40 protein-coding genes are annotated in these 45,074 nt (G+C 72.7%); 26 read left to right on the top strand and 14 right to left on the bottom strand.

The window, feature by feature from the left end; translation table 11 throughout:
• The 5 genes from Q7T52_RS17745 to Q7T52_RS17725 form a co-directional block, all read right to left on the bottom strand.
• Positions 1-237 (bottom strand): hypothetical protein (locus Q7T52_RS17745; RefSeq protein ID WP_304804814.1); only part of this gene is annotated, 237 nt, incomplete at its 3' end.
• 79 nt (positions 238-316) lie between these two features.
• Positions 317-916, bottom strand: coding sequence for a TIGR03086 family metal-binding protein (locus tag Q7T52_RS17740; RefSeq protein ID WP_304804812.1), 600 nt, complete (start codon positions 914-916; stop codon positions 317-319).
• A 7-nt stretch (positions 917-923) separates the two neighbouring features.
• Positions 924-1,964, bottom strand: a complete 1,041-nt coding sequence (locus Q7T52_RS17735; RefSeq protein ID WP_304804810.1) for a sigma-70 family RNA polymerase sigma factor — start codon at positions 1,962-1,964, stop codon at positions 924-926.
• Between the two features lie 144 nt (positions 1,965-2,108).
• Positions 2,109-3,668 carry a glycerol-3-phosphate dehydrogenase/oxidase gene (locus tag Q7T52_RS17730; protein ID WP_304804808.1) on the bottom strand — a complete coding sequence of 520 codons (1,560 nt, stop codon included), beginning with the start codon at positions 3,666-3,668 and terminating at the stop codon, positions 2,109-2,111.
• Positions 3,665-4,240: a TetR/AcrR family transcriptional regulator gene (locus Q7T52_RS17725; RefSeq protein ID WP_304804806.1), complete on the bottom strand. Its 576-nt coding sequence runs from the start codon at positions 4,238-4,240 to the stop codon at positions 3,665-3,667. Before Q7T52_RS17725 ends, Q7T52_RS17730 begins: the two co-directional genes overlap by 4 nt.
• Before the next feature lie 17 nt (positions 4,241-4,257).
• Here Q7T52_RS17725 and Q7T52_RS17720 point away from each other — a divergent pair, with 17 nt between their 5' ends.
• Both Q7T52_RS17720 and Q7T52_RS17715 read left to right on the top strand, forming a co-directional pair.
• Positions 4,258-5,838, top strand: coding sequence for an FAD-binding oxidoreductase (locus Q7T52_RS17720; RefSeq protein WP_304804804.1), 1,581 nt, complete (start codon positions 4,258-4,260; stop codon positions 5,836-5,838).
• Positions 5,835-6,758, top strand: a complete 924-nt coding sequence (locus Q7T52_RS17715; protein WP_304804802.1) for a diacylglycerol kinase family protein — start codon at positions 5,835-5,837, stop codon at positions 6,756-6,758. The genes Q7T52_RS17720 and Q7T52_RS17715 overlap by 4 nt, the downstream gene beginning before the upstream one ends.
• Before the next feature lie 3 nt (positions 6,759-6,761).
• Here Q7T52_RS17715 and Q7T52_RS17710 read toward each other — a convergent pair whose 3' ends face one another.
• A complete protein-coding gene (locus tag Q7T52_RS17710) occupies positions 6,762-7,400 on the bottom strand; it encodes a pirin family protein (RefSeq protein WP_304804800.1) in 639 nt (212 codons plus the stop codon).
• A 16-nt stretch (positions 7,401-7,416) separates the two neighbouring features.
• On the opposite strand from Q7T52_RS17710, the gene Q7T52_RS17705 reads away from it, so the two are divergent.
• Positions 7,417-8,778: a GH1 family beta-glucosidase gene (locus tag Q7T52_RS17705; protein ID WP_304804798.1), complete on the top strand. Its 1,362-nt coding sequence runs from the start codon at positions 7,417-7,419 to the stop codon at positions 8,776-8,778.
• Between the two features lies 1 nt (position 8,779).
• On the opposite strand, the gene Q7T52_RS17700 is transcribed toward Q7T52_RS17705, so the two are convergent.
• Positions 8,780-9,499, bottom strand: a complete 720-nt coding sequence (locus tag Q7T52_RS17700; RefSeq protein ID WP_304804796.1) for a class I SAM-dependent methyltransferase — start codon at positions 9,497-9,499, stop codon at positions 8,780-8,782.
• Complete coding sequence (locus Q7T52_RS17695) at positions 9,496-11,274, bottom strand: glycosyltransferase (protein WP_304804794.1); 1,779 nt, start codon at positions 11,272-11,274, stop codon at positions 9,496-9,498. Before Q7T52_RS17695 ends, Q7T52_RS17700 begins: the two co-directional genes overlap by 4 nt.
• 18 nt (positions 11,275-11,292) lie before the next feature.
• On the opposite strand from Q7T52_RS17695, the gene Q7T52_RS17690 reads away from it, so the two are divergent.
• Genes Q7T52_RS17690 through Q7T52_RS17675 form a run of 4 tightly spaced genes read left to right on the top strand, consistent with a single transcriptional unit; the run spans position 11,293 to position 16,439 of the window.
• Complete coding sequence (locus Q7T52_RS17690; RefSeq protein ID WP_304804792.1) at positions 11,293-12,939, top strand: glycosyltransferase family 2 protein; 1,647 nt, start codon at positions 11,293-11,295, stop codon at positions 12,937-12,939.
• Positions 12,939-14,447 carry a glycosyltransferase family 2 protein gene (locus tag Q7T52_RS17685; RefSeq protein WP_304804791.1) on the top strand — a complete coding sequence of 503 codons (1,509 nt, stop codon included), beginning with the start codon at positions 12,939-12,941 and terminating at the stop codon, positions 14,445-14,447. The genes Q7T52_RS17690 and Q7T52_RS17685 overlap by 1 nt, the downstream gene beginning before the upstream one ends.
• A gap of 10 nt (positions 14,448-14,457) precedes the next feature.
• Positions 14,458-15,510 carry a sulfotransferase family protein gene (locus tag Q7T52_RS17680; RefSeq protein ID WP_304804789.1) on the top strand — a complete coding sequence of 351 codons (1,053 nt, stop codon included), beginning with the start codon at positions 14,458-14,460 and terminating at the stop codon, positions 15,508-15,510.
• Positions 15,510-16,439 carry a hypothetical protein gene (locus Q7T52_RS17675; protein ID WP_304804787.1) on the top strand — a complete coding sequence of 310 codons (930 nt, stop codon included), beginning with the start codon at positions 15,510-15,512 and terminating at the stop codon, positions 16,437-16,439. Before Q7T52_RS17680 ends, Q7T52_RS17675 begins: the two co-directional genes overlap by 1 nt.
• Here Q7T52_RS17675 and Q7T52_RS17670 read toward each other — a convergent pair.
• The 3 genes from Q7T52_RS17670 to Q7T52_RS17660 form a co-directional block, all read right to left on the bottom strand.
• Complete coding sequence (locus Q7T52_RS17670; RefSeq protein ID WP_304804785.1) at positions 16,375-17,973, bottom strand: hypothetical protein; 1,599 nt, start codon at positions 17,971-17,973, stop codon at positions 16,375-16,377. The genes Q7T52_RS17675 and Q7T52_RS17670 overlap by 65 nt on opposite strands.
• Before the next feature lie 69 nt (positions 17,974-18,042).
• Positions 18,043-19,356 (bottom strand): UDP-glucose/GDP-mannose dehydrogenase family protein, encoded by a 1,314-nt coding sequence (locus tag Q7T52_RS17665; protein ID WP_304804783.1) that lies wholly within the window; start codon positions 19,354-19,356, stop codon positions 18,043-18,045.
• A gap of 10 nt (positions 19,357-19,366) precedes the next feature.
• Positions 19,367-20,518, bottom strand: a complete 1,152-nt coding sequence (locus tag Q7T52_RS17660; protein WP_304804781.1) for a MalY/PatB family protein — start codon at positions 20,516-20,518, stop codon at positions 19,367-19,369.
• A gap of 47 nt (positions 20,519-20,565) precedes the next feature.
• On the opposite strand from Q7T52_RS17660, the gene Q7T52_RS17655 reads away from it, so the two are divergent.
• From Q7T52_RS17655 to Q7T52_RS17625, 7 genes are all read left to right on the top strand, one after another.
• Positions 20,566-21,474: an ABC transporter substrate-binding protein gene (locus Q7T52_RS17655; RefSeq protein ID WP_304804780.1), complete on the top strand. Its 909-nt coding sequence runs from the start codon at positions 20,566-20,568 to the stop codon at positions 21,472-21,474.
• On the top strand, positions 21,471-22,322 hold the full coding sequence (locus tag Q7T52_RS17650) for an amino acid ABC transporter permease (protein ID WP_304804778.1): 852 nt from the start codon (positions 21,471-21,473) through the stop codon (positions 22,320-22,322). The genes Q7T52_RS17655 and Q7T52_RS17650 overlap by 4 nt, the downstream gene beginning before the upstream one ends.
• Entirely contained in the window at positions 22,319-23,092 is a 774-nt protein-coding gene (locus Q7T52_RS17645) for an amino acid ABC transporter ATP-binding protein (RefSeq protein WP_304804777.1), read from the top strand. Before Q7T52_RS17650 ends, Q7T52_RS17645 begins: the two co-directional genes overlap by 4 nt.
• Before the next feature lie 63 nt (positions 23,093-23,155).
• Positions 23,156-24,319, top strand: a complete 1,164-nt coding sequence (locus Q7T52_RS17640) for a CaiB/BaiF CoA-transferase family protein (RefSeq protein WP_304804776.1) — start codon at positions 23,156-23,158, stop codon at positions 24,317-24,319.
• Between the two features lie 129 nt (positions 24,320-24,448).
• Positions 24,449-25,900 carry an NAD(P)/FAD-dependent oxidoreductase gene (locus Q7T52_RS17635; RefSeq protein ID WP_304804775.1) on the top strand — a complete coding sequence of 484 codons (1,452 nt, stop codon included), beginning with the start codon at positions 24,449-24,451 and terminating at the stop codon, positions 25,898-25,900.
• A 99-nt stretch (positions 25,901-25,999) separates the two neighbouring features.
• Positions 26,000-26,194: a CsbD family protein gene (locus Q7T52_RS17630; protein ID WP_304804773.1), complete on the top strand. Its 195-nt coding sequence runs from the start codon at positions 26,000-26,002 to the stop codon at positions 26,192-26,194.
• A gap of 49 nt (positions 26,195-26,243) precedes the next feature.
• Entirely contained in the window at positions 26,244-26,948 is a 705-nt protein-coding gene (locus Q7T52_RS17625) for a type II CAAX endopeptidase family protein (RefSeq protein WP_304804771.1), read from the top strand.
• A 10-nt stretch (positions 26,949-26,958) separates the two neighbouring features.
• Here Q7T52_RS17625 and Q7T52_RS17620 read toward each other — a convergent pair whose 3' ends face one another.
• Positions 26,959-27,852 carry an NAD(P)H-binding protein gene (locus Q7T52_RS17620; protein ID WP_304804769.1) on the bottom strand — a complete coding sequence of 298 codons (894 nt, stop codon included), beginning with the start codon at positions 27,850-27,852 and terminating at the stop codon, positions 26,959-26,961.
• Between the two features lie 220 nt (positions 27,853-28,072).
• Between Q7T52_RS17620 and Q7T52_RS17615 the strand changes: the two genes are divergently transcribed.
• Entirely contained in the window at positions 28,073-29,551 is a 1,479-nt protein-coding gene (locus tag Q7T52_RS17615) for a DEAD/DEAH box helicase (protein WP_304804768.1), read from the top strand.
• Between the two features lie 78 nt (positions 29,552-29,629).
• Here Q7T52_RS17615 and Q7T52_RS17610 read toward each other — a convergent pair whose 3' ends face one another.
• Positions 29,630-30,319, bottom strand: a complete 690-nt coding sequence (locus Q7T52_RS17610) for a MerR family transcriptional regulator (RefSeq protein WP_304804767.1) — start codon at positions 30,317-30,319, stop codon at positions 29,630-29,632.
• Between the two features lie 127 nt (positions 30,320-30,446).
• Between Q7T52_RS17610 and Q7T52_RS17605 the strand changes: the two genes are divergently transcribed.
• Both Q7T52_RS17605 and Q7T52_RS17600 read left to right on the top strand, forming a co-directional pair.
• Positions 30,447-31,658, top strand: a complete 1,212-nt coding sequence (locus Q7T52_RS17605; protein WP_304804765.1) for an acetyl-CoA C-acetyltransferase — start codon at positions 30,447-30,449, stop codon at positions 31,656-31,658.
• A gap of 26 nt (positions 31,659-31,684) precedes the next feature.
• The gene (locus Q7T52_RS17600) at positions 31,685-33,895 is read left to right on the top strand and encodes a 3-hydroxyacyl-CoA dehydrogenase NAD-binding domain-containing protein (protein WP_304804764.1); all 2,211 of its coding nucleotides are present in this window, start codon (positions 31,685-31,687) and stop codon (positions 33,893-33,895) included.
• A gap of 83 nt (positions 33,896-33,978) precedes the next feature.
• Here the strand turns inward: Q7T52_RS17600 and Q7T52_RS17595 are convergent, their stop codons facing one another.
• Positions 33,979-35,316: a PLP-dependent aminotransferase family protein gene (locus tag Q7T52_RS17595; protein WP_304804763.1), complete on the bottom strand. Its 1,338-nt coding sequence runs from the start codon at positions 35,314-35,316 to the stop codon at positions 33,979-33,981.
• Between the two features lie 190 nt (positions 35,317-35,506).
• Here Q7T52_RS17595 and Q7T52_RS17590 point away from each other — a divergent pair, with 190 nt between their 5' ends.
• The 9 genes from Q7T52_RS17590 to Q7T52_RS17550 form a co-directional block, all read left to right on the top strand.
• Positions 35,507-36,355, top strand: coding sequence for a nitrilase-related carbon-nitrogen hydrolase (locus Q7T52_RS17590; RefSeq protein ID WP_304804762.1), 849 nt, complete (start codon positions 35,507-35,509; stop codon positions 36,353-36,355).
• Between the two features lie 4 nt (positions 36,356-36,359).
• Positions 36,360-37,805: a dihydropyrimidinase gene (hydA, locus tag Q7T52_RS17585; protein WP_304804760.1), complete on the top strand. Its 1,446-nt coding sequence runs from the start codon at positions 36,360-36,362 to the stop codon at positions 37,803-37,805.
• A 31-nt stretch (positions 37,806-37,836) separates the two neighbouring features.
• Positions 37,837-38,853 (top strand): TIGR03842 family LLM class F420-dependent oxidoreductase, encoded by a 1,017-nt coding sequence (locus Q7T52_RS17580; RefSeq protein ID WP_304804758.1) that lies wholly within the window; start codon positions 37,837-37,839, stop codon positions 38,851-38,853.
• A 3-nt stretch (positions 38,854-38,856) separates the two neighbouring features.
• On the top strand, positions 38,857-39,741 hold the full coding sequence (locus tag Q7T52_RS17575; protein WP_304804757.1) for an ABC transporter permease: 885 nt from the start codon (positions 38,857-38,859) through the stop codon (positions 39,739-39,741).
• A complete protein-coding gene (locus Q7T52_RS17570; protein WP_304804755.1) occupies positions 39,738-40,592 on the top strand; it encodes an ABC transporter ATP-binding protein in 855 nt (284 codons plus the stop codon). The genes Q7T52_RS17575 and Q7T52_RS17570 overlap by 4 nt, the downstream gene beginning before the upstream one ends.
• Positions 40,589-41,395 (top strand): ABC transporter permease, encoded by an 807-nt coding sequence (locus Q7T52_RS17565; protein WP_304804753.1) that lies wholly within the window; start codon positions 40,589-40,591, stop codon positions 41,393-41,395. The genes Q7T52_RS17570 and Q7T52_RS17565 overlap by 4 nt, the downstream gene beginning before the upstream one ends.
• A gap of 78 nt (positions 41,396-41,473) precedes the next feature.
• Positions 41,474-42,610: an ABC transporter substrate-binding protein gene (locus Q7T52_RS17560; protein WP_304804751.1), complete on the top strand. Its 1,137-nt coding sequence runs from the start codon at positions 41,474-41,476 to the stop codon at positions 42,608-42,610.
• Positions 42,611-42,781: 171 nt separating this feature from the next.
• The gene (locus Q7T52_RS17555) at positions 42,782-44,119 is read left to right on the top strand and encodes an aspartate aminotransferase family protein (protein WP_370692336.1); all 1,338 of its coding nucleotides are present in this window, start codon (positions 42,782-42,784) and stop codon (positions 44,117-44,119) included.
• Positions 44,116-45,074, top strand: a 959-nt coding sequence (locus tag Q7T52_RS17550) for an aldehyde dehydrogenase family protein (protein ID WP_304804749.1), incomplete at its 3' end; no start/stop codon positions are given. The genes Q7T52_RS17555 and Q7T52_RS17550, both read left to right, overlap by 4 nt.

The following is a 45,074-nucleotide window of genomic DNA, read 5'->3' as shown; positions in this document are numbered from 1 at the left end:
GGCGAGCTCGTCGCCGAGGGCGAGCGCGGCGCCGAGGTCGCCCTGTGCGAGGTGGCACTCGGCGAGGAGGGCGGTGGCGACGACAGGGGTGGCGGCCGAGCCGCCGCCGGACTCGGCACGGAGTACGGTCAGGTCGACGATCGCCCGGCGGATGCGCCCGCGTCGCACGAGGTCGTGCGCCGCGACCACGGACGCGTCAAGGGTGACCTCGAAGGCGTGGAGCGGGGCGGCGACCATGGCCCCCAACCTAGGAAACAGGGCGCGCCCACGTCCGTCGAATGCCTGAAACATGGCCGAAGTCGGCCAGGTGGACCAGTCAGGCCGGTCTGGTCCGGAGAGCATCCGACGCCGCGCGCGTCCGGTCGGCGCGGCCCAGGAAGGCCATCAGCCGCTCGCCCGGACCGGCCCCGGCGTGGGGCGTGAGGGGCGCGGCGAAGCGGTCGCCGCGGTCGCTGTCGTCGACCAGCACCTCGGCGGAGCGGTGCAGGGCGCGCGCGAGGCCGTCGGGGACGGGCGTCGCGCGGCCGGTGGCCTGGGCGACGTCCCAGCCGTGGGTGGTGATCTCGACGGCGGCCAGCCGGACGACGTAGGGCGTTGGCACCGGGAGACCGCCCACCACGACGGTGCCGGGCGTGCCGGGGGCGCTCCACGCGCCGAGCAGCCCGCAGGCCTTGAGCTGCAGCGTCGCGACCCGGACGTCGAGCGCGCGAGGGGTCGGGTCGAGGGTGATCACGCCCACGGCACCCTCGGTGAACGCGTCGAGCGCGTCGTCCATGTGGTCGAGCAGCCGGTCGAGGTCCCAGCCCGCGCAGGGCGTCGGCCGGTGGAGGTGGGCGGGCCGGACGTGCAGGAGGGTGCCGCGCGTGTAGGCGAGGGCGCGCTCGAGCAGCTCGACCCCGGCGTCGGGGTTGGCCACGGCGCGCTCAGTCGGGGACGGGAGCGGTGACGTGAGCGGTCGGGACGTAGTCGGCCGGGAGGCTCTCCGGCAGGCCGAACGTCGCGAACAGCCGTCGCTCGAAGAACGCCGACACGTGCCGCACCCGGTCGCCGTCGAGGTGGAGGACCTGCAGGTGGAACGGCTCGAAGTGGCCGTCGGGCATCCGCATGTAGAGGCCGAAGGCCGGCTGGCCGTTGGCGACCGTGCGGATCATCGGCATGTCGTGGGTCCCGCCGGGGCACTTGGTGCCGATCAGCTCGCCGATGTTGGCGGAGCCGCGGTACCAGTTGGTGAACGGCGGCATGTCCCAGGTGGCGTCGTGCTTGAGCAGCCCGACGATGGTGTCGATGTCCTTGGCCCAGAAGGCCTCGAGGTAGCGGTTGAGGAGCGCCTGCTGCCGGTCGTCGAGGTCCTCGACGACGGTGTCCTCGGTGAGGGCCCGCTCGCCGAGCTGGGCGTGGGCCCGTTGCAGGGCGGAGTTGACGGCGGCGACGGTCGTCTCGAGCGCGTCGGCGGTCTCGGCGGCGCTCCAGCGGAGCACGTCGCGCAGGATCAGCACCGCGCGCTGGCGGGCCGGCAGGTGCTGGAGGGCGGCCACGAACGCGAGGCGCAGCGTGTCGCGCTCGGCGACGACGACCGCCGCGTCGGGGACCGGCTCGAGCCAGGCGATCTCGTGGTTCTCCTCGAGCGCGTCGCCGGCCATCTGGTCCGACGTACCGAGCCCGGCCGGCATCGGCCGCCGGGGCTTGCCCTCGAGGTTGGTGAGGCACACGTTGGTGGCGATCCGGTAGAGCCAGGTGCGCACCGAGCTGCGGCCCTGGAACGTCGCGCTCGCCTTCCAGGCGCGCAGGAACGTCTCCTGCACCAGGTCCTCGGCCTCGTGCACCGAGCCGCTCATCCGGTAGCAGTGGGCCATCAGCTCGCGCTGGTAGCGGGCGGTCAGCCCGTCGAAGTCGTCGAGCTCCGTCGTGGTCGTGCTGTCCGTCGTCACCGTCGTCGCCGTCCCGTCGTGCGCCACTGTGGTCATGCCGGTCTCCCGCCGCTGGTCAGTCTGCCTTCAAGTACCGACCGCGGTCGAGGGTGAAAGTCATCGGCCCTCCCTCCGACTCCGCCGCGGTAGTCCCTCACGAACGGGATTCTGGAGTCGTTCCAGAATCCCGTTGGTGGGGGACTATCGCGACCGGGCGGCCGACACCAGGGCGAGGGCGCGCTCGGCGGCGGCGAGGGCGGCGTCGCGGTCGGCGGGGACGAGGCCGACGCGGGTACGCCGGTCGAGCAGGTCGGCGGCGTCGTGCGCGCCCTCGTGGGTGACGCCGAAGACGAGCTCGGCGAGGGTGACCGGGATGGTGTCGGTGACCGGGGCGAGCAGCTCGTCGTCGGTGAGGCCGGTGACCTCACGGGCGCTCTCGAGGACCAGGGCCGCGTCGGTGCCGAAGCGGCGCACCAGCCGGCGCGGCTGCTCGAGCGCGGCGAGCTCGGACCGGGGGGCGGCGCCGAGGAGGGGCAGCCCGGCCGTGACGCAGGGGCCGCCGAGGCCGGTCTGCTCCCGCACGGTGTCGAGGGCGTCCTTGGCCATCCGGCGGTAGGTCGTCAGCTTGCCGCCGACGATGGTCACGACGCCGGTGCGGCTGGTGAGGACGGCGTGCCTGCGGGAGAGGTCGGCGGTCGAGCCGCCGCCCTCCGACTCCGACGTGTCGAGCAGCGGGCGCAGGCCGGCGTAGGCGCCGACGACGTCGGAGCGGTGCAGCGGCCGGTCGAACGACGCCGCGACCACGTCGAGCAGGAAGCCGATCTCGGCGTCGGACGGCGTCGGCACGTCGGGCACCTCGCCCTCGACGGGCTCGTCGGTGAGGCCGACGTAGAGGGTGCCGTCGGGCTGCGGCAGCACCATCACGAACCGGTTGCTCTCCCCCGGCACCGGCGCGAAGACCGCCGCGGTGAGGCCGGGCAGCGTCTCGGCGCGGAGCACCAGGTGGGTGCCGCGGCTCGGACGCAGGGTCACCTCGTCGACCAGGTCGCCGGCCCAGACGCCGGTCGCGTTGACCACGGCCCGCGCCTCGACCTCGTAGGACGACCCGGTGAGCTCGTCGCGCAGCCGCACCGAGGTGCCGGTGGCGCTGAGCACGCGGGCGCGGGTGCGGACGTGGGCGCCGCGCTCGGCTGCGGTGCGGGCGATGGTGGTGACGAGGCGGGCGTCGTCCTCGAGCTGGCCGTCCCACGACAGCATGCCGCCGGCGAGCCCGGCGGAGCGCAGGCCCGGCGCCATCTGGAGGATCTCGGTCGTCGACAGCCGCCGCGGCGCGGGCAGCGTGCCGACGGAGGTCCCGGCGCTGCGCCGCAGCAGGTCGCCGGCGCGCAGCCCGGCGCGGGTGATCGCGCGCTGCGGCTGGGTGGTGCCGGCGGTGAACGGGACGACGTAGGGCATCGCGTGGGTGAGGTGAGGTGCGGTGACCTCCATGAGGACGCCGCGCTCGGTCGCGCTCTCCATGGCGACGCCGACCTGGCCGTTGGCGAGGTAGCGCAGGCCGCCGTGGACGAGCTTGGACGACCAGCGCGACGTGCCGAACGCGAGGTCGTGGGCGTCGACGGCCAGCACCGAGAGGCCGCGTGCCACGGCGTCGAGCGCTACCCCGGCGCCGGTGACGCCCAGCCCGACGACGACGACGTCGACCGCGGTGGGGGCGCCGGCGAGGCCGGGGGTGATCCGGGTGGCGGTCGCGGGGCCGGTCATGGCGCCAGGGTCCGGGACAGGACGAGCGCGAGCTCGGCGTCGAGCTCGGCCTCGCTCACGCGGTCGTCGACCATCGTGTGCGCCGACAGGACGAACCCGTGGGCGGCGAGGACCAGCGTGCGGGCGATCGCGGTCGGGTTGCCGGCCCGGACCGTGCCGGCCGCCTGGCCCTCGACGATCGCGGCCTCGGCGATGGCGAGGATGAGGTCCTGGGACCGGCCGCGACGGGCGAGCAGGTAGGGCAGCACCAGCTCGGGGTCGACCTCGACGATCCGCACGAAGAGCTCGTTGGCCCGCAGCGCACGGATCGTCGCGACCATCCGGTCCACCAGGACCCCGGTCGGTGCCGTCGCGGCGACGATCGCGGTCCACTCGCGCGTCATCAGGTCGCCGAGCAGGGTCGGCATGTCGGCCCAGCTGCGATAGATCGTCATCCGCGAGACCCCGGCCCGGCGCGCGACCTCGGTGAGCGTCGTGCGCCGCCAGCCGACGTCGAGCAGGCAGGCCCGAGCGGCGTCGAGGTAGCCGTCCTGGGGGGCGGCGGGTTCATCGTTGTGACGAAGTGACGTCATGTGTCACACTGTAACACATGACGCGCTTCGTCCAGTCCGAGATGCACCCCCAGCGCTGGGGCGACCCGGCCCGCGCCGCCGCCCTCCCCGAGTCCGCCCGGGGGCTCGTCGAGCTCGCCTTCGGCCTCGACGAGCGGCCCGCCGTCGACGAGGCGCCGCTGCCGGCGTCCGGTCTCGACGCCGGTCCGCTCGAGCGGCTCCGCGGCGTGCTCGGCGCCCAGCACGTGCTAACCGACGACACCACGCGCCGGCTGCGCACCCGCGGCAAGTCGACCCCCGACCTGCTCCGCGCCCGCGCCGGCGACCTGGCCGACGCACCCGACGTCGTCGTACGCCCCGGCGGGCACGACGACGTCGCCGCCGTCCTCGCCTGGGCCGTCGAGCACCGCGTCGCGGTCGTCCCCTTCGGCGGCGGTACGTCGGTCACCGGCGGCCTGGTCGCGCGCCGGGAGGGCTACGCGGGGCTGGTGAGCCTCGACCTGGTGCGGATGAAGCGCCTCGTCGCCGTCGACCCCGTCTCGATGACCGCGACGCTCGAGCCCGGCCTGCGCGGCCCCGAGGCCGAGTCGCTGCTCGCCGAGCAGGGGCTGACGCTGGGGCACTTCCCGCAGTCGTTCGAGTACGCCACCATCGGCGGCTTCGCCGCCACCCGCTCCAGCGGGCAGAGCAGCGCGGGCTACGGCCGGTTCGACGCCCTGGTCATGGGGCTCCGGGTCGCGACGCCGCGGGGCGAGTGGGTGCTCGGCTCGTCGCCCGCCAACGCCGCCGGCCCCGACCTGCGCCAGCTGGTGCTCGGCTCGGAGGGCGCGTTCGGCGTGATCACCGAGGTGACCGTCCGGGTCCGCCGGCTGCCGGCGGTCAAGGTCTACGAGAGCTGGCGGTGGCCGTCCTTCGATGCCGGCGCCGACGCGATGCGCACGCTGGCCCAGGCCGGGATGCTGCCGACGGTCATCCGGCTCAGCGACGAGAACGAGACCGCGATCAACCTGGCGCGGCCGGACGCCATCGGCGGTCCGGAGTCGGGTGGGTGCCTGATGATCACCGGCTACGAGGGCGAGCCCGCCGCGGTCGAGGCCAAGCGGGTCGCCGTCACGGCGGTGCTCGAGGGCCTCGGCGGCGTCGCTCTCGGCACCGATCCGGGCGACGCGTGGGCCCACGGGCGCTTCGACGCGCCCTACCTGCGCGACTCGATGCTCGACGTCGGCGTCCTCGTCGAGACGACGGAGACCGCCACCTGGTGGAGCAACCGCGCGCGGCTCTACGCCGACGTCAAGGCCGCCCTGGCCGCCTCGCTCGGCGACGACGCGATGGTGCTCTGCCACGTCTCGCACGTCTACGAGACCGGCTGCTCGCTCTACTTCACCGTCGCCGTCAAGGCCGACGCCGACGCGCTCCCGCAGTGGGCCGCCGCCAAGGCCGCCGCCAGCGACGCGATGGTCGCCGCCGGCGCCACGATCACCCACCACCACGCCGTCGGCACCGACCACAAGCCGTGGCTGACCCACGAGATTGGCGAGCTCGGTGGCTCGGTGCTGCGGGCGGTCAAGGCCGACCTCGACCCGACCGGCGTCCTCAACCCGGGCGTCCTGATCCCATGAGGAGCTACTCCTTCCTGGTCAACCCCGCCTCCGGCGGCGGAGCCGCTCCGGGCGCCGTCGTCCCGGTCGCGCGCCTGCTGCGCGACGCCGGCGCGACCGTCGACGTCACCTACTCGCCCGGACCCAAGGCCATGGCGGGCCTCGTCGACGCCGCCGTCGCCCGCGGTGACGTGGTCGTCTCGGTCGGCGGCGACGGGATGCTCTCGTCGCTCGCCGGCGCGGTCTCGACGGTGGGCGGCACCCTCGCGGTCCTCCCGGCCGGACGCGGCAACGACTTCGCGCGGATGCTCGGCCTGCCCGACGCCGCCGCCGGGCCGCAGGCCCAGGCCCGGATGCTGCTCGAGGGCGCCGTACGCCGGGTCGACCTCGTCTCCTGGACCCCACCGGGCGCCACCGCCCGTCGCGTGGCCGGCTCGGTCTACTGCGGCATCGACGCCCGCGCCGGCGAGATCGTCGACCGTGCGCACCGCCTGCCCAAGACCCTGCAGTACCCCTACGCCGCCCTCCGGGCCATCGCCACCTACCAGCCGGCGCGGTTCCGCGTGACGGTCGACGGTGAGTCGCGCGACTACGCCGCCGCCAGCGTCGTCGTCGCCAACTCCGCCTACTACGGCAAGGGCATGAAGATCGCCCCCGACGCCAGCGTCGACGACGGCCTCCTCGACGTCGTGGTGATCGAGGCCGCCCACAAGCTCGCCCTGGTGCGCGCCCTTCCGAAGGTCTACGACGGCCGCCACGTCGGCCTCCCCGAGGTCACCGTGCTCCGCGGCACCCGGGTCGAGGTCGCGGCCGACGCCCGTCACCCGGTAAGCGTCGGTGGCGACGGCGAGCCGCTGGGCGTGCTCCCGGGCCTCGCCGGCGCTCCCGCCGTCGTCGAGGTGCTGCCCTCCGCGCTGGCCGTCGTCGGCCCGGTCAACTGACCGTCAGGCGAAGGACCACACGAGCAGCTCGGAGGCGACGCCGGCGGTGACCTCGTGGGCGGGCTCGTCGGTGAACCGGAAGGCGTCGCCCTCCTGCAGCGGCTCGGCCATCGACGAGCGGAGCAGCGCGCCGCGGGCGACGTAGACGTGCGAGAGCGGTGCGGCCGGCAGCGAGCCCGTCTCGCCGCCACCGAGGCGGAGGACGTCGAGCCGGGCACCCGGGACGGGCTCGACCGTGTCGCCGCTGACGACGTCGTACGACGGCTCGGCCGGCTGGTCGTCGGGCGCGGTCAGCCACACCTGGACGAACCGGGTCTGGGGCGCGGCCGCGACCTCGCTGTGCTCGACGCCGTCACCGGTGTGGAGCACCGCGAGCTGACCGGGCTCGACCCGCGTCGTGCCGTCGGGGCCGGTGTGTGCGAGGGCGCCGCTGACGACGTAGGTGACGATGACCAGACCACTGTGGCGGTGGGTCTCGAAGCCGCGACCGTCGCCCAGCAGGTGGTCGTCGTGGCACACCATCGGGCCGAACCGCAGGTTGTCGGCGTCGTAGGCCGCCCCGAAGGCGAACGAGTGCTGCGTGCGCCGTCCGGCCTCGCGATCGACCAAGCGGTCAGTTCCCCGGCGGATCTCGGTGCTCACGGGCATCATTGTGCAGGTGCCGCCGCCTCCCCCCGCCGACGGCGTCCCCCAGCTGCCCCCGGGCTTCGTGCTCGGTGCGGCGACCGCGGCCTACCAGGTCGAGGGTGCCGTCGCCGAGGACGGCCGGGGGCCCAGCATCTGGGACACCTTCAGCCACCAGGCCGGCCGGATCACCGACGGCAGCACCGGCGACGTGGCCGCCGACCACTACCACCGCAGCGAGGAGGACGTCGCCCTCCTCGGCCGGCTCGGAGTGGGCTCCTACCGCTTCTCGGTGTCGTGGTCGCGGGTCGTGCCGTCGGGCCGGGGCCCCGTCAACGCGGCCGGCCTCGACTTCTACGACCGGCTCGTCGACTGCCTGCTCGAGCAGGGCATCGACCCGATGGTCACGCTCTACCACCACGACCTGCCGCAGGCCCTCGAGGACGACGGTGGCTGGCTCAACCCCGCCACGGCCCACGCCTTCGGCGACTACGCGGCCGTCGTCGGCGAGCGGCTGGCCGACCGGGTGCCGGCGTGGGTGCCGCTGAGCGAGCCCAACGTCGCGGCGATGCTCGGCTACGGCCTCGGGACCCAGGCGCCCGGCCACCGGCTGCTCTTCGACGCGCTGCACGTCTGCCACCAGGTGCTGATGGCCCACGGCCACGGCGTCGCCGCGCTCCGCTCGGCCGGCGCGCGCGAGGTCGGCTGCGCCAACAACCACGCGCCGATCTGGCCCGGCAGCGAGGACCCCGCCGACGTCGGCGCCGGCAAGCTCTTCGACTCCCTGTGGAACGGCATGTTCCTCGAGCCGATGCTGCTCGGCCACTACCCGGTCGACATCGCCCCGCTGATGGAGGAGCTGGTGCAGCCCGGCGACCTCGCGACGATCCGCCAGCCCCTCGACTTCTACGGCGTCAACTACTACAGCCCGATCCGGATCGCCGCGGCCCCCGACGAGGCCGACCTGCCGTTCGAGGTCTTCGAGATGGTCGGCTACCCCCGCACCGACCGGGGCTGGACCGTCGTGCCCGATGCCCTGCGCGAGTGGCTGATCACCTTCCGCGCCCGCTTCCGCGCCGCGCTGCCGCCGATCGTCATCACCGAGTGCGGGGCGGCCTACGGCACGGAGCCCGACGCGCACGGCGTCGTCGACGACCAGCTGCGCATCGACTACCTCGACGCCCACCTGCGCGCCGTCGCCACCGCGTGCGAGCGCGGGGTCGACGTACGCGGCTTCTACGTGTGGTCGCTCCTCGACGCCTTCGAGTGGGCCGAGGGCCTCTCGCAGCGCTACGGCCTCGTGCACGTCGACTTCGAGACCCTCGTCCGCACCCCCAAGCGCTCCTACCAGTGGTACGCCGAGGTCATCGCCGCCCAGATCCGCTCGCGCGGCTGACTCAGCGCTTGCGGAGGACGTACATCGACTGGCCGTCGGTCTCCTTGCCGTAGACGAACTCGTCGACGGCGAGGCCGGCCTCCCACAGGGTGGCCTCGAGGAAGCGGCGGTCGTAGCGCACGCAGTGCAGGGCGCCGGACCACTCGAGCTTGAGATAGTCGGGGGGGTTCTCGACGCAGTCGGGGACGTCCTCCTCGACGAACGCCGTGATCCAGGCGTGCCCGTCGGGCGCGAGGATCCGGGCGATGGTCGCGCCGTAGCCGGCCAGGTCGTGGGTCAGCATGTGGCTGAACACCGAGTAGGCGTAGAGCACGTCGACGCTGGCGTCGTCGGCCGGGATCTCGAAGGACGGCGTGCCGTCGGGGTTGTAGCGCGCGTTGTGGGCGTCGACGAGCGTGAACCGCGTGTGCTCGTCGCTGAGGTGGTCCTTGGCCCAGTTGAGCAGCTCGGGCTGGATGTCGACGCCGTGGTAGTCCGCGACGTTGCCGATCAGGTGCTTGATCCCGACCGCGAGCCGGCCCGCGCCGCAGCCCCAGTCGAGGACGCGCTTGCGGCGGCCGAGCCCGGCGCGCTGGCGGAGCAGCTTGGCGTCGCGGACCCCGGCGGCGACGAAGTCGGCGTCCTGCTTGAAGTGCCGGCCGCCCATCCGCAGGTGCAGCGGCGGCAGCGGGATGCTGGGGTCGGGCGTGATCTGGCCGGGCTGCTGGGGGGCGTTGCTCACCCGCCGGAGTCTAGGTGCGCCCGCGCCGCGGCCAGGAACGTGGCCGCGCGGGCGTCGAACGAGTGCTCGGCGACGATCCGCTCGGCCAGGGCGCGGCGCTCGTCGGGCCCGGGCCACGCGTCGTACGGCGGGCGCGCGAGGCGGGCGAGGTCGTCGTCCGTCCGCCACGTCGGGACGTCGGCCCCGACGGCGTCGGCGAGGCCCGGGACCTCGTCGGTGAGCAGCCGGCCGCCGACGGCCAGCACGTCGAAGACCCGGTTGGAGACGAAGCCCTCGCTGCGCATCCCGTCGTGGTGGTCGTTGAGGACGACGCCCGCGGTCGCGTAGGCCGCGGGCAGGTCCTCGTTGGCGATCCGGTCGGCCGCGACCTCCACGCCGTGCTCGGACCAGCCGCTGCCGACGACCCGCAGGGGTACGCCGGCCGCGAGGGCCGCCGTGACGACCGGCCGGGGTCCGCCGCGGGCGTTGCCGACGAACAGCGCGCCGCCCGCGGGGTCGGCCTCGCCTGCCCCGGGGTGGAACCGCGTGGTGTCGGTGCACTGGAGCAGCGGGCGGACGCCGTGGCGCGCGGCCCAGGCGGTGCCGGCGGCGTAGGCGACGTCGAACCCGGCCAGCTCCTCGGGCGTCACGTCCTCAGGGTGGCTGATGACCCAGAGGAGGTTGACCGCACCGGGCTGGGGGGCGACGCGCTCGAGGCCGCGCACGACCAGCACGACGTCGGTCTCGGCGCGGGTCGCCCGGCCGCGGGTCTCGGGGTGGTCGATCTCGACCGACTGGCCCAGGCGCTCGAGGGCGTCGGCCAGGGACCGCGCGAAGTGCCAGTCGCCCCACCGCCGCCCGATCGGGGACGCGCCGGCCGCGATGTCGATCGACCAGCGCAGCCCGGTCGGTGTCGGCAGGAGCGCGTCCAGTGCCGGTACGGCGTGGCGCGGGCCGGGCAGCCACGACGCCGTCGTCAGCACCCGCACGCCCTCGGCGGCTTCCCCGGCATCGGCACGCCGCGCCTCGACGCCCGGGAACCGCTCACCGAGCTCGGTCCCGTCGAGCCGGTCGAGCGACGAGACCGGGTGCCCGAGCAGTGCCGGAGCGGTGATCGTGCGGTCGTCGCCGACGAGCACCGGCTGCACCCCGGACACCCCGGGCCGGTCGAGCGCGGCGAGCAGCGGCTCGAGCCAGCGCCAGCGCGGCGGGGCCACCCCGTCGTCGACCGTGACGGTCACACCGTGCCGGTCCGGGAGCGTGCCCCCGACGTGGACCGACGGCAGGTCGGCCGCGACGGAGGCCAGGGTCCGCTCCGCCGCCCCCTCGAGGCGCGTGAGGTCGACGGTCGCGTCGGGCTGGGAGGCCGCCAGGTGGCGGGCCCAGCGGACGAGCTGACCCAGGTCGTCGCTCGTCGGGCGCACCACGACCTTGCCCGGGGCGGCGCGCGCGACGACCGGTGCGAGCAGCTCGGCGGGCTCGTGGTCGACCAGCCAGTCCTCGAGCGGGCCTAGCTCGGCCTGCGGGTAGCGCGGGTGCGGCGACCGGCCCTTCCGCTCCGCACGCGACAGGTAGTAGGAGAGCGGGTCCGGAGCGTGCTGCCGCCACCAGCCCCGGGGATAGAGCCAGAGCGGCTCGAACAGCGGGTGCGGCGCGTCGTCGCCCGGCTGGGCGACCCAGTGCGCGACCGCCTCGGCCCGCGAGGCGAACGAGCGGCCGACCAGCCCGGCGTACCACTCCTCGTCGAAGAGCCGGCTGGGCAGCACGAGCGCTGCGGCGTCCTCAGGGCTCAGCACGGGCTCTACCGTAGGCGCATGCCCGACGTTGCCGACGCCGTCGCCGACGCTCTCGCCACCCTGCTCGACGGGGCCCGCCTGCCGGCCCTCGTCCTCAGCGACGTCGAGCTCCAGCACACCCCCGACGAGACCACCGTCGTCGAGGTCGCCGACGACAAGCCCGAGGGTCATTTCCGCACCGTCGTGCTGGTCGCCACCGACGTCGACGACCTGCGCCGCCAGGTCCTGCGGGTGGGCGCGACCGGCTGGGCCCGGGTCGTCGGGGTCGTCCTCGCCGACCACGACCGGGTGCTGACCCTGCGGCCCGACCCCGCCTGGCCGCCGCCAGCCGTGGTCGAGGCCCAGGTGGGCTGGACCCGCATCGAGTTCGCCGAGCGCCTCGAGGTGCTGCCGGTGCTCCGCGCCCTCGCCCGCGGTGCGGCGCCCGCGGCCTGGGGACACGGCGGCCTCCGGGTCGCCCGGGAGCGGGAGCCCTTCGACGACCCGGCGACCAAGCACCCGCCCGACGTCGTCGTCGAGCCGCCCACGCCGCCCGTGGTGAGCGAGGCGACCGGCCGGGCGCCGGTCTCGGTCTTGCTGGCCGACCGGCCCGAGACGGTCGACGAGGGCGTCTACAACCCCATCGGCTTCCGTCGCGAGTGGACCCGACCGGTGGTCGACCTCGACCCGCACAGCCCGATCAGCCCGTCACTGGTGCGCGACCTCCGCGACGCCCAGGGCGTGCGGCTGGCGCCGGGCCACGACCACAGCCTGGTCGCGGGCCTGGCGATGAGCGGCATCCCGCTCCTCGTCGCGGACCCACCGGCCTGGCTGCCGGTGACGGACGACGAGGTGTCCCTCGACGACGCGCTGCGCCGCGAGGAGCTGTCGGTGCGTCAGCGGCGGGCCGCGCTCACGGACCACTCGCTCGTCGCCGGACGCGTCGGGCTGGCCACCACCGCCCGCGTGCGCCCGGTCGGCTTTCCGTCGGTCAGCATCCTGCTGCCGACCCGGCGGCCCGACCTGCTCGCCCACGCCCTGGTCCAGGTCACGCGCCAGCGCCGCACGCTCCCCGGCGCCGAGGTCGAGCTGGTGCTCGCCGCCCACGGGTTCACCCCCGATCCCGATCTGGTGGACGCCGCCTCCGAGCTGGGCGGTGTCGCCACGAGCATCGTGACGGCGACCACCGACATCTCCTTCGGAGAGCTGCTGCGCCTCGCCACCGACGCGGCGCAGGGCGACGTCGTGCTCAAGATGGACGACGACGACTGGTACGGACCCGACGTCGTCACCGACCTGCTGCTGGCCCGCCACTACAGCGGCGCCGAGGTCGTCGGGATGCCGGCCGAGCTCGTCCACCTCGAGGAGGTGGACGCGACCGTCCGCCGCAGGGGACCCAGCGAGAACTACGGCTCCGTCGTGGCCGGCGGCACGATGATGCTCGACCGCACCCTGCTCCGCGAGCTCGGCGGCTGGCGCCCGGCCCCCCGCTTCGTCGACGCCCACGTGCTCGACCAGGTCCTCCGTGCCGGCGGCCGGGTCTATCGCACCCACGGCCTCGGCTACGTGCTCCGGCGCCAGGCCTCCGGCCACACCTGGGACCCCGGTCTCGACTACTTCCTGCGCCCCGAGTCGCTCCTCGCCCGCTGGGACGGCTTCCGACCGAGCGCGCTGATGGACCTCTGATGGGCGGCCGGGCTCCCCACCAGGGCCAGCCCCGGGTGCGCCGCAACGAGTGGCAGACCCTCGTGCCGCCCGCCCTCGACGCGTGGGAGCCGACGCTCGCCGTGAGCGTCGTGATCCCGGCGTACGACGCCCAGCGGCTGCTGCCCGCCGTGCTCGCCGGTCTCGCCGCGCAGACCTATCCGGCGCACCTGCTCGAGGTGGTCGTCGCCGACGACGGCCCGGGCGGGCTGACGCTCCCGGAGGTGAGGCCCGAGCGCACCCGCGTCGTCCACGTCGAGGAGGGCTGGGGCCGCGCCAACGCCTGCCACACCGGCGCGCTGGCCGCCGACGGCGACGTCCTGCACTGGCTCGACGCCGACATGCTGGCCGAGCGTCACGAGGTCGAGGCCCAGGCGCGGTGGCACCACCTGGTCGACCACGTCGTCGTGCTGGGCGACAAGTGGTTCGTCGACCCGGCCCCGGTCCTCGCGCTCACGCCGGCCGAGGTCCGCGCGACCGTGGAGCGCGACGGCGTCGCCGCCCTCTTCGCGGGCCAGGACCGTCAGCCGCACGCCTGGGTCGAGGAGATCTACGGCCGCACCGACCGGCTGCGCCAGGCCGGCTGGAACGCCCTCCGCACCCACGCCGGCGCGACCGCCTCCGTCCGCCGCGACCTCTACCTCGACTCCGGCGGCATGGACACCTCGCTCCGGCTCGGCGAGGACATCGCCCTCGGCGCCCGTCTCGGCGCGGCCGGGGCGGTCTTCGTCCCCGACGCCGAGGCGCTGAGCTGGCACCTCGGCCACACCCACGTGATGGCGCGCCGCGACCAGGTCAACGCCTACAACGACCCGTTCCTCGCCGACGCCGCGCCGCCGCTGCGCGCCAAGCGTCACCCCGGGCGGAGCTACCGCGAGCCCTACCTCGAGGTCGTCCTCGACACCCGCGGCCACCCCGCCGACGCGGTGACGGCCACCGTCGACGCCGTCCTCGGCAGCAGCCTGCACGACCTCACGGTCACCCTCCTCGGCGACTGGTCGGCGCTCCACGACGAGCGGGCCGGCGTGCTCGACGAGGCGAGCCTGCCCACCCGGGTCGTCCACACGACGTACGCCGGCGACCCGCGGGTCACCCTCCTCGACCACCTCCCCGAGACCCGGCCGGCGGCCACGTTCCGCCTCACCCTCCCCGGCGCCGCCTTCGCCCCGCGGCCGCCGGCGCTCGAGAAGGCGCTGCTCCACCTCGAGCACACCCACGACGGCCTGCGCCTGGTCGACCTCCCCGACGGCTCCGTCGTCCGGGTCGAGCGCACCGCGGCGTTCGCGCGGGCCCGTCGCGTCGCGACACCGGGGGAGGACCTCGACGACGTCGTCACGGCGATCGCCGGAGCCCAGCGGCTGACGGGCCCGCGCGCCGGGTTCGGGCCCAGCGAGCGCGTCCGGCCCCGCCACTACCCGCGCACCGGCGGGCCGCCGGTCGACTCCGACGAGGCCTGGGTGCGCATCGAGAAGGCGCTGGGGGACAGATAACGTGCCCCCCGTGGAGGAGCCGGTCAAACGTCGCGTCGTCTTCGTCGTCGGCTCCGGCCGCAGCGGCACCAGCACGATGGCGGGCGCGCTGCGCACCCTCGGCATGCACGTGCCGCAGCCCGAGGTCGCGGCCGACGCCACCAACCCCAAGGGATTCGGCGAGCCGCAGTGGGTCGTCGACTTCCACGCCGAGCTGCTCAAGCGCTGCAACGTGCAGGTCTCCGACGCGCGTCCGGCGGCCTGGTTCGAGGCCGGCAAGCTCGCCGGGTTCGAGCCGTCGCGCGAGCGGCTGCACACCTGGCTCGAGGAGCAGCTGACCACCGGTGGACCCGAGCTGGTCGTCAAGGACCCGCGCCTGGCCTGGTTCGTCGGGCTCTGGCGCTCGGCCGCGATCCGCTGCGACGCCACCCCCGCCTACGTCACGATGCTCCGCCCGCCCGCCGAGGTCGTCGGCAGCAAGCAGACCTACTACGCCGCCAACGGTCCCGCCGCGGCCGGTGAGGTCCAGCGCACCGCCGCCTGGGTCAACATGATGCTGCACACCGAGCGGGCCACGCGGGGCGCGACCCGCAAGTTCGTCCGCTACGCCGACCTCCTCGACGACTGGACGATCCCGCTGTTCGACATCGGGCGCCGCTTCGACCTGACGTCGCTGCAGGAGGCCAACGCCAACCACGTGCGGGCGGTCCACGCCTTCATCGACCCGGGCCTGCGCCGGGTCTCGCACACCTGGGACGACCTCGAGGTGCCCGCGCCGCTGCGCGACCTCGCCCAGGACACCTGGGACCAGCTCGACCTCCTCGCCGACCCCGACGGCGACGTGCCGGCCGTCCACGACCGGCTCGACGAGCTGCGCTCGACCTACGCCGCGCTCTACGCCGACGCCGAGGCCATCGCCCACTCCACCGCGCTGGCCGCGCGTCGCGAGGGGCTGGCCACGCTGCCGGCCCCGGTCAACGCCGTGGTCAAGCGAGGCGCCGACCGCGTCCCGCACACCCTGCGCGCGATGGTGCCGCCGGCCGCGCGCCAACGCCTCCGCAAGGCCATCGGACGCGCCCGCTGATGTCGCTCCGCGGCGCCGACATCCCCAGCCTGGAAGGGGATCCGGCCTACGACGTCCGCTGGTCGTGGAACCACGGGGGGACCGCCACGCCCGGGCTGACCTGCGTCTTCCGGGTCAAGGACGAGGCCCGCAACCTGCCCTGGGTGCTGCCCGCGATGCTCGAGGCCGTCGACCACGTCGTGCTCGTCGACAACGGGTCGACCGACGGCACGCCCGAGCTGGCGCAACGACTGGCCGACGAGGCCGGCGCGACCGACCGCTACACCGGCACGTCCTACCCCCACCGCGTCAGCCGGGCCGGCTCCGAGCACCTCGCGACCCCGCCCGACTCCGTGCACTCGTTGACCCACTTCTACAACTGGTCGTTCGCCCACGTGCGCACGACGTACTCGATGAAGTGGGACGGCGACATGGCGCTCACCCCCGACGGCGCCGGCATCCTGCGCGACCTGTCCTGGCAGCTCCAGGGCTCCGGCGCCGTGGTCGCGGTGCCGCGCCACCCGATCGTCGTCGTCGACGAGGCCGAGGCCTGGATCGACCTCGGCTCGCGGTTCCTCGAGCCGTGGATCTATCCGATGGGCCCGGACTTCACCTACGTGAAGGCCTTCGAGTGGGAGGTGCGTGAGTTCCCGCCGTCCGCCGAGCGGATCATCGCCCCCGAGGGCATGTGCGTCGAGGTCAAGTGGCTCGACGCCGACGAGCTCGCGCACTGGAGCCCCGACGACGACTTCCCGGCCTCGCGGGTGCAGCGCAAGCGCCGCGAGCAGGAGGTCGACCGCGCCATCCGTGACGGTTCCGCCGGCTCGGTCGAGGGGCTGCACCACGTCACCGCGCCGCCCGGCGTCCACGTCGTCGACCACGTCCTCACCGACTGGCTCCGGCAGCGGGAGCGCCCGCTGGTCCGGCGCGCGGCGCGCTTCGATGTCTGACGTGCCTGGGGTGCCGGGGCGGGCGGGGCTGCCGCCGCCGGTACGCCGGTTCCTCGACCGCGGGGAGGGCTCGCTCCTGCTCGCGCCCGACTCGGCCCCCGGCCGCTACCCCCGGGTCGCGGTCGTCGCCTCGCCACGCGACGGCGGCCTCGTCGCCGGTGTCCGGACCAGCGTCGTCGGCCTCCACGGCGGCACCGGCGCCGTCACCCTGGTGCCCCGACCCGAGTGGCCCGCCCTCACCGAGCTCCGCTCCAGGCGGGCCGGTGGCGGCTGGTGGACGGTGCTCCGCTTTGCCTCGTCCGTCGACGTCGCCGACGTGCTCGCCGAGGTCGGGCGCCAGGCGGTGTGGGGCGACCGCCTCGGTGGCCGCGGGCTGCGCGTCGGCGGCGGGACCGACGACGTGCCGGTCGACGTCCGTTCCCTCGAGCCCGGCCCCGGTGGCATCGGGCCTCTCGACGAGCGGGTGCTCAACCCGACGGGCTTCACGCCGTACGCCGACGGCCCCGCGGTCGACGTCGCGACCCTGCCCGTGGTCACGCCCGAGGTCGTCGCGGGCCTCCGGTCCGCCGGCGTCGTCGAGGTCGCGGACTGGACCCCGGCCGCGACCGCGGCGGCGGCTGCCCTGGCGATGGCCGGCGTACCCGTCGTCGCGGCGACCGCGCCGGACCTTCTCGGAGCACCGCTCCAGGACGCGATCACTGCTCCGCTCGATCCGAGCGACCCGGTCGCGCGCGAGGAGCACAGCGTCCTTCTCCGACGGGCCGCGTTCGACCGGTTCTCCACCCTGGCCTGGCGTTCCGAGATCGGCCGTCGGGTCGGCGTACCCGTGGCGACCTACCCCAGCGTCAGCATCCTGCTCGCCACCCGGCGCGAGGACATGCTCGACTTCGCCCTTGCCCAGGTGGCCCGCCAGCGCGGCGTCGAACGGCTCGAGCTCGTGCTCGCCCCCCACGGCTTCGAGGTCGACGTCGCCCGGGTGCAGGACGCCGTCGGCCCCGGCGTCTCTGTGCAGGTGCGGCCGCACCGCTCGACGACGCTGTTCGGCAACGTCCTGCACGACGCCGCCGGGGCGGCCCAGGGTGACGTCCTGCTCAAGATGGACGACGACGACTGGTACGCCCCCGACGTCGTCGCCGACCTGCTCCGCGCCCGGGCCTGGTCGGGGGCCGAGCTCGTCGGGATGCCGGCCGAGCTGCACTACCTCGCCGAGCGCGACCTGACGGTCAAGCGCGGCCACCCCGTCGAGGTCTACGCCAAGTTCGTCGCCGGCGGCACGATGCTCGTCGACCGTGCCGCGCTGCGCGAGGCCGGCGGCTTCCGTGCCGTCCGCAAGTGGGTCGACGCCCAGCTCATCGAGGACCTGCAGGCCATGGGCGCCGCGATCTACCGCACCCACGGCCTCGGCTACGTGCTCCGCCGCAACCCGACCGGCCACACCTGGCAGGCCGACCTCGACTACCTGCTCGACCCCGTCCGCACCGTCGCCACCTGGGAGGGCTTTCGCCCCAGCCGCCTCCTCGAGGCCGACCCGCACGATAGTCCCGGGCGAAATGGCCCCGGAGACGGCGCGTGTGGGGCCATTTCGCCCGGGACTACCGCTCGGTCAGGCCCGGCCCAGCCCGCGCGCCTCGAAACCCGCGGCTCGCCAGGAGGGGAGGTCGAGGAGGTTGCGGCCGTCGAGCAGGCGGCGGTGGGCCATCACCGAGCCGACCTCGTCGGGGGAGACCGTGCGGAACTCCGGCCACTCCGTGAGGTGCAGCAGTACGTCGGCCCCACGCGCCGCGTCGACGGCCGAGTCGGTGTAGACGAGGGTCGGGAAGCGGGCCGCGGCCGTCAGCGCCGCCTTGGGGTCGTAGACCGACACGTGCGCGCCGCGCAGGTGGAGACGGCCGGCGATGTCGAGGGCGGGGGAGTCGCGGACGTCGTCGGAGTCGGGCTTGAACGCCGCGCCCCACACGCCGACCCGGACACCGGCCACGGAGCCACCGACCATCGCCTTGACGATCGCGGTGACCCGCTGCCGCTGGCGCTGGTTGATGTCGTCGACCTGGCGCAGGAACGACATCGCGTCCTCGACGCCGAGCTCGCCGGCGCGGTGCACGAACGCACGGATGTCCTTGGGCAGGCAGCCGCCGCCGAAGCCGATGCCCGCGTTGAGGAATCGTCGACCGATGCGCGCGTCGTGGCCGATCGCGTCGGCCAGCGCCACCACGTCGGCGCCGGCGGCGTCGCACACCTCGCCGACGGCGTTGATGAAGGAGATCTTGGTGGCCAGGAAGGCGTTGGCCGAGACCTTGACCAGCTCGGCGGTGGCGTAGTCGGTGACGACGAACGGCGTCCCGGCGGAGGCCATGGGGGCATAGAACTCGCGCAGCGCCTGCTCGGCCCGCTCGGAGGCTACGCCGAGGACGATCCGGTCGGGCTCGAGGGTGTCCTTGACCGCGAAGCCCTCGCGCAGGAACTCCGGGTTCCACACGAGCTCGGCGTCGCCGCCCACGGGAGACAGCTCGGACAGCAGGCCGGCCATCCGGGCCGCCGTACCGACCGGGACCGTCGACTTGCCCACGACGTACGCCGGGCGCGTGAGGTGCGGGGCCAGCGAGCGCACGGCCGTCTCGACGTAGGACGTGTCGGCGCCGAGGCTCGAGCCCAGCTGCGGCGTGCCGACGCAGACGAAGTGCAGGTCGGCGAACGCCCCGGCCTCCTCGATGGAGTCGGTGAAGCGCAGCCCGCCGGCGGTGACGTGCTTGCCGAGCAGCTCGTCGAGGCCGGGCTCGTAGAACGGCGTGGTGCCGGCCTGGAGCGACGCCAGCTTGGTCGGGTCGACCTCGACGCCCAGCACCTCGTGGCCGAGCTCGGCCATCGAGGCCGCGTGCGTCGCGCCGAGGTAGCCGCAGCCGATGACGGTGATCTTCACGGGCGCCACCCTAGGAGGGAGGGAGCGTCACCGCGGCAGCCAGGCGGTGAACGATCGTGGTCAGCCGGTCGGCGCTGGTCGCGAAGTTGAGCCGCACGTGGCCGGTGAGGCCCGGCTGGTAGTCGTGCCCCGGCGCCAGCCGGACCCGCTCGCGCTCGAGGGCGAGCGCCGCGGGGTCGTCGTGGCCGTAGGCGCGCAGGTCGACCCAGGCGAGGTACGTCGCCTCGACGGGTCGCAGCCGCGCGAGCGGCAGGTGCTCCGCGAGCAGCCGGACGAGCAGGTCGCGCTGGTCCTCCAGCCGGCGCCGGAGCGCGGCCAGCCAGGCGTCGCCGTGCGTGTAGGACGCCTCGGCCGCGACCAGTCCCAGCACCGACCACGAGTCGTTGTGGATCCCGGGCGCGGCCAGCAGCCGCTCGTGGAGGAGGTCCGACGCGGTGACGAGCTGCGCGCACTTGAGACCGGCCGTGTTGAAGGCCTTGGAGGGCGACACCACCGAGACGGCGTGGTCGGCGGTCCCGTCGACCGCCAGGTAGGAGACGTGCTCGCGGCCGTCGAGCACGAGAGGCGCGTGGATCTCGTCGGACACCACGAACCCGCCGTGCCGCACGACCACGTCGCGGACGCCCTCGAGCTCCGCACGGCTGAACGCACGTCCCCACGGGTTGTGCGGCTGGGTCAGCAGCAGCACCCGCGCGCCGTCGGCGAAGAACCGGTCGAGCCGGTCGAGGTCGAGCTCGGCGCGCTCGGCGTCGGGGTCGACCACCAGGTCGAGCCGCTCGCGGCCGGTCACGTCGGCCATCGCGAGCTGGGGGCTGTAGCCGGGCACGGGGAACACCAGCCCGCCGGCCGGTGCGAGCACGTCGAGCACGATCCGCACGCCCGCGGTCACGTCGACCGTCGGCACGACGCGTGCGGGGTCGACGGTCGCGCCGAACTGGCGGGCCGCGAAGCCGGCGTACGCATCGCCGAGCGCGCCGCCCGCGCCGCCCGGCGGGTAGCCCGTCATCCCCGCCGTCACCGCCCGCAGGAGGGCCTCGCGCACCGGCTCGGCCACGGCGTAGTCCATCTCGGCCACCCACGCCGGCAGCACGTCGGGCGCGACCTCGCCCCACTTGCAGGGGAGCGCGGCTCGCGCCTCGTCGTCGGTCAGGTCGCGGATCACACCACCAACCCCACCACACGCCGGTCGGCCGCTCTACGATCCCTGTCATGCGTCTGCGCCGTACCGCCCTCGCCGCCGTTCCCCTCCTCGTCCTCGCGGCCACCGCCTGCGCACCGGTCGACGACGAGGACGACGCCCCCGACACCTCGGGCTCCTCCGAGAGCGCCGGCACCCCCGGCAGCTCCGACACCCCGGCCGCCGACGACTGCGCGGTGGACTCGCTGCCGCTCCTCGAGGACGGCACCCTCACGATCGGCACCGACTCGCCGGCCTACGAGCCGTGGTTCGTCGACAACGACCCCACCAACGGCAAGGGCTACGAGTCGGCGGTGGCCTACGCCGTCGCCGAGGAGCTGGGCTTCAGCAAGGACCAGGTCACCTGGGTCACGGTCCCCTTCAACACCTCCTACGCCCCGGGCGCCAAGAAGTTCGACTTCGACATGAACCAGGTCTCCATCACCCCCGAGCGCGAGAAGGTCGTCGACTTCTCCAGCGGCTACTACTCGGCCGCGCAGGCGGTGATCGCGCTCAAGGGCTCGCCTGTCGCCGACGTGACCAGCATCGCCGACCTCGCCGACTACAACCTCGGTGCCCAGACCGGTACGACGTCGCTGACCGCGATCCGCGACGTCATCCAGCCCGCCAACGAGCCGCGCGTCTTCGAGGACACCAACGCCGCCAAGCAGGCGCTCCTCAACGACCAGGTCGACGCGATCCTGGCCGACCTCCCCACGGCGTTCTACATCAGCGCGGTCGAGATCCCGGACAGCGCGATCGTCGGTCAGTTCCAGGTCGACGGCGACGACGCCGAGGAGTTCGGCATGCTCTTCGAGAAGGGCAGCGAGCTCGTCCCGTGCGTCGACCAGGCGCTCGCGACCCTCACCGACGACGGCACCATCGCCGACCTCGAGCAGCAGTGGCTCTCCGACGTCGTGGACGTCCCGACGCTCCCGTGACCGACGCCTGGTCCCCGAGCAAGCGGGAGCGGGAGCGCCGTGGCATCCGCCGACGGCGACGCCTGCAGTCGGTGCTCGTCGCGACCACGCTCACGGTGGTCGTGTTCGCCGGGCTCGGCCTGGCCATCGTCAGCTCGCCGGGGTGGCCGAGCGTCAAGGACCTCTTCTTCAACGAGTTCCACGCCCGCGAGTCCTTCCCCGCCGTCCGCGACGGCTTCTGGGTCAACGTCAAGCTGTTCCTGATCTGCGAGCCGGTGATCCTCGTGCTCGGCCTCGCGGTCGCCCTGGCCCGCACCGCCCGCTCGGCCTACCTCGTCCCGGTCCGGCTGCTCGCGGCGCTCTACACCGACGTCTTCCGCGGCATCCCCACGATCCTGCTCGTCGTCCTCCTCGCCTTCGGCATGCCCGCGCTCCAGCTGCAGGGCATCCCCAACAGCGCCCTGTTCTGGGCCGGCGTCGCGCTCGTCCTCTCCTACGGCGCCTACGTCGCCGAGGTGTTCCGCGCGGGCATCGACTCGATCCACCCGTCCCAGATCGCCAGCGCCGAGGCCCTCGCGCTGAGCCGGGCGCAGGCGCTGCGATTCGTCGTCGTGCCCCAGGCCGTGCGACGCGTCCTCCCGCCGCTCCTCAACGACTTCGTCTCGCTGCAGAAGGACACCGCCCTCGTGGCCGCCGCCGGCATCCTCGACGCCGTCTTCGCCGCCCGCGACTACGGCAACTTCAACTTCAACTACACCCCGCTCGTCGTCGTCGCCTGCTTCTTCATCGTGATGACCGTGCCGCTGGCGCGCTTCACCGACTGGCTGCAGCGCCGCTACGCCGAGCGCGAGCGGGCGGGCGCACGATGACCGACCTCGGCAAGAAGCCCGGACAGCCGGCCGGGACCCCGCTCCTCGAGGTGGTCGGCCTGCGCAAGACCTACGGCGACCGCGTCGTCCTCGACGACGTGTCGCTGACCGTGCGGCGCCACGACGTCATCTGCCTGATCGGCTCGTCGGGCTCGGGCAAGTCGACCCTGCTCCGCTGCCTCGACCTGCTCGAGGACGTCGACGACGGCGTGATCCGGCTCGACGGCCGTGAGATCTCCGACCCGCGCGTCGACCCCCGGGAGGTACGTCGACGAGTCGGGATGGTCTTCCAGGCCTACAACCTCTTCCCGCACCTGAGCGTGCTCGACAACTGCACCCTGTCGCCGCGCCGCGTGCACGGGCTCTCCCGGCGCGAGGCCGAGGAGCGGGCCCGCGACCTGCTCGCGACGTTCGGCCTCGCCGACCACGTCGACAAGCACCCCGACCGGCTCTCGGGCGGCCAGCAGCAGCGGGTCGCCCTCGTGCGCGCCCTCTGCAACCGGCCCGACCTGCTGCTGCTCGACGAGATCACCGCGGCCCTCGACCCCGAGCTCGTCGGCGAGGTGCTCACCATCGTCCGCGAGCTCGCCGAGCGCGGCACCACGATGATCCTGGCCACCCACGAGATGAGCTTCGCCCGCGAGGTCGCGACCACGGTCTGCTTCCTCTCGGAGGGGCGCATCCTCGAGCAGGGCCCGCCCGCCGAGATCTTCAGCGCCCCGCGCGAGGAGCGCACTCGGCAGTTCCTACGGCGCGTCCTGCCCGGATGAGGCCGGCCGACCTCGTCTGGAACGCATCCGGACCGTGACAGCACTACTGGCATGATCCGAGCCATGACTGAGAAGACCGTCGAGCTGGGGCAGGGCACCGGACCGCTGAGGGGCGTCAAGGTCGTCGAGATCGCCGGGATCGGGCCGGGCCCGCACGCGTGCATGATCCTGGCCGACCTCGGTGCCGACGTCATCCGCGTGGAGCGTCCGGGCGGCCAGGCGCTCGCCGGCGGCAAGACGATGCTGCTCAACCGCGGCCGTCCCAGCGTCGCGCTCGACCTCAAGAACCCCGAGGCGCGCCAGGTCGTCCTCGACCTGGTCCAGGACGCCGACGTCCTCGTCGAGGGCATGCGACCCGGCGTCACCGAGCGCCTCGGCCTGGGGCCGGACGACTGCCACGCGGTCAACCCGCGCCTCGTCTACGGCCGGATGACCGGCTGGGGCCAGACAGGTCCCCTCGCGCTCGCCGCCGGCCACGACATGAACTACATCGCCATCACCGGCGCCCTCTTCGGCCTCGGCCAGGACAAGGCCAAGCCGCACTTCCCGGCCAACCTGGTGGGTGACTTCGGGGGCGGGTCGACCTACCTCGTCATCGGCATCCTCGCCGCCCTCCTCGAGGCAAAGGTGTCCGGCCAGGGCCAGGTCGTCGACGCCGCGATCGTCGACGGCACCGCCCACCTCAACGCGATGACCAACGCCTTCGCCAACAGCGGGGGCTACCAGGAGGAGCGCGCGGCCAACCTGCTCGACGGCGGCGTGCCGTTCTACGACATCTACGAGACCTCCGACGGCAAGCACCTCAGCGTTGGCTCGCTCGAGCCGCAGTTCTTCGACGCCCTCGTCGCGACGCTCGGCGTCAAGGACACCTGCCCCGGCCAGGCCAACCTCGACCGCTACGACGAGATGCGTGCCGTCTTCACCGAGACGTTCGCCGGCAGGACGCAGGCCGAGTGGGTCGAGATCTTCGAGGGCACCGACGCGTGCGTCGCGGGCATCATCCCGATCAGCGAGGCGCCCCACCACCCCCACCTCGCGGCCCGCGGCACCTTCGTCGAGAAGGACGGCATGACCCAGCCGATGCCGGCCCCGCGCTTCTCCCGCACCGAGCCGTCGCTGACCTGGCCCCCGCCCGGCTCCGGCGAGCACACCCGCGCCGCCCTCACCGCCTGGGGCGTCGCCGACGTCGACGGCCTCCTCGAGCGTGGCGTCGCCGTCCAGACCTGACCCGTTCGATAGTCCCGGGCGAAATGGCCCCTCAAGACCCGTCTCAGGGGCCATTTCGCCCGGGACTACCGTGCATGGCCCGCCCCACAGCCTGTTGAACATCTGTCAATAAGGTTCTACGATCGCTGCATGACCACTCCCGAGCACGTCGACGTCCTCATCGTGGGCGCCGGCCTGAGCGGCATCGGCGCCGCCTGCCAGCTGAAGACCGGCCACCCCGACCGCACCGTCGCGCTGCTCGAGGCGCGCGAGGCGAGCGGCGGCACGTGGGACCTCTTCCGCTACCCCGGCATCCGCTCCGACTCCGACATGTTCACGTTCGGCTACAAGTGGCGGCCGTGGCCGAGCGACACCGCGCTCGCCGACGGCGACCTGATCCTCGACTACGTGCGCACGGTCGCCGAGGAGTACGGCGTCGACAAGCTCATCCGCTACCGCTACCGGGTGACCGCCGCGTCCTGGGACAGCGACACCGCCCGCTGGACCGTGACGATCGACCACGACGGCGCCGAGCTCACCATGACCGCCGGGTTCCTGTGGGGCGCCACCGGCTACTACGACTACGAGACCGGCCACGCGCCCGTCTTCCCGGGCCGTGAGGACTTCGAGGCCGCCGGCGGGCAGGTGGTCTACCCGCAGTTCTGGCCCGAGGACCTCGACTACGCGGGCAAGAACGTCGTCGTCATCGGCTCCGGTGCGACCGCCGTGACGCTGGTGCCGTCGATGGCGCCGACCGCCGCCAAGGTCACCATGCTGCAGCGGACGCCGACCTACATCCTCCCGCAGCCCGGCACCGACACCTGGGCCACCGCGCTGCGCAGGCTGCCCGAGGCGATCCGCTACCCGATCGTCCGCACCAAGAACATCGCGCGCCTCGTCGGCAGCTACCAGCTGGCCCGCCGGTTCCCCGGCCCGATGAAGAAGATGGTCCGCAACCTCACCGAGCGCCAGCTCCCCGAGGGGATGTCCTACGACGAGCACTTCCAGCCGCCCTACAACGTCTGGGACCAGCGTCTCTGCGTGGTGCCCAACAGTGACCTGTTCCGCGCCCTGCGCGCTGGCTCGGCCGACATCGTCACCGACACGATCGACACTTTCACGCCGACCGGCATCCGACTGGCGTCGGGACGGGAGCTCGAGGCCGACATCGTGGTCAGCGCGACGGGCCTCAAGCTCAAGCTGTTCGGGGGCATCGCGGTCACCGTCGACGGCGAGCCGTTCGTGCCGAGCGAGACCATGACCTACAAGGGACTGATGGTCAGTGGCATCCCCAACTTCGTCTTCACGATCGGCTACACCAACGCCTCGTGGACGCTCAAGGCCGACCTCGTCGGCGACTACGTCGTCCGCCTCCTCACGCACATGGACAAGACCGGCACCAGCGCGGTCGTCCCGGTCAAGGACGAGACCGTCGGCGAGCGCCCGTTCATGGACCTCGCGTCGGGCTACGTGCAGCGCGCGCTCGACGGGCTGCCGCGCCAGGGCGACCGGGCCCCGTGGGCGCTCAAGCAGAACTACTACGTCGACCTCCGCGCCATCAAGACCGGCAAGATCGAGGACGGTGTGCTCCAGTTCACCTGACGTCCCGCTCGCGAGGGTGGACTCCCGTCCCCACCACCGTGGTTCGCTGGGAGGGACGCGGTCGTTCGACGCGCCACCCGAACAAGAATGGAGATCCCCATGGGACTCGGAGACAAGATCAGCAACAAGGCCGAAGACCTCAAGGGCAAGGGCAAGGAGACCGCTGGCACCGCCACCGGTGACGAGGAGCTCCGCGCCGAGGGCAAGGGCGACCAGGCCTCCGCCTCCATCAAGGACGGCGTCGAGAAGGTCAAGGACGCCGCGAAGGACATCAAGGACGGGCTGACCAAGTAGTCACCGTTCCTGCCTCCTCACCCCTCGTCATCGCGTTCGACGACGAGGGGTGAGTGCTGTGGTCAGGCAGTGGATCAACCGGTCGCTGTGGGACGTCGTCCCGCGCGACCACCGTGACTCGCAGGAGGCCCTGCGCCGCCGTCAGGTGGTGACGGCCTCGTTCGTCGTGCTGGGCGCCATCGTGCTCGGCATCCTGTTGCGCCTCGACCAGGGCAGCACCCTCTTCATCCTGATGTCCCTCGTGCTCGCGGGCGTCTGGACCGTCGGCGCCTTCGTGTCCGGCCCCATCCACCTCGGTCGCATCGTGGCCAAGGAGGACATGGAGGTCCGCCCCATCGTCCAGCCGCTCCTCATCGGGGCGGTCCTCGCCGGCATCTTCGTCGTGGGCGCGCTCATCGTGCGCGAGATCGACCCGCTGGCCGAGCAGATCCGCAACGTCCTCGGCTTCGCCAGCGAGGGCTACCTGCCGGCGCTCGTCGTGGTCACCGCTCTCAACGGCGTCGCCGAGGAGCTCTTCTTCCGCGGAGCCGCCTACGCCGCCATCACCCGCCACCCCGTCGCGTGGACGACCCTGGCCTACACGATCGCCACGGCCGCGACGGGCAACATCATGCTGGCCTTCGCCGCCGTCATCCTCGGCGTGCTGGTCGGCCTGCAGCGCCGGGCCTCGGGCGGCATCCTGGCCCCGATCCTCACGCACTGCACCTGGTCGCTGACCATGCTCTTCGCACTTCCCGCCATCTTCGGCGTGTGAGGCGCGTGCGCTAGGAGGAGACCTTGGACTCCTCGATCGCCTGGCGCACGGCCTCCTGGTAGGGCGTGGTCTCGCCCGGCACCAGCTGGTAGATCGAGTCGTCGGTGACGACGACCTCGGTGGCCATCGAGTCGATGAGGTTCTTGGCGGTCGTGGTGTCGACGTCGGTGACGAACGCGATCCAGTGCGACGACAGCGACGGCGTCAGCACGGGCACCGTGATGATCGGCACCTTGCGGCCGAGCATCACCTGCGCGGCCTGCTGCATCATCTCGAGGTAGGTCAGCTGCTCGGGCCCGCCGATCTCGAGGACCCGGCCATGGGCCGCCTCGTTGCCGATGACGCCGTCGAGGTAGCGGACGACGTCGTCGATCGCGATCGGCTGGGTCCGGGTGTTGACCCACTTGGGCACGACCATCGCCGGCAGGTTCTTGACCAGCTGGCGGGTGATCTCCCAGGAGATGCCGCCGGCGCCGACCACGATCGCCGCGCGCAGCACCGTCACCGGTACGCCGCCCTCGCCGAGCTTGCCCTCCACCTCGCGCCGCGAGCGCAGGTGCGGCGACAGGTCGTCGTCCTCCGCGCCGAGGCCCCCGAGGTAGACGATCTGCTGCACCCCGCACGCCGCGGCGGCCTGGCCGAACGCGGCCGCCGCGTCGGCGTCCTTGCGCTCGAAGTCGTCGTCGCCCAGAGAGTGCACGAGGTAGACGGCGACGTCGACACCCGCCAGCGCCTCGGCCAGCGACCCGGCGTCGCCGACGTCACCACCGACGGGGGTGCCCGGGCCGTCGTACTCCTGGGGGCGGCGGGTCATCGCGCGGACGTCGAGGCCGCGCTCGACGAGGACAGGGGTCAACCGGCGACCGACGAAACCGGTCGCACCGGTCACCAGGACAGTGGGCATGCGCACACCCTAGGGACGGATGGGGATGCAGGGGTTCACCCCGCAAGCCAGTAGAGTTGCTGTCAGCAGCCCGTTCAGTCTTGCCTCGGGCTATTGCGTTCGGCCCTCTGATCATTGCTGATACCAGGGCCCGGGCGCCCCTCTTCGTGAGGCACCCGCTACTTCTCCCGCCGCCGGCGGGACAGCTTGGTGAGACACACCAACGTGAGTGAATCTCTCTGTGACTTCGTCATCCGTTCCTTCCTTCTCCGACCTCCTCGTGCCGGACGAGCTCGTCTCGATCCTGACCGCACGTGGCATCACGACCCCCACCCCGATCCAGGCCGCCACGCTGCCCGACTCGCTCGCCGGCCGTGACGTCCTCGGCCGCGGCCGCACCGGCTCCGGCAAGACCTACGCCTTCCTGCTCCCGCTCGTGACCCGGCTCATGCAGTCCGGCAAGCGTCCGGCCGCAGGCAAGCCGCGCGCGCTGATCCTGGCGCCGACCCGCGAGCTCGTCGGTCAGATCCAGGAGGCCCTGATCCCCCTGGCCCAGGCCGCCGGCCTGACCACCCAGACCGTCTTCGGCGGCGTCGGCCAGAACCCGCAGGTCGCCGGCCTGCGCCGCGGCGTCGACATCGTGCTCGCCTGCCCCGGCCGGCTCGAGGACCTCATCCAGCAGGGCCACTGCTCGCTCGGCAACATCGAGGTCACCATCCTCGACGAGGCCGACCACATGGCCGACCTGGGCTTCCTGCCCGCCGTGCGCCGGCTGCTCGAGGCGACCCCCCGCTCCGGTCAGCGCCTGCTCTTCTCGGCCACGCTCGACAACGCGATCGACGTGCTGGTCAAGAAGTTCCTGACCAACCCCACGGTCCACCAGGCCGACTCGGCGCAGTCGCCGATCTCGACCATGGACCACCACGTGCTGCACCTGGCGCGCGAGCACCGGGTCTCGGTGCTCGTCGACCTCACGTCGGCCCCCGGCCGCACGGTCGTCTTCACGCGCACCAAGCACGGCGCCAAGGCCCTGGCCCGCCAGCTCAACAAGAGCGGCGTCCCCACGGTCGACCTGCACGGCAACCTCAGCCAGAACGCGCGCACCCGCAACATGGAGGCGTTCCACTCCGGCAAGGCCACCACGCTCGTCGCGACCGACATCGCCGCCCGCGGCATCCACGTCGACGACGTGGCGCTCGTCGTCCACGCCGACCCGCCGACCGAGCACAAGGCCTACCTGCACCGCTCGGGCCGGACCGCCCGCGCCGGTGCCGCCGGCACCGTCGTCACGCTGATGACCGACGACCAGGTGCGCGACGTCCGCCAGCTCACCCGCGCGGCCGGCATCAAGCCCACGCTCACCAAGATGACCGGCTCCACCCACCCGGTGCTCGTCCAGCTCGCCCCCGGCGAGCGGGTCCTGGTCCCCGGTGGCCTCGAGCTCTCCGCGTCCGGCCAGGACGTCCAGCCCCGCACCGGTGGTGGCGGCGGTGGCGGCCGTGGTCGCTCCGGCGGTGGCGGCGGTCGTCGCTCCGGCGGTGGCGCCCCCAAGCAGGGTGGCGGCCAGGCCAAGCAGTCCTCCTCGCGCGGTGGCAGCAAGCCCGCCGGCTCCGGCTCTCGTCCGGCCGGAGGTGGTGGCGGTCGCCGCCGCCCCGCCGCCGCTGCGGGCACCTCGTCGAGCGGCGGCCACTCGGCCTCGTCGTTCTCCGGGCGGCGCTGACCTCCAGCTCCACCCAGCTGAACCCTGATCCACGCCGGCCTGTCGTCTCGCCACGACGGGCCGGCGTGCTTTTTCGGCTCAGGTACGGCGGGCAGCGCCGCGGGCGGCCTTGGCGACGGCGCTCTCGTAGGCCGTCACGAGGCCGCCGACCGACAGCGGCTTGAGGCGCTCCATGACCTCCTGGAAGCGCTCGGACTCGAGCGAGCCGTAGCGGGGGGCGAGCTGGTCGCTGATGACGGCGTGGAGCTCCTCGGCCATCTGACGGCCGTGGTCCTGGTAGACCGCGCGGGCCGCCTCGGCGACCTCGCGCGGGAAGCCGAGGTCGAGCAGCTGGACGCCGATGCCGAGCTGGGTGCGGGCGACGAGGAACCGGTCGGCGCGGACGCGGACGATGCCGAGCGCCACGAGGGTGGCGACGTCCTCCTCGGACAGGGCTCGCCCGGCCCGGCGCTCGAGCTCGTCGCGCTCCATGTCGACGGGGAGGTCGGACTGCCACGGCGCCAGCATCGTGCGGGCCAGCGCGATGTCCTCGGGCTCGGCGTCCTCGGGCAGGGCCGAGACGTAGCCCTCGATCGCGGCCAGCGTGAACCCGTGGGCCTGCAGCTCCTGCACGAGGTCGAGCCGGGCGACGTGGTCCTCGGAGTAGTAGCCGGACCGGCCCTGCCGGATCGGCGGCGGCACCAGGCCGCGCGAGGTGTAGAAACGCACGTTGCGCACCGACAGCCCCACGCGTGCGCAGAGCTCGTCGAGCGTCAGCAGCTCGCTCACGACGTGACCCCTCTCACTCCCAGGACGTCCTGTGGATTCCTTGACGACCGTGACAGTATTGGTGTCACAATCGGGGGACGCAAGCACCCCCACCTCAGCACCCCCAACTCTTCAGCAAGGACGGGTCATGGCAGAAGCATTCGTGTACGACCACCTCCGTACGCCGCGTGGCAAGGGCAAGGCGGCCGGTTCGCTCCACGAGGTGAAGCCGGTCGACCTCGTCGTCGGCCTCCTCGACGCGGTCAAGGACCGCAACCCCGGCCTCGACCCGGCCCGCGTCGACGACGTGATCCTCGGCGTCGTCTCGCCCATCGGCGAGCAGGGCGGCGACATCGCCAAGACCGCCGCGCTGTCGGCCGGCTACCCCGACACCGTCGCAGGCGTCCAGCTCAACCGCTTCTGCGCCTCCGGCCTCGAGGCCGTCAACCAGGCCGCCGCCCGCATCCGCGGTGGCATGGAGGACCTGATCCTCGCCGGTGGTGTCGAGTCGATGAGCAACGTCGCCATGGGCTCCGACGGTGGCGCCTGGGCCCAGGACCCCGCCACCGCGCTCCGTGCCGGCTTCGTGCCGCAGGGTATCGGTGCCGACCTGATCGCGACCATCGAGGGCTGGAGCCGCGACGACGTCGACGCCTACGCCGCCGAGTCGCACCACCGCGCCGCCAAGGCGTGGGCCAACGGCTACTTCGGCGAGGCCATCGTCCCCGTGGTCGACCAGAGCGGGCTGACGATCCTCGACCACGACGAGACCATCCGCCCCGACACGAGCCCCGAGGGTCTGGCCGGCCTCAAGCCGAGCTTCGCCGGCATCGGCGCCGACGCCGGCTTCGACGACGTCGCGCTCGAGAAGTACCACTGGGTCGAGAAGATCAACCACGTCCACCACGCCGGCAACCCGTCGGGCATCGTCGACGGCGCGGCCCTGATGGCGATCGGCACCGAGGAGATCGGCCAGCAGCTCGGCCTCACCCCGCGCGCCCGGATCATCTCCATGGCCGTCAGCGGCGCCGACCCGACGATCATGCTCACCGGACCGGCCCCGGCCGCCCGCAAGGCGCTCGCCAAGGCCGGCCTCGAGGTCGAGGACATCGACCTCTTCGAGATCAACGAGGCCTTCGCCGCCGTCGCCATGCGCTTCATGCGCGACCTCGACATCTCCCACGAGATCACCAACGTCAACGGCGGCGCGATCGCCATGGGCCACCCGCTCGGCGCGACCGGCGCGATGATCCTCGGCACGCTGATCGACGAGCTCGCCCGTCGCGACCAGAAGCGCGGCCTCGCCACGCTCTGCGTCGGCGGCGGCATGGGCATCGCCACCATCGTCGAGCTCGTCTGAGACCAGGACAGGACACCCACGAAGACATGAGCACCACCGCAACCGAAGCCCAGACGGCCGTCCGCTACGACAAGGACGCCGACGGCATCGTCACCCTCACCCTGGACGACCCCAACCAGTCGGCCAACACGATGAACCAGCTCTACATCGACTCGATGCAGGCTGCCGTCGACCAGCTCTACGACGAGCTCGCGGCCGACGAGGGCGCCGTCACCGGGGTCGTCATCGCCTCGGCGAAGAAGACCTTCTTCGCAGGCGGCGACCTCCGCAACATGATCACCGCCACGAAGGACGACGCCGCCGGCGTCTTCGCGCTCGCCGAGGGCGTCAAGGCGGCCCTGCGCCGCCTCGAGAAGCTGCCCAAGCCGGTCGTCGCCGCCATCAACGGCGCCGCCCTGGGCGGCGGCTACGAGATCACCCTCGTCGCCAACCACCGCATCGTCGTCGACGACGCCAAGGCCGTCGTGGGCCTGCCCGAGGTCAGCCTCGGGCTGCTCCCGGGCGGCGGCGGCGTCACCCGCATCATCCGCAAGTTCGGCCTGCAGGACGGCCTGATGACCGTGCTCCTGCAGGGCACCCAGTTCAAGCCCGAGGCCGCCCTCAAGGCCGGCCTCGTCGACGAGGTCGTCGCGACCCGCGACGAGCTGGTCCCCGCTGCCAAGGCGTGGATCAAGGCCAACCCCGAGACGACCCAGAACCCGTGGGACGCCCCCGGCTACAAGATGCCCGGCGGCTCGGTGAAGTCGCCGGCCCTGGCCGGCTTCCTGCCCGCGTTCCCTGCGCTGCTGCGCAAGCAGACCAAGGGTGCCGTCTACCCCGCCGCACGGGCGATCCTCAGCGCCGCGGTCGAGGGTGCGAGCCGCGACTTCGACACCGCCAGCCGGATCGAGTCGCGCTACCTGACCAACCTGATCGTCAACCAGGGCTCGAAGAACATGATCCAGGCGTTCTTCTTCGACCTGCAGGCCATCAACTCCGGTGCGCTCCGCCCGCAGGGCATCGAGCCGTGGAAGGCCACCAAGGTCGGCGTCCTCGGCGCCGGCATGATGGGCGCCGGCATCGCCTACTCCTGTGCCCGCGCCGGCATGGAGGTCGTCCTCAAGGACGTCGCGCTCGAGAGCGCCGAGAAGGGCAAGGCCTACTCCGAGAAGCTCAACACCAAGGCCGTGAGTCGCGGCAAGCTGACCCAGGAGAAGTCCGACGAGCTGCTCGCCCGGATCACCCCGACCGCCGACGCCTCCGACCTCGCCGGTTGCGACCTGGTGATCGAGGCCGTCTTCGAGGACCCCGCCCTCAAGGCCAAGGTGTTCGCCGAGGTGGCGCCGTTCATCAACCCCGACGCCCTGCTCTGCTCCAACACGAGCACCCTGCCGATCACCGAGCTGGCCGAGGGCATCGACCGCCCCGCGGACTTCATCGGGCTGCACTTCTTCAGCCCTGTCGACAAGATGCCGCTGGTCGAGATCATCAAGGGCAAGGAGACGTCCGACGTCGCCCTGGCCAAGGCCTACGACGTGGTGCAGCAGATCAGGAAGACCCCGATCGTCGTCAACGACAGCCGCGGCTTCTACACCTCGCGCGTCATCGGCACGCAGGTCATGGAGGGCATCGCCATGCTCGGCGAGGGCGCCCACCCCTACTCGATCGAGCGCGCGACGACCCAGGCCGGCTACCCGGTCGGCGTCCTCCAGCTCTCCGACGAGCTCAACATGGAGCTGATGGCCAAGATCGAGAAGGCCTCCCGTGACGCCGCCGAGCGTGACGGCACCGCCTACGCCGAGCACCCCGGTGTCGCCGTGGTCAAGAAGATGATCGACCTCGGTCGGCCGTCGCGCCTCAAGGGCGCCGGCTTCTTCGACTACGTCGACGGCAACCGCGGCTCGGTCTGGTCCGGCCTCGCGGCCGAGTTCCCGCCTGCCGAGCAGCAGATCCCGTTCCAGGACATGAAGGACCGGATGCTGTTCGCCGAGGCCCTCGAGACGGCCAAGTGCTTCGAGGAGGGCGTCATCACCTCGGCCGCCGCGGCCAACATCGGCTCGATCATGGGCATCGGCTTCCCGCCGATGACCGGTGGCGCGGCGCAGTTCATGACGGGCTACGAGGGCGTCGACGGCGAGATCGGCCTGGCCGCCTTCGTCAAGCGCGCCGACGAGCTGGCCGCCGCCTACGGCGAGCGCTTCCAGCCCACCCCGTGGCTGCGCGACCTGGCCTCCTCCGGGGGTTCGTTCCCCGCCTGACGGCTGGTCGCACCGCACGACCTACGTCGGCCCCCTGCCCTCACGGGTGGGGGGGACGTGCGTCCTGGGTAGCCAACCCCGGGTCAGGACGGTCCCGCGTCGGTGGCCGCCGCGAGCGCCGCGGCCACCTCGGCGACGTCGGCGGTGCCGACCAGGCCCGAGGTGACGCGCAGGAACGACCCGGCCGCGCCCGCGGCGAGGAACGGGCTGCCGACGGCGACCCGGATGCCGGCCGCGGCGAGGTGGAGGGCGGCCGCCGGCTCGTCACGGACGGGCAGCCACAGGTTGATCCCGTCGGGCACCGCCACCCCCACGCCGTGGTCGGCGAGGCGCGCGACCAGGGCCTGCTGGCGGCCGTAGTACTGCCGGCGCGCCTCGGCGACCTCGTCCATCGAGCGGGCCGAGGTGAGCAGGTCGAGCAGGATCGTCTGGACCATGCGCGAGGTCCAGGCCGGGCCGAGCATCCGTCGGGCGACGAGGCGGTCGACGAGGCCGGCCGGGCCGCCGAGGGCGGCGATCCGCAGGTCGGGACCGTGGGACTTGGAGTAGGAGCGCACGTGCACGACGCGCTCGGGGAGCCACGTGCCGAGCGAGACGTCGGGGGCCGTGCTGATCGCGCCGGAGTGGTCGTCCTCGACCACCCAGGGCCCGTCGGCGCCGCGCCCGCGGAGCAGCGCCGCCAACCGCTCGGCGCGGGCCGGCGTCGTCGAGACGCCGGTCGGGTTGTGGGCGCGGGGCTGGAGGACGACGGCCACCGGACGGTCGAGCAGGGCGCGTCGCAGGGCGTCGACCCGCACGCCCTCGCCGTCGAGGGCGACCGGCACCGGCTCGGCGCCGAGAGCCTCGATCAGGTCGTAGAACGGCGGGTAGCCGGGGGACTCGAGGACCACGCGGTCGCCGTAGGACACCACCTGCTCGAGCACGCGGGCCACGCCGTCGACCGCGCCGTCGACCACGGTGACCGCGTCCGCGGCGTAGGGCCAGCCGGCCACGAGCACGTCGCGCAGGCCGGGCAGCACCGGCTCGTCCTGGTAGGCCAGGGTGCCGGCGCTCGCCGAGACCCGCGCCAGCGCCGGGCCGAGCGAGGGGAGCAGCTCGGGGTCGGGGGTGCCGCGGGACAGGTCGAGGCGCAGGCCCTCGCGATCGGGGCCGACGAGCCCGCGCACGCGGGGCGAGAGCCACGGGGTCGGCGTCTCGAGGACGTAGGTGCCCGCGCGTCCGCGCGACACCACGAGCCCCGTACGACGCAGCGCCTGCCAGGCCCCGCTCACGGTGGCGGGGGAGACCCCGAGCTCGCCCGCGACGTCGCGGACCGTCGGCAACCGGTCGCCGGGCGCCAGCTCGCCCGCCCGGATCGCCCGGCTGAAGGCGCCGGCGATCCCGCGCGGAGATCGGTCCTCGAGGTGGGTCAGGTCGGGCACCGAAATGACGCACCCCCTTGACAGCGGTGTGACTCAGGCGAAATGTTCAGGTCGAACAATAACAGTTCCTGACGCCCCGACCGAGCCTGCGAGGTCGGGGACCACGTCGGGAGGTGGAGGAGCCGCGCGACCGAGCAACGAGGTCGCGACCGGCGTCTCGCAACCACACCCGCCACCCCGAGGAGCCCCGTTGACCATCGTGAAGGCCGCGATCAGCCAGACCACCTGGACCGGTGACAAGGAGTCCATGCTCGACAAGCACGAGCAGTTCTCCCGCGACGCGGCCGCCCAGGGCGCCCAGGTCATCTGCTACCAGGAGCTCTTCTACGGCCCCTACTTCGGCATCACCCAGGACCAGAAGTACTACCGCTTCGCCGAGCCGGCCGACGGGCCGATCGTGCAGCGCTTCGCGGCGCTCGCCAAGGAGCTGAACATGGTCCACGTCCTCCCCATCTACGAGGAGGAGCAGACCGGCGTCTACTACAACACCGCCGTGGTGGTCGACGCCGACGGCACGATCCTGGGCTCCTACCGCAAGCACCACATCCCCCACCTCGACCGCTTCTGGGAGAAGTTCTACTTCCGCCCCGGCAACCTCGGCTACCCGGTCTTCGACACCGCGGTCGGCAAGGTCGGCGTCTACATCTGCTACGACCGGCACTTCCCCGAGGGCTGGCGCGAGCTCGGCCTCAACGGCGCCCACATGGTCTTCAACCCCAACGCCACCAAGCCCGGCCTGTCCAACCGCCTGTGGGAGGTCGAGGGCCCGTGCGCCGCGGTCGCCAACGGCTACTTCGTGCTCCAGCCCAACCGGGTCGGCAAGGAGGACAACGAGTACGGCGACCTGGCGGTCGACTTCTACGGCACCAGCCAGGTGATCGACCCGCGGGGCAACAACATCGGGCCGCTGGGCTCGGGGTCCGACGAGGAGCTCATCGTCCGCGAGCTCGACATGGACCTGGTCCAGGAGATGCGCGACGACTGGCAGTTCTACCGCGATCGCCGGCCCGACTCGTACACCCACATCGCCCAGGCCTGAGCCCGTGAGCACCCTGCTGATCACCGGTGGCACCGTCGTCAGCTCGACGGGCCGCAGCCAGGCCGACGTCCTGGTCGACGGCGAGAAGGTCGTCGCCGTCCTCGCGCCCGGGTCGCAGCTGCTCGGGACCGACCTCGCGTCGTCCGTCGACACGGTCGTCGACGCGACCGGCAAGTACGTCATCCCGGGCGGCATCGACGCCCACACCCACTTCGAGCTGCCGTTCGGCGGTACCGAGGCCAGCGACACCTTCGAGTCCGGCACCACCGCCGCGGCCTGGGGCGGCACGACGAGCGTCATCGACTTCGCGGTCCAGACGACGGGGCAGCGCATCGAGACCGGGCTGGCGACCTGGCACGAGAAGGCCGCCGGCAACGCGGTCATCGACTACGGCTTCCACCAGATCATCGGTGGCGTCGACGAGTTCTCCCTGAAGTCGATGGAGACCCTTCTCGACGAGGGCATCAGCAGCTTCAAGCTGTTCATGGCCTACCCCGGCGTCTTCTACTCCAACGACGCCCAGATCCTCCAGGCCATGCAGAAGGCGCGCGACCTGGGCCTGATGACGATGATGCACGCCGAGAACGGCCCGGCGATCGACGTCCTCGCCCAGCAGCTCTACGACCAGGGCAAGACCACGCCCTACTTCCACGGCATCGCCCGTGCCTGGCAGATGGAGGAGGAGGCGACCCACCGCGCCATCATGCTCGCCGACCTGACCGAGGCGCCGCTCTACGTCGTCCACGTCAGCGCCAAGCAGGCCGTCGCCCAGATCGCCGCCGCCCGCGACCGTGGCAAGAACGTCTTCGGCGAGACCTGTCCGCAGTACCTCTACCTCTCCCTCGAGGAGCAGCTCGGCGCCACCGGCGACCCGACCTGGGGCGACTTCGAGGGCGCCAAGTGGGTCTGCTCGACCCCGCTGCGCGCCCGCGAGGAGGGCCACCAGAACGCCATGTGGCAGGGGCTGCGCACCAACGACCTGCAGATGGTCTCCACCGACCACTGCCCGTTCTGCATGAAGGACCAGAAGGAGCTCGGCAAGGGCGACTTCCGGGCCATCCCCAACGGCATCGGCACCATCGAGCACCGCATGGACCTGATGTACCAGGGCGTCGTCACCGGCGAGATCAGCCTCGAGCGCTGGGTCGAGCTGACCTCGACGACCCCGGCGCGGATGTTCGGCCTCCACGGCACCAAGGGCGTCATCGCGCCGGGCGCCGACGCCGACATCGTCGTCTACGACCCGGCCGGCCACACCTCGATCGGCTTCGGCGAGGGCAAGACCCACCACATGAACATGGACCACAGCGCGTGGGAGGGCTACGAGATCGACGGTCACGTCGACGTCGTGGTCTCCCGTGGCTCGGTCCTGGTCTCCGACGGCGAGTTCCACGGCCGTGCCGGCCACGGGAACTACCTCAAGCGCGGCCTCACCCAGTACCTCGTCTGACCGACCGCACCCGAACGGAAGAGAGCACCCCATGGACTTCGGCGTCGTCATCCAGACGAACCCACCCGCCTGGCGCACGGTCGGCCTGGCCAAGCAGGCCGAGGAGCACGGCTTCGACTACGTGTGGACCTTCGACTCCCACCTGCTGTGGCAGGAGCCCTACGTCATCTACTCGGCGATCCTCAACGAGACCAAGCGGGTCATCGTCGGCCCGATGGTGACCAACCCGGCCACCCGCGACTGGACCGTCACGGCCTCGGTCTTCGCCACGCTCAACGAGATGTACGGCAACCGCACCGTCTGCGGCATCGGGCGCGGCGACTCCGCCGTGCGGGTGCTCAACGGAAAGCCGACCACGCTCAAGGACGTGCGCGAGGCGACCCACGTGATCCGCGAGCTGGCCAACTGCCGCCCGGTCGAGCACAACGGCACCACCCTGCAGTTCCCCTGGGCGCGCAGCTCCGAGCTCGAGGTGTGGATCGCGGCCTACGGACCGCTGGCGCTCAAGACCACCGGCGAGGTCGGCGACGGCTTCATCCTCCAGCTCGCCGACGTCGACATCGCCAAGTGGATGATCGGCGCCGTGCGCAAGGCCGCGGCCGACGCGGGCCGCGACCCCGACGCCATCACGTTCTGCGTCGCTGCCCCGGCCTACGTCGGCACCGACATGGAGCACATGCGAGAGCAGTGCCGGTGGTTCGGCGGCATGGTCGGCAACCACGTGGCCGACATCGTCGCCAAGTACGGCGACTCGGGCGACGTGCCGCAGGCGCTGACCGACTACATCAAGGGCCGCGAGGGCTACGACTACAACAGCCACGGCAAGGCCGACAACGACCACGTCGACTTCGTGCCCGACGAGATCGTCGACCGGTTCTGCATCCTCGGCACGGTCGAGGACCACGTGGCCAAGCTCGAGGAGCTCAAGGCGATCGGTGTCGACCAGTTCGCGGTCTACCTCCAGCACGACAACAAGGAGGAGACGATGCGGGTCTACGGCGAGTCGATCATGCCCGTGCTCCGCGACCACGTGACGGCGAAGGCCTAGTCCTTGTCGGAGATCCTGTCCCGGTCCCGCGCCGTCGTCCTCGGCGTCGTCGGCGTCGCACTGCTCCTCGGCGCCTGGGACCTCTACGCCGCGTTCGGGCCCGACGAGGGGGTCCGGGCCGGTGGCGAGACCTACCTGCTGCCGCGCGCCGACGACACGACGATGCCCCACACGTGGGACGTGGTACGGCGGCTCGGCGAGCCGGTCAACGCGGTGCCGGGCGCCCCCGACGTGCTGCGGGCCGTGGTCGACGCGAGCACCTTCACGCTGGCGATCGCCGCGCGCGGCTTCGTCGTCGGGGTCCTGGTCGGGCTGGTGCTCGCGCTGGTGATGAGTCGCTTCCGCATCGCCGAGTCGGCGCTGCTGCCCTGGATCGTGCTCAGCCAGACGGTGCCGCTGATCGCCCTCGCGCCCGTCGTACGCCGGTGGGGCTCGCAGATCGAGATCGCCGGCCAGCAGTGGACCAACGACCAGTCGGTGGCGGTGATCGCCGCCTACCTGGCGTTCTTCCCCGTCGCCGTCGGGGCGCTCCGCGGGCTCAAGGCCCCCGACCGCACCCACGTCGACCTGTTCCACGCCTACGGCGTCGGCTGGTGGCGCGGGCTGCTCGCGCTCCGGCTCCCGTCGAGCGTGCCCTACCTGCTGCCCGCCCTGCGGCTCGCAGCCGCGAGCGCCGTCATCGGCACGATCGTCGCCGAGGTCTCGCTGGGCCTCAAGGGCGGGATCGGCCGGATGTTCATCGACTACACCACGACCGCGACGAGCGACCCCGCCAAGTCGTTCGCCCCGATCCTCGGCGCCATCGCGGTCGGCCTCGTGGCCGCCGCCGTGGTGGGCCTCATCGGCCTGCTGCTGCGCCCCTACCGACCTGCGGAGGCCACCCGGTGACCGACCTCGAGAAGCACCCCACCCCGCCCGCGAGCACCGGAGGATTCGCGACCCCGCCGGCGATCGAGGTCCGCGCGGTGGAGCGGGTGTTCGGCAAGCGCAGGAAGCAGGTCGTCGCGCTCGCCGCCGTCGACCTGACCGTCGCGGCGGGCGAGTTCGTCTCGCTCATCGGCCCCAGCGGCTGCGGCAAGAGCACGCTGCTGCGCCTGGTCGCCGACCTCGACACCCCGACGGCCGGCGACGTCGCGGTCTTCGGCAAGCCGGCCAGGCAGGCGCGCGCCGACCAGGACTACGGCATCGCCTTCCAGCAGGCCGGGCTGCTGCCGTGGCGCACCGTCGCCGCCAACGTCGGGCTCCCGCTCGAGCTCCACGGCGCCAGCGGCTCCGAGCGCAAGGCGCGGGTGGCCGAGCTGCTCGAGCTCGTCGGCCTGGCCGACTTCGCCAGGAGCCGGCCCGACCAGCTCTCCGGCGGCATGCAGCAGAGGGTGGCGATCGCCCGGGCGCTGGCCGAGCGGCCGCGGCTGCTGCTCATGGACGAGCCGTTCGGCGCCCTCGACGAGATCACCCGCGAGCGGATGCAGAACGAGCTCGTCCGGATCTGCCGCGAGACCGGCGCCGCCGTGCTGTTCGTGACGCACTCGATCCCCGAGGCCGTCTTCCTGTCCGACCGCGTCGTCGTGATGTCGGCCCGGCCCGGCCGGATCGTCGACATCGTCGACGTACCCGGCTCCTCGCACCACCGCACCGACGACGTCCGTGACGACGCGGGGTTCTTCCACGCCGTCGCGACGGTCCGCGGCCACCTGCACGGCGCACCGACCGACGCCGCGCCCGGATCGGACACCCGATGAGCGTCGTCGCCGAGGCCACGGCCAAGGACACCCGCGCCCGGCTGCCGATCGGCGACCTGCGGGTCTCGACCGTGCTGGCGCCGATCGCCTTCGGCGTCGCGGTGCTCGGGCTGTGGGAGCTCGGGGTCCAGGCCTCCGGCGTCGAGCCCTTCATCGTGCCCGCGCCGAGCGACATCTGGCGCGAGGTCCTCGACAGCAGCGACAGCATCGCCAAGGGCGCCCGGGTCACCGGCACCAACGCGCTCGTGGGTCTCGCCATCGGCGGCGTGCTCGGCGCGCTGGTGGCCCACGCCGTGCGGGTCGTCGACCAGATGACGGTGCCGGTCGTCGCCGCCGCCTCGGTGGTCCCGATCGTCGCGCTCGCGCCCGCGCTCTACCGGATGTACGGCGGCCAGTACGACACCACGCGGATGCTCGTCGCAGCCCTGTCGGTCAGCGTCCCCGTCTACCTCAACACCCTGCGCGGCCTGCGCCAGGTGACGGCGGTCCACCGCGACCTGATGACCGCCTCGTCCGCCCGGCCCTGGCAGGTGGCCCGCGTGGTCACCCTGCCCACGGCGACGCCCTACGTCTTCACCGGGCTGCGGATCGCGTCGTCGCTGGCGGTCATCTCGGCCCTCGTGGCGGAGTACTTCGGCGGGCCGGTCAGCGGGCTCGGCAAGTCGATCACCACCTCGGTCAGCAGCAGCAACTACCCGCTGGCGTGGGCCTACGTCGTCGGCTCGATCGTGCTCGGCCTCGTCTTCTACGTCGTCACCCTGCTGCTCGACCTGTGGTTCTCGCGCCACCACCCCGAACCCTGAGCCCACCACCACCGCCCCCGCCACCCCCGCCCCACCGGCTCGGACCCACCGCACCACCCACCACCCGAGGAGACACAGATGAGAGCAACAACCAAGCTGGGCGCCGCCGCTGCCGCCCTCGTGCTCGCTCTGACCGCCTGTTCCACCAGCGGCGACGACGACGAGCCGGAGCAGACCGAGGAGGGCCTGACCAAGGTGACCCTGCAGCTGCAGTGGGTCACCCAGGCCCAGTTCGCCGGCTACTACGCCGCCGTCAAGGAGGGCTACTACGAGGACGAGGGCCTCGACGTCACCATCCAGGAGGCCGGCACCGACACCGTCCCGCAGGACGTGCTCGCCAACGGCGAGGTCGACTACGCCATCTCGTGGGTCCCCAAGGTGCTCGGCTCGATCGAGAACGGCGCCGCCATCACCGACGTCGCCCAGATCTTCGAGCGCAGCGGCACCCTCGGCGTGGCCTTCAAGGACTCCGGCATCACCTCGCCGGCCGACTACAAGGGCAAGAACGTCGGCAGCTGGGGCTTCGGCAACGAGTGGGAGCTCTTCGCCGGCATGCAGAAGGAGGGCGTCGAGCTCGGTGACATCAAGCTCGTCCAGCAGGCCTTCGACATGAGCGGGCTCATCAGCGGCGACGTCGACGTCGCCCAGGCGATGACCTACAACGAGTACGCCCAGCTGCTCGAGACCGAGAACCCCGCCACCGGCGAGCTCTTCCAGCCCGAGGACCTCAACGTCATCGACTACAACGACGTCGGCACCGCGATGCTCCAGGACGCCATCTGGGCGCAGACCGACAAGCTCGAGGACCCCGACTACGAGGCCCAGACCGTCGCCTTCATCAAGGCCTCGATCAAGGGCTGGGCCTACGTGCGCGACAACCCCGAGGACGGCGCCACGCTCGTCACCGAGGCCGGCTCCATCCTCGGCCAGAGCCACCAGCTCTGGATGACCAACGAGACCAACAAGCTCATCTGGCCCTCCACCTCCGGCGGGGTCGGCATGATCGACGAGGCGGCGTGGGCGCGTACCGTCGACATCGCCAAGGGCACCAAGAACGAGACCGGCGCGACGATCATCACCGAGGACCCGCCCGAGACCGCCTACACCAACGAGTACGTCGAGCAGGCGCTCGACGAGCTGCGCGACGAGGGTGTCGACGTCGAGGGCGCCGACTTCACCCCGATCGACGTCGAGCTCAAGCCCGGCGGCAACTGATCCACGGTCCCACCTGACTCAGGATTCACCGGCCAGCCGGTGAATGCCTGACCTGGACGACGAAGCTTCATCGTCCAGGCCCGGGTTTCACCGGCCAGCCGGTGAGACCCGGGACAGGTAGGACAGCACCCACCCTCCCCACCCCACCCACCGAGACGGAGACCGACGACGATGACGGTGACCGAGACGCCCACGGACCTCGACGCCCACACCAAGACCCTCGACAAGACCCACGTGTTCCACTCGTGGTCGGCGCAGGCCGCGCTCGACCCGCTCGTGGTCGCCGGCGGGCTCGGCACCAAGGTCTGGGACCACGCGGGCCGTACCTACCTCGACTTCTCCAGCCAGCTGGTCAACGTCAACATCGGCCACCAGCACCCGGCCGTCGTCTCGGCGATCCAGGAGCAGGCGGCGCTGCTGGCGACGATCGCGCCCTCGACCGCCAACCTCGCGCGCGGCGAGGCGGCCCGGCGCATCACCGACCGGGCGCCCGACGGCCTCAACAAGGTGTTCTTCACCAACGGCGGCGCCGACGCGATCGAGAACGCGATCCGGATGGCGCGGCTGCACACCCGCCGCGACAAGGTCGTCTCGACCTACCGCAGCTATCACGGCAACACCGGTGCGGCCGTGGTCGCGACCGGCGACTGGCGCCGGGTGCCCAACGAGTACGCCCGCGCCCACGTGCACGTCTTCGGGCCGTTCCTCTACCGCAGCGAGTTCTGGGCGACGACGCCCGAGGAGGAGTGCGAGCGCGCCCTGCAGCACCTGCGGCGCGTCATCGAGTGCGAGGGCCCGGCGTCGGTCGCGGCCGTCCTGCTCGAGAGCATCCCCGGCACCGCGGGCGTCCTGGTGCCCCCGCCCGGCTACCTGGCCGGCGTACGTGAGCTCTGCGACGCCCACGGGATCGTGATGATCCTCGACGAGGTGATGGCCGGCTTCGGTCGCGCGGGGGAGTGGTTCGCCCTCGACGCCTTCGACACGGGCCGCGGACCCGACCTGATCGCCTTCGCCAAGGGCGTCAACTCCGGCTACGTCCCGGTCGGCGGGGTCGTCATCAGCGACGAGATCGCGGCCGACTTCGACGAGGCCGTCTTCCCCGGCGGCCTCACCTACTCCGGCCACCCGCTCGCCGCCGCCTCGATCGTCGGCGCCCTCGACGCCATGGAGTCCGAGGGCATCGTCGACAACGCCCGCCGGGTCGGCGCCGAGGTGATCGGCCCCGGCCTGCGCGAGCTCGCCGACAAGCACCCCGTCGTCGGCGAGGTGCGCGGACTCGGCGTCTTCTGGGCGCTCGACCTCGTCACCGACCGGGCCACCCGCGCCCCGGTGCCGCCGGCCCTCATCGGGCTGGCCAAGAAGGAGGCGCTCGCCCGCGGGCTGGTGCCCTTCGCCGCCGACAACCGCATCCACGTCGTACCCCCCTGCGTCGTCACCGACGACGAGGTCGCCGAAGCCCTGGCGATCTACGACGAAGTCCTCACCGTGCTCGACAAGGAGATCGCATGACCACGCCCACGCTCGACCACTGGATCGCCGGCTCGCTGACCGCGGGCGACTCCGACCGCACCAGCCCGGTCTACGACCCGGCCCTCGGCGAGGTCACCAAGCACGTCCGCCTCGGCTCGGTCGCCGACGTCGACACCGCCGTGGCGGCCGCGCGGGCGGCGTACGTCGGCACGGACGGCCAGGCGGGCTGGGGTCGCTCGTCGATCGCCAAGCGCCAGACGGTGATGTTCAAGTTCCGCGAGCTGCTCGACGGACGCCGCGGCGAGCTCGCGGCGATCCTCACCTCCGAGCACGGCAAGGTGCTCTCCGACGCGGCCGGCGAGGTCGCCCGCGGCATCGAGGTCGTCGAGTTCGCGTGCGGGATGCCCCACCTGGCCAAGGGCTCCTACTCGCAGAGCGTGTCGACCGACGTCGATGTCTACTCCGTCAAGGAGCCGCTCGGCGTCGTCGGCATCATCAGCCCGTTCAACTTCCCGGCGATGGTCCCGATGTGGTTCTTCCCGATCGCGATCGCGACCGGCAACACCGTGGTGCTCAAGCCGTCCGAGAAGGACCCGTCGGTCGCCAACTGGCTCGCCGCGCTGCTCTCCGAGGCCGGCCTGCCCGACGGCGTGTTCAACGTGCTCCACGGCGACAAGGAGGCGGTCGACGCCCTGCTCGACCACCCCGACGTCGCCTCGATCTCGTTCGTCGGGTCGACCCCGATCGCCCAGTACGTCTACGAGAAGGGCACCCGCGCCGGCAAGCGCGTCCAGGCCCTCGGCGGCGCCAAGAACCACATGCTCGTGCTGCCCGACGCCGACCTCGACCTGGTCGCCGACTCCGCCGTCAACGCCGGCTTCGGCTCGGCCGGCGAGCGCTGCATGGCGATCTCGGTCGTCCTCGCCGTCGACCCGGTCGGCGACGAGCTGGTCGGCAAGATCCGCGACCGGATGGGCAAGCTCGTCACCGGCGA

The organism is Nocardioides sp. (assembly GCF_030655615.1).
GTDB lineage: Bacteria > Actinomycetota > Actinomycetes > Propionibacteriales > Nocardioidaceae > Nocardioides.
This window is presented reverse-complemented; position numbering and strand designations above follow the sequence as displayed.

Coding starts and splice junctions, on each gene's coding strand:
- Q7T52_RS17565 (WP_304804753.1), top strand. CDS start 40,589: ATGAGCGTCGTCGCCGAGGCCACGGCCAAGGACACCCGCGCCCGGCTG.
- Q7T52_RS17605 (WP_304804765.1), top strand. CDS start 30,447: ATGGCAGAAGCATTCGTGTACGACCACCTCCGTACGCCGCGTGGCAAG.
- Q7T52_RS17560 (WP_304804751.1), top strand. CDS start 41,474: ATGAGAGCAACAACCAAGCTGGGCGCCGCCGCTGCCGCCCTCGTGCTC.
- Q7T52_RS17690 (WP_304804792.1), top strand. CDS start 11,293: ATGCCCGACGTTGCCGACGCCGTCGCCGACGCTCTCGCCACCCTGCTC.
- Q7T52_RS17555 (WP_370692336.1), top strand. CDS start 42,782: ATGACGGTGACCGAGACGCCCACGGACCTCGACGCCCACACCAAGACC.
- Q7T52_RS17620 (WP_304804769.1), bottom strand. CDS start 27,852: ATGCCCACTGTCCTGGTGACCGGTGCGACCGGTTTCGTCGGTCGCCGG.
- Q7T52_RS17635 (WP_304804775.1), top strand. CDS start 24,449: ATGACCACTCCCGAGCACGTCGACGTCCTCATCGTGGGCGCCGGCCTG.
- Q7T52_RS17655 (WP_304804780.1), top strand. CDS start 20,566: ATGCGTCTGCGCCGTACCGCCCTCGCCGCCGTTCCCCTCCTCGTCCTC.
- Q7T52_RS17600 (WP_304804764.1), top strand. CDS start 31,685: ATGAGCACCACCGCAACCGAAGCCCAGACGGCCGTCCGCTACGACAAG.
- Q7T52_RS17715 (WP_304804802.1), top strand. CDS start 5,835: ATGAGGAGCTACTCCTTCCTGGTCAACCCCGCCTCCGGCGGCGGAGCC.
- Q7T52_RS17685 (WP_304804791.1), top strand. CDS start 12,939: ATGGGCGGCCGGGCTCCCCACCAGGGCCAGCCCCGGGTGCGCCGCAAC.
- Q7T52_RS17675 (WP_304804787.1), top strand. CDS start 15,510: ATGTCGCTCCGCGGCGCCGACATCCCCAGCCTGGAAGGGGATCCGGCC.
- Q7T52_RS17730 (WP_304804808.1), bottom strand. CDS start 3,668: ATGACCGGCCCCGCGACCGCCACCCGGATCACCCCCGGCCTCGCCGGC.
- Q7T52_RS17580 (WP_304804758.1), top strand. CDS start 37,837: ATGGACTTCGGCGTCGTCATCCAGACGAACCCACCCGCCTGGCGCACG.
- Q7T52_RS17720 (WP_304804804.1), top strand. CDS start 4,258: ATGACGCGCTTCGTCCAGTCCGAGATGCACCCCCAGCGCTGGGGCGAC.
- Q7T52_RS17735 (WP_304804810.1), bottom strand. CDS start 1,964: ATGACCACAGTGGCGCACGACGGGACGGCGACGACGGTGACGACGGAC.
- Q7T52_RS17630 (WP_304804773.1), top strand. CDS start 26,000: ATGGGACTCGGAGACAAGATCAGCAACAAGGCCGAAGACCTCAAGGGC.
- Q7T52_RS17645 (WP_304804777.1), top strand. CDS start 22,319: ATGACCGACCTCGGCAAGAAGCCCGGACAGCCGGCCGGGACCCCGCTC.
- Q7T52_RS17640 (WP_304804776.1), top strand. CDS start 23,156: ATGACTGAGAAGACCGTCGAGCTGGGGCAGGGCACCGGACCGCTGAGG.
- Q7T52_RS17725 (WP_304804806.1), bottom strand. CDS start 4,240: ATGACGTCACTTCGTCACAACGATGAACCCGCCGCCCCCCAGGACGGC.